Source organism: Tamilnaduibacter salinus, assembly GCF_003096655.1.
GTDB lineage: Bacteria > Pseudomonadota > Gammaproteobacteria > Pseudomonadales > Oleiphilaceae > Tamilnaduibacter > Tamilnaduibacter salinus.
Genome location: NZ_QEKQ01000003.1, coordinates 113,187 through 170,207, shown reverse-complemented (window position 1 = coordinate 170,207; position 57,021 = coordinate 113,187). Strand labels below are relative to the sequence as shown.

Sequence of the window (57,021 nt, the reverse complement as noted above, 5' to 3'; positions counted from 1 at the left end):
GGTGACTTCAACAACGTCAACGTGGGCTCACTCGAGAAGAAGATGGGCATCAAGGCTTCTGCGACGGCCGTGCTCAACTTCGACGAATCCCGAGGGTTCCTGATCGGCCCGCCCAATGAAGGCCTGAACTGCATGTTCACCTTCATGAACACGGCCCGGATCGGCACCGCCATCCAGGGTGTGGGTCCGGCGGAACTGTCTTACCAGTGGTCGCTGGAGTATGCCAAGGACCGCCGCTCCATGCGGGCCCTGTCCGGGAAAAAGGAGCCGGACCAGGTGGCGGATTCCCTCATTCACCATGCCGACGTCCGTCGCATGCTGCTGACGCAGAAAGCCATCGCCGAGGGCGGCCGGTCCATGCTGTATTACGCGGCCCGGCTTGCCGACCACATGGTGGCCGGTCACCTGGAAGGGGACGAGAAGAAGTCCGCCGCGTACGACGACAAGCTCGGCTTCCTGACTCCGATCCTCAAGGGCTTCCTGACGGAACTGGGCTACGAAGCGGCCAACCAGGGCATGCAGGTGTTTGGCGGCCATGGCTACATCAGTGAACATGGCATGGAGCAGATCGTCCGGGACACCCGGATCGCGACCCTTTACGAGGGTACCACCGGCATCCAGGCACTGGACCTGCTCGGCCGCAAGGTGCTGTTGATGACCCAGGGCGGTGCGGTGCGCGAGTTCACCTTCAAGATCTCCAACTTTGCCCGCAAGCAGGTGACCAACAAAACGATGCGGCCCATGGCCTGGGAACTGCTCAAACTGGCGGCCCAGTGGAACGTGCTGACCGTGCGCCTGATGCTGATCGCGCGCAAGGACCGGGACATTGTCAGCGCCGCCGCCCACGACTTCCTGATGTTCAGCGGCTACGTGACCATGGCCTACATGTGGGCTCGCCAGGCGGCGGTCGCCAGTGAGAAGCTGGCGGACGGCGGTGACGAATCCGAAGCCTTCTATCAGGCCAAGATCGATACGGCCGAGTTCTACTACGACCGGTTGTTGCCGCGGGCACAGGCCCATGCCACGAGCATGCTGAGCCCGACGAAGAGCCTGATGCAGATCGAGCCGGATCACATGTCATTCATTGACTGAGGTCCCGACCGACGGAGAGAGGGAGCGTTTCGAGGGAAACGCTCCCTTTTTTTCGCCCCTGGACGCGGGGGGTTGAAAAAATGGGCTCCGGACCCGACTGTCCCATACACACTTCCAATAGGAGATTCTAAGTCGCGACGACCATCGCGCATCAACACAAGAGATGTCGTAATAGAGAGGAGGTTCGAATATGGAGACTCGTTCTGACGATCTATATCCCACCCGACTGGAGCGGCCGATGTCACGCTTTGAACGGCTGGATCCCATCGTCCACAGCACCGGCCGGGACCGCTCAGACGGTCCGCTCAGTGACACCGATCTGGCCCGGTATGAACGTGACGGTTTCCTCGTATTCAACCAGTTTCTTGATCCGGAGTTGGTCCGACGTTTCCGGGAGGACCTGCGGGCTTATGAGAATGATGAATCGGTATTGCACTCGGAAGGGACCATCACCGAGCCGGGCAAACAGGAAATCCGCTCCATTTTCGGCATCCATGAACTGTCTGAGCGGTTCGACCGGTTAACCCGCGACCCGCGGATCCTCGACATGGTGCATCAGCTGCTGGGCAGTGACGTCTACATTCACCAGTCACGCATCAACTATAAGCCCGGCTTCCACGGCAAGGGCTTTGACTGGCATTCGGATTTTGAAACCTGGCACGCCGAGGACGGCATGCCACGGATGCGGTCGGTGAGCTTTTCCATTGCGCTGACCGACAACACGCCGTTCAACGGCCCCCTGATGCTCGTACCCGGGTCCCACAAAACCTACATCCCCTGTGTCGGTCGCACACCGGAAGACAACTACCAGTCGTCACTGAAGAAACAGGAGCTGGGGGTGCCCTCGGGACAGGATCTGAACCGGGAGATTGAACGCCACGGCATTCAGGCCCCGACCGGTCCAGCGGGCTCGTTGATCATCTTTGAGTGCAATACCCTGCACGGCTCCAACGCCAATATGTCACCCTGGCCGCGGAGTAACCTGTTCTTTGTCTATAACAGTGTGGAAAACAAGCTGCGCCAGCCTTACTGCGGCAACAAACCCCGCCCGGATTTTCTGGGCAATCGCACAAGCACCGAGGCGCTGACACCCGCGTGGAGCCGGGATCTGCACAAAGTGGGCTAGGAGTATGCTCGGTAGAACGTCGTAGCGATTCGACCATAGAGCATGGCCAAGGGTGATTCTACCCGGCCAGTGACGCAACGGTTCTCACCGTTGCGTCTCAGAACACCCCGCCGATAATCAGCGCATAGAGCAGCCCCGCCAGTAGGATGCGATACACCACATAGGGCCAGAATCCGACGGCGTTCAGCCACTTGAGGAAAAAGTGGATGGTGGTAATGGCCATCAGGAATGACACCGCCGAACCCAGCAGAAACGCAGACCAATCCGGAGTGACCGCGGACTGAAAGGCCTCGACCAGTTTGACGGCACCGGCCAGGACGATGATCGGGATGGCCAGCAGAAAGGAGAACCGGGAGGCCGCTTCCCGGGTCAGCCCCAGCATCAGCCCAACCGTCATGGTGACGCCCGAACGGGACGTACCGGGCACCAGGGCAAAGGCCTGACCGATACCGATCCAGAAGGCATCGGCCAGGGTAATCTCATCGACCGACCGCCGACGGGCCCCAAACCGATCCGCCAGACCCAGCAGCAGACCAAACACCAAGGTGGTAGTGGCAATGACGGCGACTGAGCGCAAGGTGGTATCAATGAGATCCAGAAGAAGCAGCCCAGCGAGTCCGGCCGGAATCGTGCCGATCACCAGCCCCCAGGCCAGGCGGCTCTGCCCGACGGTCTCTCGGCGAATCAGCGACAGGACCCCATCCCGGGTCACCGCCGTCACGTCCTGGCGGAAATACAACACCACCGCCAGCAGTGTGCCCAGATGCACGGCGAGATCAAACGCCACCCCCTGGTCGGCCCAGCCGGTGAGAACCGGCACCAGGATCAGGTGCGCGGAACTGGAGATGGGCAGGAATTCGGTGATGCCCTGGAGCAGTCCGAGTATCAAGGCCTGAATGGCGTCCATGATGATCTGCTGTCCCTGTGTGGTTATTTACCGATGCAGAAGCTGCTGAAGATCTTGCCCAGCAGGTCATCCGGCGTCATGGCACCGGTGATTTCCCCGAGCGCATCCTGGGCCTGTCGCAGATCCTCAGCCAGCAGCTCGCCGGCGCCATGCCCCTGCAATTGATCCCGTCCCTGGACGAGCGCCTGCTGAGCCGATTCCAGTGCTTTCAGATGGCGACGCCGGGCGAGAAAGCCACTTTCGCCGGCACTGGCGTAGCCCATGCAATCCTTTAGGTGCTCCCGCAAGGCATCAATGCCCTCGCCAGACAGCGCGGCCAGCCGGACCACCGGGGCCGGTCCTTCCGACGTCAGTCCCGGGGACTCACCGGACAGATCCACCTTGTTCCGGATGACGGTCAACGGAGCCCCCCCCGGCAGATCCGAGAGAAAATCCGGCCAGATATCACCGGCGTCAGTAGCCGCAGTGGTTGTGGCATCCACCATCAGCAGGATCCGGTCCGCCTGTCGGATTTCCTCCCAGGCCCGCTCGATGCCGATGCGTTCCACCTCATCCGCCTGGTCCCGAAGGCCGGCGGTGTCAATCACATGCAGGGGCATGCCATCAATGTGGATCTGCTCGCGGAGCACATCCCGGGTGGTGCCTTCCACGGAGGTGACAATGGCCGTCTCCCGACCCGCAAGGGTATTCAGGAGGCTGGATTTGCCGGCATTCGGTCGTCCGGCAATCACCACGCGCATGCCTTCGCGCAGAATCGCCCCCTGCTGGGCTTCTGAGAGGATCGTGTCCAGGTCCTGCATGATGAGGTCCAGATCGCCGGCGACCTTGCCATCGGCCAGAAAATCGATCTCCTCCTCAGGAAAATCGATCGCCGCCTCGACGTAGATCCTCAAGTGGGTCAATGCCTCCACCAGGGCATCAATGCGTTTCGAGAAGGCGCCCTGCAGCGATTGCATGGCGCTGCGGGCGGCCTGTTCGGAGCTGCTTTCAATCAGGTCGGCGATCGCCTCGGCCTGAGTCAGATCCATCTTGTCATTGAGAAAGGCCCGTTCGGAGAACTCCCCGGGACGAGCCAACCGGGCCCCCTGCTCAGTGACGGCCCGCAGCAGCAGGTCGAGGATGACCGGTCCGCCATGGCCCTGCAGCTCCAGAACGTCCTCGCCGGTAAAGGAGTGCGGATTGGGGAAAAACAGGGCGATGCCCTCATCGATCACACGGCCGTCGCTGGCATGGAACGGGCCGTAGTGGGCATGGCGTGGGCGAGGCCGATATCCCAGCAAACGCTCACCAATAACGCTGGCCAGCGGGCCGGACACCCGGATGATGCCAACACCGGCACGTCCCGGGGCGGTGGCAATGGCGGTAATGGTATCGGTCGGACTCATAGATCGTGCTCAGACGAAAAAGGGCTCCGAGTCTCGGAGCCCTGTCTGTTGTCGGGTCAGGACCCCTTGCCGGTCCCTTCCGCCGTAATCTGACGGGTGATGTACCACTGCTGGGCAATGGACAGAATGTTGTTCACCAGCCAGTACAGCACCAGCCCCGCCGGGAACCACAGGAAGAAGACGGTGAACATCACCGGCATCATCTTCATCAGCTTGGCCTGCATCGGATCCGGCGGTGTCGGGTTGAGCTGCATCTGCAGGAACATACTCGCCCCCATCAGCAGCGGCAGGATGAAATACGGATCCATCACCGACAGGTCGTTGATCCAGAGCATGAAAGGTGCGTGGCGCAACTGCACACTCTCGAACAGCACCCAGTACAGGGAGATGAACACCGGCATCTGCACCAGTATGGGCAGACAGCCACCCAGTGGATTGATCTTCTCCCGCTTGTACAGTGCCATCATCTCCTGCGACATGCGCTGGCGATCATCGCCGTAGAGCTCCCGCAGCCGTGTCAGTTGCGGTGCGACAGCCCGCATGCGGGCCATGGACCGGTAACTGGTCGCCGAGAGTTTGAAGAACAGCAGTTTGACCGACACGGTCAGCAGGATGATGGACACACCCCAGTTCCCCACAAGGCTGTGGAACCAGTCCAGTACCACAAACAATGGGTGGGCGATGAAGAACAGGAAACCGAAGTCCACCGTGCGGTCCAGGTTTGGCGCCACCGTTTCGAGGCGCTCAATGACCTTGGGACCGATGTAGGCCCGGGCACCAACCTGCTGCTGCTCACCCGGGGCCACTGATGTTGCCTGACTGACAAACCCCATCACCTGCAGGTTATTGCGGCGCGTGGTCTGGTACTGGTGAGTCATCTCATCCGATGGTACCCAGGCGCTCAGGAAATAGTGCTGGAGGAAGGCAACCCAGCCACCCTCGACACTGCGATTGATGGGGTTGTCGGAGAGGTCTCCAAAATCGTATTTCTCGTAGGGATCTTCCGGCGTGCTGAGCACCATCCCGAGAAAAGACTGGATGCCCAGGGTGTTCTGTGCAGTGGGATCGCCGCTCTGGTCCCTGACGATCTTCCCCGCCAGGTTACCTTGCCAGGCGTCATCGGACTGGTTGTCGATCCGGTAGCGGACGTCAATCTCATAACTGTCGCGGTTCAGGGTGTACCGCTTGGTGATGGTGACACCGTCGCGGGCCTCGAGAACAAGATCCACCGTCAGTGTGTCCTGATCGTCGCCCAGCTGGTACGACGACTGCTTCGCCTGGTATACCGGCGGCTCTTCCCGATTGCGACCATCCGGACCATCCCGGCCAATCAGGGCACTTTCCAGCCGGTAGGTCAACCGAGGGTTATTCTGGAGCAGCTTGAGGGGCTCCGGATCATTTCGATCGGCCCGGTACTTCAGCAGGGAGGTACCGATGATATTGCCGCCGACTCGGTCAATAGTTAGCTTCAGTACATCGGTCGTCACCGTGATGGTCTGGCCGGAATCGGGCTCTGAGGGGGCTGACTTTCCGGAGGCCACTGACGGCTGATCCGTCGTTTCCGGTGTGGCGAATTCATCGTCGGTGGCGTCCGGATCTGGCGCCGTCAGGTCGGCGTCACCCGTCGACTGGGACGCTGTTTGCTGCTGTGCCGTCGTTGGGTTGGGGCTGGTTGGCTGGTAGTCCTCGTTCCAGGCAAGCACCATCAGGTAACTGACAATGGCCAGGGCGATCCAGAGGACGGTGCGTTGAATATCCATAGGGTCCGTTAACAGCCTTTGTTGGAAATCGGGGAATCGCCGGCGTGGGATGATGAACGCGGCTCAGGCACCGGATCGTACCCCCAGCTTCCCCAGGGATGGCAGCGGCCCAGTCGACGCAGTCCCAACAGACCGCCCCGTAGGGCACCATGGTGTTGGATTGCCTGCTGGGCGTACTCGGAACAGGTGGGGAAATGACGACAGTGACCGGTCATGAAAGGGCTGATGCCGTATCGGTAGCCACGGATGAGCAGAAGCAGAAGCTGTCGCATCATCGGGATCCGGTCTCCGTCTTGGACTCATGTTGACCGCTGCCGGACGCCTTTTTCTCCAGTCGTTGCCAGAGCTCATCCAGGATCCGGTGGAGCCGGGCGTTGTCGATCCCGGCCAGCCCTTTTCGCCCCAGCACGACAATGTCCATGGCCGGAAGGGTCGTCTGATGGCGGAAACTTTCCCGGACGAGCCGTTTGACCCGGTTCCGGTCCACAGCCCGCCTCAGGTTTTTCTTTGAGAAAATCAGACCAACCCTGGCGTGACTGCGTTGATTCGGCGTTGCCAGGATCAGCAGGTGCCGATGCGCAACCCGGGCGGTGACCTGGTCAAATACACCACTGTAATCACGGGGTGTCAGCAGGCGTGCCTGTTTCGGGAAGCGCAGTGATGGCATTCCTGACGGTGAACGCCCCCTTACGCGGACAGGCGTTTACGGCCTTTGGCCCGACGACGGGCAATGACCTTGCGTCCGTTGGCTGTGGCCATGCGGGCACGGAAGCCGTGAGCGCGCTTACGCTTGAGGACACTGGGCTGAAACGTTCTTTTCATGATGCAGATCTCACGTTGTTTGGATGTCGGCCCGAAGCCGGACCGTGAACCACGGAAATAGGGCGGGGATTCTAGACAATTTCGGGGATCGTTTCAATCCGCGAGTCTCCGCGGAAACCGTAATGACCGCGATTCGCCAGAGATTGGAGCAGTTACTGTAGTAACCAGTCTTTAAATCAATGAATGAGAGTTACTGTTATTACTGTTAGGGACGGCTCAGGCGGTGGATAACTCGTTGCAGGCATTGGGAGGCAATCGTTTGGGGCGGTGAAAAAAGGGCTGGATAGGGCGTGGGAAGGATCGGGAAGACCGGGGGTATGAAATGGGAATAAGTCGGACCATCAGGCAGAGGTCGGTTTATTCAGTGTGTCGTAAAGGGGTTGTGTACAAGGTTACCCCCCGGTTGTCAGCAAGGGGGTGTGGATAAATAACAGAAACGGATTTTCTGTTCACAAGCCTGTCGGCAACTTCATAAAAATCTGTTTTGACATAAAATAGTTATCCACAAGCTGTTTATCGCGGTTATTTTAGGGCTTTTGTTCATCCCGCCGGCTCGGTAGACTGAGGCCTTTTCCCGGTAGAGACGCTGCTTCCGTCGTGGGCTCGTTGTGAGTGACTGCGGGGCGTGTCGTTGTGAATGGAATCTGTGGAGGCGTTTGGCGTGGCCGAGTCGATCTGGCACCAGTGTCTGGATGTGTTGCGGGATGAGTTTCCGGCTCAGCAGTTCAATACCTGGCTTCGGCCGCTCCAGTCCGATGATGCGGAGGAGCAACTGACCCTGTTCGCGCCCAACCGGTTCGTGATGGATTGGGTGAACCAGAAGTATCTGGATCGGATCCAGGAAGTGATTCGCGACCTTGCTGGCGGTCAGGCGCCGCGGGTGACCATGCGGGTGGGCTCCGCCCCGACATCGCGGAATGGGTCGGAAGCACCCTCGGTGCCGCGTAGTGAGCCGGCTGAAGAAGCGGTGGGGCAGGAGCGCGTCACGGAGGAAGAAAAAGGGGTGGCGGCGACCGTCGCGCCGGTTCGGACACCGGAGACGGCGAGTAGCGGTCGGGACACCGGACGCGACATCCAGGTTGAGGGCGGCATTAAGCACCAGAGCAACCTCAATGATGGGTTCACCTTCGGCACGTTCGTGGAAGGCAAATCCAACCAGTTGGCGCGCGCGGCATCCATGCAGGTGGCGGAGAATCCCGGGGGCGCTTACAACCCGCTGTTTCTGTATGGCGGGGTCGGGTTGGGCAAGACGCACCTGATGCACGCCGTAGGCAACGAGATCGTGCGCCGGAATCCGAGAGCGCGGGTGGCCTACCTCCGGTCCGAGCGGTTCGTGGCGGACATGGTGAAGGCATTGCAGCTGAATGCGATCAATGAGTTCAAGCGTTACTACCGATCGGTGGACGCTCTGTTGATCGACGATATCCAGTTCTTCGCCCGGAAGGAACGGTCTCAGGAGGAGTTTTTCCACACCTTTAATGCGTTGCTGGAAGGCGGGCAACAGGTGATTGTGACCTGCGATCGGTTCCCGAAAGAAATCACCGATATGGAAGAACGGCTCAAGTCCCGTTTTGGCTGGGGGCTGACGGTGATGGTGGAGCCGCCGGAGCTGGAAACCCGGGTGGCGATTCTGATGAAGAAGGCGGAACAGGGTGGTGTCCGTCTGAGCAGTGAGGCCGCCTTTTTTATTGCGCAGAAGATCCGTTCCAACGTTCGGGAACTGGAAGGGGCGCTGCGTCTGGTCATCGCCAATGCGCACTTCACGGGCCAGGAGATTACGCCACCGTTCATCCGTGAGAGTCTCAAGGACCTGCTTGCGCTGCACGAGAAGCAGGTCAGCATCGACAATATTCAACGGACCGTGGCAGAGTACTACAAAATTAAAGTGGCCGATATTCTGTCCAAACGGCGGACCCGTACGGTGACCCGTCCCCGGCAGATGGCCATGGCGCTGGCCAAGGAACTGACCAATCACAGTCTGCCAGAGATTGGCGATGCGTTCGGTGGCCGTGACCACACGACGGTTCTGCACGCCTGTAAGAAAATCAATGAGTTGCAGGAATCAGACGCCAATATTCGCGAAGACTACCAGAACTTCATGCGGTTGCTGACCACCTGACCAACCGCGTTCATACATTGCCAGGATTTCGATACCGACGACGCCATGAAACTGACGATCAGCCGAGAATCCCTCCTTGCTCCGTTACAGTCCATCACCGGTGTGGTGGAGCGGAAACAGACCATGCCTGTGCTGTCCAACGTGCTGCTGGTGGCCGACGACGACAGTCTGACGCTGACTGGAACCAATATGGAAGTGGAGCTGGTGGGGCGTATTCAGCCGGTGCATGTGGACCAGCCCGGCCGGATCACGGTGCCGGCCCGTAAGCTGTCAGACATCTGTCGCGCGCTTGGGGAAGAGGCGCCGATTGAGCTGGCTCTGGAGGGGGATCGTCTCCATCTGCGCAGTGGCGCCAGCCATTTCACGCTGTCGACCTTACCGGCGGAACATTTCCCCAATGTGGAAGAAGACGCGGAAAGCTTCCGTCTTGAGATTCCACAGAAAGACGTTCGCCACATGCTGGAGGCGACCGGCTTTGCCATGGCGCAACAGGACGTGCGGTATTACCTCAACGGGCTGCTGCTGGAAGTGAGTCCTGACAATCTGCGGGCGGTTGCCACCGATGGTCACCGACTGGCGCTGTCGGGGCTGGACATGGCGACGGGGATCGAGGAACCCCGGCAGTTGATCGTCCCGCGCAAGGGGGTCATGGAGCTGGTGCGGTTGCTCGATGATGTGGCAACCCCGGCCACGCTGGTATTTGGCGATAACCACCTGCGGGTGACGGCCGGTGCGTACACGTTCACTTCCAAGCTGATTGAAGGGCGCTTCCCGGACTATAACCGGGTGATTCCCCGGGGTGGCGATAAACAGATGGTCGCGGACCGGGCCACGCTCAAGAACACGCTGCAACGCGCCGGCATTCTCTCGCACGAAAACATTCGCGGTGTCCGTCTGAATCTGACGCCGGGGCAACTGCAGATTTTTGCCAACAACCCCGATCAGGAACAGGCGGAAGATGCCCTGTCAGTCGATTACGACGGGGAGGAACTGCAGATTGGGTTCAATGTGGGCTACCTCGTGGACGTCCTCAATGCAGTGGATGAAGACCAGGTGTTGATGACCCTGTCGGATGCCAACAGCAGTGCGCTCATGCAGGCCCAACATGACGAGAAAAGTCTCTATGTCGTCATGCCCATGAGGCTGTAATCTGCATAGCGACTGAGCGGGCGGTTCGGGTGATGAAAACACGCCGGACCCGACGCCGGTAGACGCAGTGTGGTAACCACAACAGGAGAGGCATTGATATGGCCGGTACACCGACTGTCATCAAACAGGGACCGATGAGCTGGCTGGGCGACGGGGTCAAAGGCGCCGTCCGGATTGGCCAGACGCTGACCGTACTGGGCCGGACTGGGGTGAACTGGCTGCGCGGCAATCGCCCCCCCGCGCCGCGGCTTCTCCGACAGACTTTCGAAGAGCTGGGCGCGACCTACATCAAGCTGGGTCAGTTCATTGCCAGCTCGCCCACGTTTTTCCCCGCCGCTTACGTTGAGGAATTCCAGCACTGCCTGGACCAGACGCCGTCGCTGCCTTTCAGCGTGATGAAACGGATCCTTCGCGAAGAGCTCAAGCGGCCGCTGGAGAGTGTCTATTCGGAGATCGATCCCGTCCCGCTGGCGTCGGCGTCCATTGCCCAGGTACACGCGGCAAAGCTGGTCACCGGCGAAGACGTGGTGATCAAGATTCAGAAACCGGGCGTTGAGACCATCCTGTTGACGGATCTCAACTTCCTCTATGTCTCGGCTCGCATCATCGAGACGCTCGCACCGAAGCTGTCGTGGACGTCCATGTCCGGCATTGTGCAGGAAATTCAGCGTACGATGATGGAAGAGTGCGATTTCATTCAGGAAGCCAATAACCTCAAGACGTTTCGTCATTTTCTACAGGACAACCACAACGAAGACGCCACCGTCCCGCGGGTGTTTGATGCTGCCAGTACCCGGCGCGTGTTGACGATGGAGCGGTTCCATGGTGTTCCACTGACGGATCTTGAGAGCATCCGAACGGTCACGGACGATCCCGAGCGCACGCTGGTGACCGCCATGAACACATGGTTTGCCAGTCTGACCCAGTGCGAGTTCTTTCACGCCGATGTGCATGCCGGGAACCTGATGGTGTTGAATGACGGCCGGGTCGGCTTCATTGACTTTGGCATTGTCGGTCGCATCGCACCGGACACCTGGCAGGCGGTATCCGATTTCATCTCGGCGGTGATGGTCGGGCATTTTGAAGGGGTGGCCGATGCCATGGTCCGCATTGGTGTGACCCACGAGACGGTGGACGTGAATCACTTGGCGGATGATCTGCGGGGCCTGTACCAACGCATGGACCGGATGGTGCCGGATACGCCCTACCCCGGTGAAGAGGCGGAAGACGAGGTGAACAACATTCTCATGGAGATGGTGCAGATTGGTGAGTGTCACGGCCTTCACTTCCCTCGTGAGTTCGCGTTGCTGATTAAACAGTTCCTGTACTTTGACCGGTACGTCCATATCCTGGCGCCGGAGATGGACATGTTCATGGACGAGCGGCTGACGATGCTGCACTGATTTGATCAGCACTCCCTTAATCCTTAAGGACCGGCGCCGCGTCAATCGGGGCGTCGGTCTCGATCTCCCTGTTCCTTCCCACCCGGTAGCCTGCCGATCATGGCACTGATCCGACTCCAGACTCAGCATTTCCGCAACCTTGCCCCGCAGTCTCTCCGTCTGTCCCCGTCCGTTAACCTGATCTACGGAGAGAATGGCAGTGGGAAAAGCAGCTTCCTGGAAGCGGTCGGATACCTGGGGCTGGGCCGGTCTTTTCGTGTGAATCGACACGATGCCGTGGTGCAACACGGTGAGGCCGCGCTGACGGTGTTTGGCGAGGTCACACTCCCGGCCGCCGACGAGGCTCGAGAGGAGTCGCACCGCATTGGGTATTCGCGCAACACGACGGAGCGAGAGACACGCCTTCGGGTGGATGGGGAGTCGGTTCGGCAGCTGTCTACGGTGGCGCAATATCTCCCTGTATCGGTGATCGATCCTGGCACTTTTGAGATTGTGGCCGGTGGACCTGGGCGTCGACGTCAGTTTCTCGACTGGTTGGTGTTCCACGTGGAACATGGTTTTGCGTCGGACTGGCAGCGTCTGCAACGAGTCGTTTCCCAGCGCAATAAATTATTGAGAAATGATAGAATGGACGAGTCGCTACTCAGGCTCTGGGACCAACAGTATGTCGAGCTGGCCGAACGTGTCACCGCGACCCGGAGCCGGGTATTTGAGCAGTTCCTGCCCTGCCTACAGTCGCTGATCGGGGAAGCGAACCTGCCCTGGGCCGAATCCATCGGGTTCGATTTTTTCCGGGGCTGGGATCGAAAAACGGATCTTGGTGACGTTCTTCGGAATCACCGGGATCAGGAACACCGCGTCGGTCATACCCAGTATGGTCCGAACCGGGCCGACATTCGGCTACGGCTGGCAGGTCGACCGGTGTCGGAAACCCTGTCCCGGGGCCAGCAGAAAACGCTCGTTGTGTTGATGAAGCTGGCCCAGGCACGGTTGCTGTGTGAAAAGGGCACTCAATGCATCTTTCTGCTCGACGACATCAATGCAGAGCTTGATGAGTCCAATCGGGCGCTGTTGGCTTCGCGGATTCGCGATCTGGGGAGCCAGGCGTTCATCACCTCCATCGAGCCTCCCCGCCCGGAACAACTCTGGGGGGATGCGAGACCGGACTTCAAAGTGTTCCACGTGGAACATGGCAAGTTGACGGAAGAATAAGACCACGCTTCAGGAGCGTCTCAATGACAACGGCGAACTACGATTCCTCCAGTATCAAGGTCCTCAAGGGGCTGGATGCCGTCCGCAAACGCCCGGGCATGTACATCGGTGACACGGACGACGGGACCGGTCTTCACCACATGGTGTTCGAGTTGGTGGACAACTCCATTGATGAAGCCCTGGCGGGTTACTGTTCGGAGATCGGCGTCGTGATCCACCCCGATGAGTCCATAACAGTCCGTGACAATGGCCGGGGCATCCCCGTGGATCTGCATGAAGAGGAAGGCGTCTCGGCAGCCGAGGTCATCATGACCGTACTTCACGCCGGCGGTAAGTTTGACGACAACAGCTATAAGGTTTCGGGCGGTCTGCACGGTGTCGGGGTGTCGGTGGTGAACGCCCTGTCCGCCCAGCTGCGCCTGACGATTCGTAAAGAAGGCGTGGTCTGGGAGCAGACATACCACGATGGCGTTCCGGATACCCCGCTCGAGCGCAAGGGCGAAACGGACCGCAGCGGCACTGAGGTGCACTTCATCCCCTCCCCGGAAACCTTCACCAGTATCGCATTCCACTACGACCTGTTGGCCAAGCGACTCCGGGAGCTGGCGTTCCTGAACAGCGGCGTTCGTATCCGACTGCAGGATGAGCGCAGTGGGAAGGAAGAGGTGTTTGAATATGAAGGAGGCCTACGGGCGTTTGTCGAACACCTCAATCAGAACAAAACGCCAATCAATCGCGTCTTTCATTTCGTGAAGGACCGTGAGGATGGCATCACCGTGGAAGTGGCCATGCAGTGGAACGACGCCTTCCAGGAAAACATCTTCACCTTTACCAACAACATTCCCCAGCGTGATGGCGGCACCCATATGGCCGGTTTCCGTGCCTCCCTCACCCGCTCACTCAACAACTACATCGAGCAGGAAGGTCTCGGGAAAAAGGCCAAAGTCGCCACCTCCGGCGATGATGCCCGTGAGGGGCTTACTGCCATCATCAGCGTGAAGGTGCCGGACCCCAAGTTCTCGTCCCAGACCAAGGACAAACTCGTGTCCTCCGAGGTGAAAACCGCGGTGGAGCAGGAGCTCTATCAGCACTTCAGTGACTTCCTTCAGGAACAGCCCAACGAGGCCAAGCAGGTGGTCAACAAGATGCTGGACGCCGCCAAGGCGCGGGAAGCGGCCCGCAAGGCCCGGGAAATGACCCGACGCAAAGGGGCCCTGGACATTGCCGGACTGCCCGGTAAGCTCGCCGACTGCCAGGAAAAAGACCCCGCCCTGTCAGAGCTGTTCGTGGTGGAGGGTGACTCGGCCGGCGGCAGCGCCAAGCAGGGCCGGGACCGGAAAACCCAGGCCATACTGCCGCTCAAAGGGAAAATCCTGAACGTCGAAAAAGCCCGATTCGATAAGATGCTCTCATCCGTGGAAGTCGGTACGCTGATCACAGCCCTGGGTACCGGGATCGGTCGAGAGGAATTCGATCCGGAGAAACTGCGCTATCACTCCATCATTATCATGACGGATGCGGACGTCGACGGCTCCCACATCCGGACGCTGATGCTGACGTTCCTCTTCCGTCAGATGCGGGAAATTATTGAGCGGGGCCATGTCTATATCGCCATGCCACCGCTGTACAAGGTCAAGCGCGGCAAGCAGGAACAGTACCTGAAGGACGAGAAAGCCCGGGAAGCCTACCTGACCCAGACGGCACTGGAAGGCGCGCAGTTCTACGTCAACCCGGAAGCGCCGCCGATCGCCGAATCCGCTCTGGAGTCGCTGGTGAAGGAATACCAAAGTGTTCAGGCGATGATCGAGCGTCTGTCCCGCGCCTATCCGGCCAAGGTGCTCCAGCAGATGATCGACAACACCACCCTGTCAGCCGACGATCTCACGGACCGGGATGCGGTCACTCGTTGGGTTGATCGACTGGCGGAAGGGTTGGATCTGGATACCCGTACGGGGACCAAGTATGAGTTCTCCGTTGCCGAAGACACAGAGCGACACCTGTACCTCCCGAAAGTGGACGTCTACATCCACGGCATCCCTTACAGCCATACCTTCAGCCATGAGTTCTTCGAGTCACCCTCCTACTCGGCCATTGCCGCGCTGGGTCGCAAACTGGATGGCCTGCTTGAGGATGGCGCCTACATTCAGCGCGGCGAGCGCAAACAACAGGTCCTCTCCTTTGAGGGGGGGCTGAACTGGCTGATGAAAGAGGCTCAGCGGGGTCTCAATATCCAGCGTTACAAGGGCCTTGGCGAAATGAACCCAGAGCAGCTCTGGGAAACCACCATGGATCCCGAAACCCGTCGAATGATGAAGGTGACCATTGAGGATGCCATCGCCGCCGACCAGATCTTCACAACTCTGATGGGCGATGAGGTGGAGCCACGGCGCAACTTCATCCAGACCAACGCACTCGAAGTCACCAATCTTGACGTCTAGTGCTCTCCGGTCCGCTGGTGACTCACCGAGTACAAAACGGACGGGGAGCCGACCATTTAAAAGGGGCACTGAGCGGTGCCCCTTTTTTGTGGTTCATCGCCGATTCGCATGAACAGGGAACGTCAAAGGCCGATCGTCGTGTTCATAGTGCCGCACCTGTGGCCGATGTCTCCAACCTCGGAGACGACCGTCAAGTCTTCCGTATGAACAGGCGGCCAGCCGACAGGAACGTACCGGGAAGCGACGAATCTTATGCGGGTGCTTTCGCGCTCTTCAGCAGCGCCCGATTATGTTGATCATCGTGTCGCGCCACGGTTTCGAACAACCAAACCAATGCCAGTGGCCTCGCGATCGTGCTGCACCGTCCCGTTGATAAACGATGAGCTTCTGTTGAAGGACACGACTTCGGTCAGGACTGCTCCTCCGATGAGTGGTTGTCTGGCGCGATTGCCAGCGACAATACCTCTTCCAGCGTATACCCCGTCAGCGCGCGGATCGAGCGCCACAGATACCAGAAGATCGCCATCATCATCACCATTGAGGGAATGGCGATGACTGGGTAACTCAACAGCGTCATCTGACCCAGCTCTTCGTTGAACGCCGGGGTCCCGGACGGACTGGTGACGATCCAGCGCGCTAGGACATAGTTCATGAAGGATGAAAACAGAAAGGTGCCGGCGAAATAATAGCTGGCCCGGTTCAGCCGTTGTTCAAAGATTGCCTCGGATCGGTGCTCGGCCAGCGCCCGCTGAATCTTTTCGACATTGAGAACCCGCGGGTTGTATAGCAGGGTCCGGATCAACGGGTAGGGCGTGAAGGTTGAGACCAGCACGGCAAGCCCGATAATCGCCGGAACGGCCGCCTCTTTGATGGCCAGCCATTCGGCATCCAACTCCAGCAGCCCGATACCGCCGGTCAGCGCGACGCTGATCAGGCCCAACACCGCAATAAAGTTGCGTTTACCGTACCGGATAAACTCGTACACACCCCACCCCAGCGGGAACGCCAGTGCTACCACGAGCGCCGGAGCGGAACCCAGCCAGTCATCGCCGGAAAATTTCATCAAAATGATGGAGGGAATCACGATACTGACCAGCAGATCGAGCCAGGGATGCTGACCTTCCTGCTGCGAACGAACGTCTTGTGCTGTTTGCGTCATGATGGTCGGATGTCTGACAGGGTGCGCGATCCAGGCGGGCGGACACCATCCGCCCAATTCGACCATCATTATGTCAGGAAAGCGGGGAAGCCGGGAAGCTTACCTAGTGGTTTGTTCCGTGGTCTGGTACTGCTCGGCGGCCGTTCGCTTACGCTGCTGCTCTTCCAGCAGTTCCCGACGTAGGCGATCCACCTGGTTCATGAAGCGGTCCATCGGAGAATCGGACTCGGCTGTCCTGCTCTGCTCCTCTATAAACGCCTCCTGCCGCTCACGGATGGTCTGGAGCTTTTCCAGGGCTTCGCGGATACTCTGGATGCGGGCGTCGTCCACTGGCCGCGTGTCGCCACCACCAAGGCGGTCGTCTCCTCTTGCGAGCACCTCCGTCTGTGGAGGCGCCGACGCCTCGTTCTGACGGGCCAGGTCCAATTCCTCCATCGTCCGTACGGTACCGTTCTCCGACAAATAGAGTCCGGTGGCCTTGATCTCGCCCAACGGCACACCTTGGGCGCTTGTCAGCGTGTACTGATCGGATACGCTGCCGGCATACAACGCCTGCACGCCCACTTCCTTGAGCGAGCGGAGCTCCTGAGCGCCGTCGGCACTCTGGACCATGACCTGCAGTTGATCGAACACCGGATCATTGGCGTCCACCCACCGATTGCCGTCCTCATCCAGCGCCGCCAGTTCCGAAAAGCCCGATCCGGAGGCGGGTCCGAAGAGTTCGCGACCCTCATCAACCTGTTCATTGCCATTACGGTCCAGCACCAGATAACCGCTGCCCGGGCCCAGGGTCGCGAACTCACTCTTCTCACCGTCACCATCGAGATCAAACTCAAAGACGGTGTCCCGGAGTTGGGCGGACGGTGAACCGAAATTGATCACCAGCGGATCGGTCATGGCACGTTCTTCGATCCGAACGCTTTCGCTGACTTCATACTGCCGTGTCTGTTGCTGGCTGAGTGCGATGCTGAAGCCGACAGTTTCGCCGGTGGCCAGCTCAAGCTGGCCGGATGCCGCGATCTGCCGGCTTTCAGACTGGGACACGAAGGTATAGCGGCTGGCCTCAAGGCGGGCGGAGCCACCGGTGCCGACACCGGGTCCGTCTCCGAGGGCCGAACGTCCCACCTGCAGGGCGGATCGCCCTTCGAGCAACACGTCGCTGGTGCGCTGGGCAACGGCAGCGCTTGCCCACTGGGATTGGCTCCCGTCCTGACCCTGAACGCGTCCGGCGCTGGCATAGGCGAGCTGATCCTGCGCCTGGTAGCGATAACGGGCCTCACGTGAAAGCACCAGCTCTCGTCCCTCGCCGGGAGCTGCAGTGCCACCGCTTCGGTTCTGAACACGGATCTGACGGGCATCAAGGACCGAGGACTGTTGTTGTCCGGATTGCGACAGATTGATCTGGCTGGCGGTAATCATGATCGACCGACGTGTTGGAGGCTGTATAAAAAGTGATCGGCCAGACGTCGGAATTCTTCAGTAACGATGCGTTATGACGCAAAGGGGTTTTGTATCCAGCTGCGATAGCAGCCTCAGTCGGGGTTGGATGCCTGTCGGACGCCAGTGATGCGGAGAGATAATGAAGAGAGAAATGGTCGGCGTGGCAGGACTTGAACCTGCGACCCCTTCCTCCCGAAGGAAGTGCGCTACCAGACTGCGCCACACGCCGATTTCGGGGCGTATTATACGGAAATCACTGTAAATTGCCAGCCCCGTCAGGCAATCCATCGTTCAGCGATAAGCGCCTCATTTTATGGACGTTTCAGAATACGATCCACCAGTGCGGACAGATTATCGGCCACGATCAGACGGTCATCGTAAGGCGATTGGCTGGCACTCAGATGGCGCTCGGTGTTGAGGCCGTTGCCCGTCCGGACCAACCCCAGTGTGCCGCACCCGGCACGAAAACCGGCTTCCAGGTCCTTGTCGCTGTCCCCCACCATGATGGCATTGCTGAGGCTGTCCAGACCCAGTTCGAGCTGGATGGCACGCAACAGGCCGGTGGCCGGCTTACGACAGTCACAGCCGTCATCGGGGTGGTGCGGGCAATACTGGATGGCATCAATCCGTCCCCCGGCCTCGTTGACGAGCTTGCAGAGCCGGTCATGCATGGCAGCAAGCGTCGCATCATTGTAGAGACCCCGTGCGATACCGGACTGATTCGTGGCGACCGCGATGCGATGTCCGGCGCCGCATAGCCGGGCAATGGCCTCGATGCTGCCGGGCAGGGGGTCCCAGTCATCGGGTGAGCAGATGTACTCACCCTCGTAACGATTGATGACCCCGTCCCGGTCGAGGATGACCAGCATGGCCTACCCCGTCGGCAACAACGAGATATCCGCCACCTGCAGGAACAGGTTTCGGAGGCGGTTCAGCAGTGCCAAACGGTTGCGGCGGACGCCTTCGTCGTCGGCCATAACCATGACGTCCTCAAAGAAGTTGTCCACCGTCTCCCGCAGGCTGGCCAGTGAGGCGAGCGCGGGTTCGTACTCGCCATCGGCGAACAGTGCAGCCGTCTTCTCAGCCTGGGTGTCCACCGCGTCGGCCAGCGCCGTCTCCGCGCCCTCTTCCAGCAGCGTCCGGTCAACAGACTCGCCGATGTCGTCGCCGCCCTGCTTGATGAGGATGTTGGAGACCCGTTTGTTGGCCGCAGCCAGTGCCTTGGCTTCCGGTAATTGCCGGAACGCCTCGACGGCATGGACGCGGCGGTCGAAATCCAGCGGGCCGGTCGGCCGACGTGCCTGTACGGACAGGAAGACTTCGGCGCCGACGCCCTGCTCTTCATAGTGGGCCCGGAAGCGTTCCAGCATGTAGTCGACGACGGGCGTCACCGGGTCGCTCTCAGTGAGGCTGGTGAACTGCTCAGCGGCCCACTGGCAGCAGTCGGTCAAGTCCAGCGACAGGCGGTGCTCGACGATGATCCGCAGTACGCCCAGCGCGGCCCGACGCAGGCCAAACGGATCACGGGTGCCGGACGGCGGCTGGTTGATGCCAAACAGACCCACCAACGAATCAATGCGGTCCGCCAGGGCCAGGGCGCAGCCGGTGTTGGTCGTCGGCAGATCATCGCCGGCGAACCGGGGCATGTACTGCTCGTTCAGGGCTTTCGCCACTTCATCCGGCTCGCCGTCATGGTGTGCGTAGTACTCACCCATGATGCCCTGCAGATCGCTGAACTCCAGGACCATCTCGGTGACCAGATCGGTCTTGGCCAGCATGGCCGCCCTCTCTGACAGCGGCGCATCACTGCCGATGGCCTCCGCGATCCGGCGGGCCAGTGCCGCGACCCGAACAGATTTGTCATGAATGCTGCCGAGCTTCTCCTGGAAGACAATCGGCTTGAGTTCGTCGATCCGGCTCTCCAGCGTGCGCTTGCGATCGGTATCGTAGAAGAAGGCCGCGTCCGCCAGGCGGGGGCGAATCACCTTTTCGTTTCCGCTGATCACCTGCTGGGGATCGGCGCTTTCCAGATTGGCCACCGTCACGAACAGTGGTTTGATGGTGCCCTGGTCATCGACCACATGGAAGTACTTCTGATGCTCCTCCATCGAGGAAATCAGTGCTTCGGCCGGCACATCGAGGAAACGTTCCTCGAACCGTCCCAGCAGGGGAACCGGCCACTCGTTCAGCGCGGTGACCTCATCGAGCAGATCGTCACCGATGACGGCTTCCCCGCCCCCCTGCTCCCGGGCCAGAGTGATCACGCCCTTGCGGATGCGTTCGCGCCGCTCGGCAAAATCCGCCAATACATAGCCTTCTTCCTTGAGCACCACCTCGTAGGCGTCCGGCGTGGGGATGATCAGGGGGCTCGGGCAATGGAAGCGATGCCCCCGGGTTTCGTTCCCGGTGGTAATGCCCATGATCTCGGTGTCGATCACCTTGCTGCCGAACAGCAGAACCACCCAGTGAATCGGCCGTACGAACTCGGCCTTGTGGGCGCCCCAGCGCATGCGCTTGGGAATCGGCAGCTGATTCAGGGCTTGCTCGACCATCCCCGGCAGCAGCTCCGCCGTCGGGCGACCCTGCTCGACGGAGCGATAGACGACCCAGGCGCCCTTGTCGGTTTCCATGGTGTCGAGCTGGTCCGGACTGACGCCGACCGAACCGGCGAAACCGGTCAGTGCCCGGGTCGGGTTACCGTCGTCGTCAAAAGCGGCCTTGACCGCCGGACCGCGCTTTTCGATGGCCTTGTCCGGCTGGGCATCGGCGAGGCCGGTCACCCGGACTGCCAACCGCCGCGGGGCCGCAAATGCCTGCACACCGGTGGACTCCAGGCCGGCGTCACCCATGGCGTTTTCCAGGCCCCTGGCAAAGGCATCTGACAACGACTTGAGGGCTTTCGGTGGCAGCTCCTCGGTACCGATTTCAACGAGAAAATCCTGTGATGCCATGGTCATGCGTCCTCTTTGTCCGCCTCGGCCAGCATTTCATCGCGCAGTGCGGCGGGAGCCATGGGGAAGCCCAACGCCTTCCGGCTGTCGAAGTAGGCGCGCGCGACCGCACGCGCCAGGGTACGGACCCGGAGGATGAAACGCTGTCGCTCGGTCACGGAGATAGCGTGCCGGGCGTCCAGTAGATTGAAAGTGTGGGAAGCCTTGAGGACCTGCTCATACGCTGGAAGGGCCAGGTCCGCGTCAATCAGTCGCTGGCTCTCGCGTTCGTGGACGTCGAAGCTGTGAAACAGGAACTCGGTGTCGGCCTGCTCGAAGTTATACCTGGACATCTCCACTTCGTTCTGGTGAAAAACATCGCCGTAGGTCACAACACCATCGGGCCCCTCAGTCCAGACCAGGTCGTAGACGCTGTCCACACCCTGCAGGTACATGGCGATTCGCTCCAGACCATAGGTCAGCTCACCGGTGACCGGGTAGCACTCAAGACCGCCCACCTGCTGGAAATAGGTGAACTGGGTGATTTCCATGCCATTGAGCCAGATTTCCCAGCCCAGGCCCCAGGCCCCGAGTGTCGGGGATTCCCAGTTATCCTCGACAAAACGGATGTCGTGGACCAGCGGATCCAGACCCAGCGCACGCAGCGAATCCAGATACTGCTCCTGAATATCGTCCGGCGAGGGTTTGAGAACCACCTGGAACTGGTAGTAGTGCTGTAGCCTGTTGGGGTTTTCGCCGTAGCGCCCATCGGTGGGCCGGCGACTGGGCTGAACGTAAGCCGCGTTCCAGGTCTCCGGGCCAATGGCGCGCAGGAAGGTGGACGGGTGAAAAGTCCCGGCCCCGACCTCCATATCCAGCGGTTGCTGCACCACGCAGCCCCGCTCGGCCCAGAATTGCTGCAGGGCCAGGATCAGGCCCTGAAAGGTCTTGAGGTCCGTGTTGGCCTGGTCGGTCATAACGGTCTGCCTGCTGATGGTTCGAAAGGGGCCCGGACGTTGATCGTCCGGGTACAGTGAAATGCGGGGATTATACGCGCCCGGCCGTGGTTTTTCGACGGTGACGCCGTGCCCTGGGTCTCGTTGTCAGCGACGCCAGAAGGCGGGGGTGAACAGCAGGAGCAGGGTGAAGACTTCCAGCCGTCCCAGCAGCATGGCGAAACACAGTACCCATTTGGCCAGATCGGGGATGTCGCCATAGTGATAGGCCACCTCGCCCAGGCCGGGGCCGAGGTTGTTGATGGTGGCGCCGACCGCTGTCCAGGCGGTGACCTGATCCAGTCCGGTCGCCTGCAGGATCACCAGCATGATGAGAAACATGAACATGTAGACCGAGAAAAAGCCCCAGACGGCCTGCAGGACCCGGTCCGACACGGGGCGATTACCCAGCTTGACCGGCATAACGGCGTTGGGGTGCAGCAGGCGCTTCATCTCCCGGGCGCCCTGGCGGAAGATCAGCAGGATCCGCACGACCTTGATGCCGCCGCCGGTCGAGGCGGCGCAGCCGCCCATGAACGACATGGTAAACAGCATGAACGGCAGCATGAGAGGCCAGACGGAGAAATCCGCCGTTCCGAAGCCGGTCGTGGTGGCCAGCGACACGACCTCGAACAGCCCTTGCGTGATGGCCTCGAACGGACCCAGTGTCTCGGTTGCGATCAGCGTCGTGATGGTAATCGTTGAGATAATGGCCAGCGCAGAGATGTAGAACTTGAACTCCGAGTCGGCCAGGTACAGGGCCAGATTGCGCTGGCGCCAGGCCATGAAATGCAGCGCATAGTTCGCACCGCTGAGGAGCATGAAGACCACCGCGATCATCTCGATAGCGGCACTGTTGAAGTAGCCGATACTGGCGTCGTGGGTGGAGAACCCACCGATGGCGATGGTGGAAAAACTGTGGCCAATGGCATCGAACCAGGTCATCCCCGCCAGCCAGTAGGCGACCGCGCAGACACCGGTGAGAAGAACGTAGATGTACCAGAGCGCCTTGGCGGTTTCGGCGATACGCGGCGTCAGCTTGTTATCCTTGACCGGACCGGGGACTTCCGCACGGTAGAGCTGCATCCCCCCAATCCCCAGCATTGGAAGGATCGCAACCGCCAGCACGATGATCCCCATGCCGCCGAGCCATTGCAGCTGTTGGCGATACCAGAGGATCGATTTGGGCAGATCATCGATACCGGTGATGACCGTCGAGCCGGTTGTCGTCAGGCCGGAGACCGCTTCAAACAATGCATCAATAAAGGTATGGGGCGGATTGCCACTGAGGTAGAGCGGGACCGAACCGGCGACACTCAGAACCACCCAGAACAGGGTGGTGACAACAAACCCGTCACGCACACGCAGATCGCCACGGATTCGGCGGAACGGGGCCCAGATCAGCAGCCCCCCGATGGCGATAATGGCCATGCCATTGGCAAACCGGGTCCACTGTCCATCCTCGTAGAGCAGGGAGATGCCCAGCGGCGGCAGCATGGTGATGCTGAACAGCATCATCAGGATACCGAGAATTTTCAGGATGACCGGAGTCCGCATGGTTCGTCAGTATCCGTCGCCTGGGTTCAGAAAAAGGTCAGCCCCACCTGGAACAGCCGCTCCACCTCACCGATCCGGGACTTGTCCACCAGAAACAGGATGACGTGATCGTCCGGTTGGATGCGTAGGTGATCGTGGGCGATCAGCACCTCGTTATGGCGCACAATGGCGCCGATGGTCGTGCCCTGTGGCAGTGAGATCTCATCCAGTCGCTTGCCGACGACCTTGGATGAGCGGTGGTCGCCGTGGGCAATCGCCTCGATGGCTTCCGCCGCCCCGCGACGCAGGGCATGGACGTTGACGACATCGCCCCGCCGCACATGAGTAAGCAGGCTGCCGATGGTGGTTTGCTGGGGCGAGATGGCCACGTCGATCTCCCCGCCCTGGATCAGGTCCACATAGTCGGGGTTGTTGATCAGTGTCAGCACCTTGCGCACGCCGAGCCGTTTGGCCAGCAGCGAGGCCATGATGTTGGCCTCATCGTCGTTCGTGACGGCGCAGAAGACGTCCGTGCCCTCGATGTTCTCTTCCAGCAGCAGATCCTTGTTGGCGGCATTGCCCTGCAGGACGATGGTCTTTCTCAGGCTTTCCGAGAGCATGATGCAGCGGTCCCGGTCGCGTTCGATCAGCTTCACCTGATACCGGTTCTCGAGGTTGTGGGCCAGGCGTTGGCCAATGTTCCCGCCACCGCAGATAAAGATGCGCTTGTAGCGTTTCTCGAGCGGCTGGAGCTCGCTCATCACGGACCGGATGTGGTCTGCCCCGGCGATGAAAAACACCTCATCGCCCTCCTCGATCACGGTGTCGCCCTGGGGAATGATGGGCCGGTCGCGCCGGAAGATGGCGGCCACCCGGGTATCGATCTTGGGCATGTGACTGCGCAGGTACGACAGCTCGTGCCCCACCAGCGGTCCGCCTTTGGTCGCCTCGATCGCCACCAGGCGGGCCAGTCCTTTGGAGAACTCCAGTACCTGCAGGGCCCCCGGATACTCGATCAGGCGGGTGATATGCCGGGTCACGACCTGTTCGGGGCTGATCAGTACGTCGATCGGCACACCGGCATCACAGAACAGCTCTTTGCGGGCCAGATAGGCGTTGGCGCGTACCCGGCTGATCTTGGTGGGCGTCTTGAACAGGGTGAACGCGACCTGGCAGGCCATCATGTTGGTTTCATCGCTGTTGGTCACCGCGATCATCATGTCCGCGTCTTCGGCGCCGGCCTGGCGCAGCACACTCGGGTAGGACCCCCGTCCCTGAACCGTGCGGATGTCCAGCCGGTCCTGGAGTTCGCGCAGCCGTGTGCTGTCGCGGTCGATGACGGTGATGTCGTTGGCTTCGTTGGCAAGGTTCTCCGCCAGGGTGCCGCCCACCTGGCCGGCTCCGAGGATAATGATCTTCATGACGTTACGGCCTGATTGTGGTTGCTGTCGGAGCGAACGAGACAGGCATAGAAAAAACCGTCGTGACTGCCATCCCCCGGGAACAACTGGTGTCCGTCACCGGTGTCCCGCCCCCAGGGCGCATCAATCGGCACCAGCCTCGCCTGCGGCTGCTGCCTGAGGAACCGCTGGATTATACGGTGATTCTCCTGCGGGAATACAGAGCAGGTGGCATAAACCAGACGCCCACCAACGGCCAGCGTGTCCCACAATGCACTCAGCAGGCGCAGCTGCTCCTCCGCCAGTGCCTTGATGTCGTCCTCCCGACGCAACAGTTTGATGTCCGGATGCCGGCGGATCACGCCACTGCCGCTACACGGTGCATCCAGCAGGATGCGGTCAAACGGCTGGCCGTCCCACCACTGGTCCGTGGCGCCCGCATCCGCTACCGCCAGTCTGGCCGACAGTCCGAGCCGGTCAAGGTTTTCCCGGATGCGCGGCAGGCGATCGGCACTGTCGTCCAGGGCGGTCACGCTCAGGTCGTCGGGGCCCTGCTCGAGAATGGCGCCGGTTTTCCCGCCCGGCGCGGCGCAGGCATCGAGCACACGCTGACCGGGCTGGAGATCGAGAAGCGTTGTGCACAGTTGCGCCGCTTCATCCTGAACGCTGGCCCTGCCGTTGTTAAATCCGGGGAGACGATCCACCGGACAGGGCTGATCGAGTTGAATGCCATAGGGCGCGAAAGGCGTCGCCCGGGCCGGGATGTCGGCCTGGGCCAGCTCTTCGAGGTAGGCCTCACGGTCCGTGCGCTTTGCGTTGACACGCAGGGTCATGGGCGGTGGCTGGTTGTTGGCCGTCAGGAGGGACTCCCAGTCCTCCGGCCAGTTATGCCGGAGCTTGTCGGTCATCCAGAGCGGGTGACTGAGACGCTCATCGGGTGCGTCGGGAGCGGGTTCACCGTCCCGCTGTGCGGCCCTCAGCACGCCGTTGACCAGCCCCGCCAGCTGTCGCCGACCCAGTGACCGGCAGGCTTCCACCGTCTCGTTGATGATGGCGTGATCCGCCTGGTGGCTGTGCCGAAGCTGGAACAGCGCAACGATCAACAGCGACTGGATGACCTGGTCTTTTCGACGCAGCGGTTTGCGCAGTCGGCGTGTCAGCTCCGCATTGAGCCGGTGGTACCAGCGGCAACTGCCAAAGGACAGGGCCTGGAGTGCGCTCTGGTCAGAGGGGGCCACCCGCTGTTGGCCGGACGGCAGGGCCTGACCCAGTGACTGGCCGTCAAGCACCGCCGTCACCACCTCAGCGGCCACGACACGCAGGGGCTGGGTCCGGGCCGCCACTAGGTCAGCACCTCGCCCGTCTGAAGGCAGTCCCGGCCGCCGTTGATCAGGTCGCTGACGGACTGGGCCCGGCTGCCGGGCAACTGCACCTGTTGCAGGCGCAGGGCGCCTTCGCCGCAGGCCACATCGATGCCGTCCCGTTCGCGTCTCAGGACGGTGCCCGGGTCCGCGTCACTGTGTTGTGACAGCGGTTCGACCGCATGAAGGCGGACCCGGTCGCCGGCGCTGTGCGTGAAGGCACCGGGGAACGGTGTGAAGGCCCGAACCAGCCGATCCAGCTCATACGCCGGTCGGTGCCAGTTCAGGGCCCCTTCGCTCTTATCGAGCTTACGGGCGTAGGTGGCGAGGCTGTCGTCCTGTTCCTCCGGCAGCAACTGGCTTTTTGAGAGTCGCTCCAGGGCCTCAACGATGGCGTCTCCGCCGAGACCCGCCAGTCGGTCGTGCAGGCTCTGTCCGGTCTCATCGTCGTGGATCGGCGTGGCGCGTTTCAGCAGCATATCGCCGGTGTCGAGCCCCTCGTCCATCTGCATGATGGTGATGCCACTCTCCCGGTCTCCGGCCGCAATGGCTCGCTGGATCGGAGCGGCACCGCGCCAGCGTGGCAGCAGTGAGGCGTGAATGTTCAGGCAACCAAAAAGGGGAATGTCCAGAATGCTGGCCGGCAGGATCAGACCATAGGCGGCCACCACCATGACCTCCGGTTCCATGGCGGCCAGTTCAGCCCGCGCCTCATCGCCGCACAGTGTTTCAGGCTGATAGACCGGCAGGTCATGAGCCAGCGCGGTTTCCTTTACGGGACTCGGTCGCAGTTTCCGGCCACGCCCGGCTGGCCGGTCCGGTTGGGTATAGACGCCTACGATGTCGTGGCCGGCGTCGATCAGGGACTGAAGAGCGGAGGCAGCGAAGTCGGGGGTTCCGGCAAAAACAAGTCGCACGGTGTGGCGGTCTCTATCTGGTCGGCCAATGAAAAAGACCGGGTCGTTCTGACCCGGTCCCCGGTGTTCCTGTCACGCTCGGTCCGGCCGAGCCGTCAGGCGCTTTGCTTGTGCAGCTTCTCAAGCTTCTTGCGAATCCGGTTCCGCTTGAGCGGACTAAGGTAGTCCACAAACAGGCGCCCGTTAAGGTGGTCCAGCTCATGCTGGATACAGACGGCCAACAGGCCGGTGGCCTCTTCCTCAAACGGTTCACCGTTGCGGTCCAGCGCCCGGATCATCACATGATCGATGCGGCTGACCTCGCCATAGAAGCCCGGCACGGACAGGCAGCCCTCCTGCATCTCCTGGTAGTCACCGTCGAGCACCTCGACTTCGGGGTTGATGAACACCCGTGGCTCGTCGTGGTTGTCGGACAGATCCATGACCACGATCCGCTCGTGAACATTGACCTGTGTCGCTGCCAGGCCGATGCCGGGCGCATCGTACATGGTCTCGAACATGTCATCGATCAGCTGACGCGTTTCATCGGTGACCGCCTCTACCGGCTTGGCCACATTACGCAGGCGCGGATCGGGAAATTCCAGGATATCGAGAATCATAACGGCACTGTCACCCGTTCGGTCCGGTGGTTTCATCGCGGCGGCACGCCGCTGTCCATTCGTTACACCCATTATCTCCCGTAACGCCCGGTCGGACGCAAGGGGCGGCACCAATGGCAGCAGTGGTCTATTATCCATCAGGGGGAGGTTGATGACAAATTGACCAGGGCGTCTCTTGGGTGACATGCGGTGCGACTTTCTGCCGCGCAGACTCCTGGGCCTGCCGGACGGCGCGGCGCCCATACTGGCGCCGTCTTAAGAGGGGGTGTGCGATCAGGGGGGTGTTTGAGAGGTTCCCAGACCAAGTATCGGCTGCCGGGGGGTCATTTCCGGCGATGGAATATCCGGGGTAACAGGGGCGTACGGATACGTTTTGAGACGTTCCTGACATCACAAACCCCGTCTTTTCCTCTATAGTGTCAGCAGTGGAAATGAACGGCGCGGGACAGAGGGGTCCCGAACAACGAACGATAAAAGGCAAGCGATCAAGGACTCGGATAATGAGGAAACTGCTGTTTGTGCTGGCCACAGCCCTGCTGCTGGTGGCGTCCTGGGCTCACGCCGCGGGTCCGCAACTCAACTCGGACCATCCGGATCGATACACGGTTCAGAAGGGCGATACCCTCTGGGACATTTCTTCCCGCTTTCTGGATAACCCCTGGTACTGGCCGGAAATCTGGCATGTGAATCCCCAGGTCCAGAACCCACACCTGATCTACCCGGGCGACGAATTGGCCCTGGTGTACATTGATGGCAAGCCACGCGTCACCAAGGTCACGAAGAACGGCGTGACCAAACTGTCCCCCAAAGTACGGTCCGAGCCGATCGATACCCCGGTGCCGGCCATTCCGCTGGAAGCCATTCAGGGCTTTCTGACCGAAACCCGGATCGTCGACGAAGCGGCCCTGGAAGGCGCACCGTACATCCTTGAGGGTGAAGAGGGGCGCATCATTACGGGCGCCGGCGACCAGGTCTATGCCCGGGGCGAGGCGCCGAGTGAGAACGTTGGCATTTTCCGCCGCAGCCAGCGGTATGTGGACCCTGAGACGGGCGAATTCCTGGGGCTGGAAGCCCGGTCCATCGGGAATGGGCAGATCGAAGACACCGACGGCGAGGTGCTGACCGTTGGGCTGACCCGGACCCGGGAAGAAGTGCGGATTGGGGACCGGCTGCTGACCAGCGAGGACCGACGCATCAACACGACGTTCCAGCCCAGTGCCCCCGAGAATGACGTCGAAGGCACCATGATTGCGGTGCCGGGCGGTGTAACCCAGATTGGCCAGTACGATGTGGTGGTCATCAACCGGGGCATCCGCGAAGGACTGGTGCCCGGCAATGTGCTGGAAGTCCGCAAATCCGGTGGTCAGGCGCGTGACCCCTATACCGATGAGATCGTTAGTCTGCCATCCCAGCGAGCCGGCCTGCTGATGGTGTTCCAGAGCTATGACAAACTCAGTTATGGCCTGGTGCTGAAAGCAACCCGGACGCTCTCGGTTGGTGACCGGGTTGTGAACCCCGGCTGACGATCCGCTGACCGACCGACAAGTATAGTCAGGGCGCCAGGACGGCGCCCTTTTCCATGGTAAGGAAGCCCGATGTTACTCACCCCGCCTGAACACCGGCCACTGTCCGGTTCCGATCCTTTGAGCTGGCACCTGCTGGCGCGTTTGCCCGGAATAGGCCCGCAGCGATGGCAGGCGCTTCTGGACAATCTGGACGATCCCGCCACCCTGTTCAATGACGACGCCCACACGCTTCGGTCAATGGGGCTGCCGCCCGAAGCGCGCCGGACCGTGCAGGCCTGGCAGTCCGGCGATCATCATCACGACGCGATCGCCGACGCCCTTCGCGATCACTCGGAAGCGCAGCGCCTCGGGCTGACGGTGCTGACCCGCGCCGATCCCCGCTATCCGGCGTCGCTTGAGGCGATTCATGCTGCCCCGCCGTTACTGTATGTGCGAGGCGATCCCGACTGGCTGTCGCGTCCGCAGGTGGCGATCGTCGGCGCCCGAAAAGCCACCCGGGCAGGACTGGACCACGCGCGGCAATTCGCCCGCGTTCTGGCAGAGCGTGGCTGGGTGGTGACGAGCGGGCTGGCACTGGGGGTTGATGGGCACGCCCATCAGGGCGCGCTGGAAGGCGGTGGTGGGACGCTGGCGGTGCTGGGCACCGGCGCCGACGTGCCTTACCCGAAAGCCCATGGCCGGTTGCGCGAGCGGATCGTCGAGCAGGGGGCGCTGGTGTCGGAGTTTCCACCGGGGACCCGACCCCATGCCGGTCACTTCCCCCGGCGCAATCGCCTGATCAGCGGCCTGAGCCAGGGCGTTCTGGTGGTGGAAGCCGGACTCCGCAGTGGCTCGCTGATTACGGCCCGGCTGGCGCTGGAACAGGGCCGGGAAGTGTTCGCCGTGCCTGGCGCCATTCACAATCCCCAGGCCAGGGGCTGTCATCAGCTGATTCGCCAGGGCGCGGCACTGGTGGAATCGGTCGACGATATTGAGGCCGAACTCTCGGAGTGGTGGCAACCGGCCAACACACCGGAGCCCGCGCCTGCCCCGACGCCAGCGATTCCGGACCATCTGGAGGCGCGTGAGCGTCAGGTGCTGTCCGTCATGGAAACCGAAGCCAGCTCCACCGATCAGCTCTGCGATCGCACCGGGCTGGATGCGGACCAGTTGATGCAGGCCATTCTGTTACTGGAGATGGAGGGGCTGGTCCGGACAGTGCCGGGTGGTTTCGAGCGCACCTAGGAGTCTGCGCGGCAGAACGTCGCACCGCTGCGACCGCCCCACTGCGGTCCCTTTTGAGCGCTCATTTTCGTTACATAGAACCACTATGCGCCTCAAATGATCGTCAAAATGGCCTCGCAGTGGGACGATCTCGCCTGGCACGATTTCTACCGCGCAGACTCCTAGGAGTCTGGCCAGAGGGGCTTCCAGGCGCCATAATGCCTGTCGATTCGTGACGACCCTGAGGCCCATGAAACCGATTAGCTCCACGAACCCGCGCGCAACAAACTGGTGGCATTGTGAGCAGATCGTCCGGGTTCTCTCGGTCGGTGGGGTCGTGGCCTGCCCCACGGAGGCGGTGTGGGGGCTCAGTTGCCACCCCTGGGACGAGGCGGCCGTTGCTGACCTGCTGGCGCTCAAGCAGCGGCCGGCGCATAAGGGATTAATCATTGCAGCCTCGACGCCCGATCAGGTGGCGCCGCTCCTCGAAGGGCTTTCGACGGAGGCCCGGGCCCTTGTGGAAGGGCATTGGCCGGGCCCGGTAACCTGTCTGCTGCCGGACCCGGATCAGTGGCTGCCGGCCATCGTCCGGGGCCAGCACCGCACGGTGGCCGTTCGGGTCACCGCTCATCCTGTCCTGAAACAGCTGTGTGAACGGATGGGCGGTCCGCTGGTTTCCACGTCCTGCAATCCGGCCGGGCGCTCACCGGCGCGAGCCCACTGGCAGGTCCGGCGGTATTTCGGCACGGCTCTGGATGGCATCATGCCCGGCGAGCTGGGCGATGAGCGCCGTCCCAGCCGCATTCTGAACCCGGCAACCCGTCGCTGGTTGCGATAGTTCTGGAGTTGTTTGTAATGAGTGAACCCGACAGTGCAGCGGTGAAACGGTATCTGCTTGACCTTCAGGCGCGCATCTGCAGTGCGCTGGGTGCCCTGGATGGCCGCGCCGAATTCCGTACGGACCAGTGGGACCGCACCGAAGGTGGCGGCGGAATCAGCCGGGTGATCGAGGACGGCGCGGTTTTCGAGAAGGGAGGCGTCAATTTTTCCCATGTGATGGGCGCCACCATGCCTGCCTCCGCGACAGCCCGCCGGCCCCATCTTGAGGGCGCACCCTGGGAGGCGATGGGGGTGTCGCTGGTGCTTCACCCACGCAACCCATATGTGCCCACCTCTCACGCCAACGTGCGGTTTTTTGTCGCTCGCCCGGAAGGCGAAGCACCCACCTGGTGGTTTGGTGGCGGGTATGATCTCACCCCCTACTACGGATTCGACGAGGATTGCCGTCACTGGCATCGCACTGCGCGGGACGCCTGTGCTGCCTACGGTGGGGACACATATCACCGCTTCAGCCAGTGGTGCGACGACTACTTCTACCTGACCCATCGGCAGGAACCCCGCGGCATCGGCGGCCTGTTCTTCGATGACCTGTGCAGTGGGGATTTCGATCGGGACTTTGGTTTCCTCCGGTCGGTGGGCGACAGTTTTCTCGCGGCGTACCAGCCCATTGTGGAGCGACGCCAGTCCCTGGACTGGGGGGAGCGCGAACGTCAGTTTCAGCTCTATCGCCGGGGCCGGTACGTGGAATTCAATCTGGTTTATGACCGGGGCACGCTCTTCGGGCTCCAGTCCGGTGGTCGCACAGAGTCCATTCTCATGTCATTGCCGCCTCTGGTGCGCTGGGACTATGACTGGGACCCCGAGCCGGGGAGTCCGGAGGCGGCACTGACGGAGCATTTCCTGACCCGGCAGGACTGGCTGGGAGACGACGCATGACAACCGATCACTACGCGGTGGTGGGCCATCCCATCGGCCACAGCCAATCACCCCGTATTCATGGTCTGTTCGCGGAACAGACCGGAGAAGCGATTCAATACGTCGCCATCGAGGCGCCGCTTGATGATTTCGCGGGAACTGTCCGTGATTTTTTTGACCGGGGCGGCCGGGGCCTGAATGTCACCGTGCCGTTCAAGGAAGCCGCCTGGCGTCTCGCTGATGAGCACACGGATAGGGCTGAAGCGGCGGGCGCCGTTAACACGCTGTACCGGAACGAGCGAGGCCGCCTGGTGGGTGACAATACCGACGGAGAGGGGCTGGTACGGGACCTGACCTGCAATGAGGACACCGAAATCAGCGGCCAGCGGGTGTTGATCCTCGGCGCTGGCGGTGCCGTCCGGGGTGTTCTGTTGCCGCTGCTTCAGGCCGGACCGGCGGAAATCATGATCGCGAACCGGACCGCCGAGAAAGCCACTGGGTTGGCGCATCAGTTCAGTGACCTGGGTCCGGTCAGTGGCGGCGGTTATGACGCGCTGCATGAGGAGTTTGACCTGATCATCAATGGCACCAGCGCCAGTCTCGCCGGCGATCTGCCGCCGGTCTCACCGGATGTGCTGACTGAAACCACGGTAACCTACGACATGATGTACGGCCCTGACCGGACCGCCTTCAGTCAATGGGCGTTGGACCACGGAGTGAAGCGCACTATGGACGGTCTGGGTATGCTGGTGGAGCAGGCTGCCGAATCCTTCCGGATCTGGCGTGGTGTGCGCCCGGACACGGCACCGGTCATCGCCGCGCTCCGGAATCACCGCTAGACTGATCAGCAGACTCTGTTGAACGGAACCCTGTGACATGGACATTCTCACCCTTGTGGGGCTGCTGGCGGGCGTGGCGATCGTTTCAATCGCCATGGTCGCCAACGCCTCGGTGACCACCTTTCTCAACCTGCCCGGGCTGGCGATTGTGCTGGGAGGCACACTGGCCGTGACGCTGATCAAGTTCCGCTTGCGGTCGGTGATCGGATCGGTCCGTCTGGCCATGGTCACGGTCTTTACCGAGACCTCGGAGAAGCCGCTGGATCTGATTCGTGAAGTTGACACACTGGCACGGGTCGTGCGGAAGGACGGCATCCTGGGTCTGGAGTCCCATGAGACCGGGAACGATTTCCTGCGCAAGGGAATCAACCTGTGCGTTGACGGTCACCCACCGGAGTTCATTGAGCAGGCGCTTGTTGAGGAAATGCAACAGCGCATGGACCGTTATGAGGTGGCCGAGCGGGTCTTCCGTGGGATGGGCGAGTCGGCCCCGGCGATTGGCATGCTCGGGACGCTGGTGGGTCTGGTGCAGATGCTCAATACGCTGGACGACCCGTCCTCCATTGGTCCGGCCATGGCCGTCGCCCTGCTCACCACCCTGTACGGCGCCTTCATTGCGCAGCTCATTGCCCTGCCCCTGGCGGACAAGCTGCAGCTCAAGGCTGAAGACGAGCGCCGGAACATGACCCTGATCACCACCAGCATCCAGAACATGGTTCAGGGGCAGAATCCGCGGGTGATCACCGAGCTGCTGTCCGCCTATGTGACACCGTCGGAGCAGGCCACGTTGGGCCGGGAGCCGGGAGGCTGACGCCATGGCGATAGCGGGGCTGCGCCGAGCGCGTCCGAAAACGGGGGGCGCTCCCGGCTGGATCGTTACTTTTGCCGATCTGGCCACGTTGCTGCTGACTTTTTTTGTGCTCCTGCTGTCCTATTCGGAGATGGATGCCGAGAAGTACCGATCGATGGCCGCATCGCTGGCCTCGGCCTTCGGCAGCAGTGTCATTGAGGGCGGCGGGCCGCCAGTGGTCGTCATTGAGACTCCGGCACCGACGGGCGTGCCGACCCAGCCCGATGCCCAACGACAACCGACCGATCCGGGACCCGAGCTGATTGATGATCGACCGGGCGCCTCCCCCGAAGTGACGCCCATCGCCGAAGGCATTACGGAGCTGGCCAGCCGGCTGATTCGTGAACTGGAGCCGCAGGTGGCCAGTGACGATCTGAGTGTGAGCTACGATACCGAGCAGGTTGTCATCCGGTTCTCGGAGGACGCCACCTTTCCTTCCGGTAGCGCGGACCTGAAGCCGGCGATGCAGCCGGTTATCGACCGGATTGTCGGGGTGCTGTCCCGATGCAGCGGGGAAGTGGTGGTATCCGGTCATACCGATGACCGCCCCATTACCAGCAGCCGGTACCGCTCCAACTGGGACCTGTCCGCTGCGCGAGCGGTATCGGTGGTGCATGAGCTGGTCATGAACCGGGCCATCGAGGCCGACCGGGTGATGGCCGCCGGGCGGGCCGAGACCAACCCGCTGGTGCCGAATACCTCACCGGCCAACCGTGCCCGCAACCGCCGGGTGGAAATCGCCATCCGCAATCCTGAATGCCAGCCTTCCGGCAGCGGGGAGGATCCGGCCGTCAATATCCTGCCCTGACGGATGACCGCCCATATAGCCGGGTGACCCTGCGTCATTCAGGATTCATATAACGAATCAATCGCAATCCCGTTATACTACCGCCCCGTCTGGCTCAGCCGGCCAACGGATGAACCGAATGGCGTGCGATTGCGCCCAAAGTGATTGATGATGGATGAGAGTGGCTATGAGTGGACCGGAACAACCGAGTGTCATTGGCGAGGAATGGAGTGACGAACGCGTCAAGAGCTGGCTGTTCACCACCCCCTGGGACCGGAAGATCAGCGCCGATTATCAGGCGCTGCTGAAAGCCTACCAGGCCATGCGGGCCCACGATTTCGAGCGGTTTCTCGGGTTCTTCACTGAAGCAGGACGGGATCTGAACGGACTCAATGATGAGGGACTGACCATTCTGGACCGGGTGTCGGAACACCGCCGGAGTCAGGCCTATGCCGAATCGTTGCGTCGTCACGGCGCGAAGAAGGCGTCCGAGCTGGCGGAGTAACCCGCCAGCCCGGTGCCCGGCCTGATTCAGGCCACATCGACCTCAATGGATTTGGGCTGGGCCGGCTCCACCTTGCGCAGAGTCAGCGTCAGCACGCCGTCCCGAAAGCGGGCGTTGATGCCCTCCTCGGACACGTTGTCCGGCAGTGTGAACCGGCGCAGGAAGGAACCGTACACCCGCTCTACGCGGTGCTGCTTGTTGTCCTCGGTCGTTTCTTCCTGCTGTCGCTCACCCTGGATGCTGAGCACCCCTTCGTGCACGGTGACCTTGACGTTTTCCTTCGGAATGCCGGGAAGTTCGGCGTGAATCTCGAATGAGTCAGCGTTCTCCTGGATGTCCACCGGCGGAATCCAGTCGCTGCGTTTGAACAGATCCCGGCCCTCATTGTCGCCGTTCTGGCGGGGCAGTCCAAAGTGCCGGTGATACCGGTCCAGCAGATCCTCGAATTCACTGATCGGATTCCAGCGAGTGATGGTGTTCATGGTCGTTACCTCCTTTCGGAACTTAGTGACGTTGGGTTGTGTAAGCTCCGTTCAGGGAAGCAACCCGACACCGTGGCGCCAGTCGGTTGGGTGTTTCCCGAGACGGTGGGCTTCCCGGTCGGTGAGACCGACATCGGAAGCCCTTATTCGGGACAATAGGATCGTTCGATCGCTTTTCAAGGGACGGGATAAAAAATAATCCGGTTGCTCAGGAGGTGCTGGGACCGAGGTATTCGGCCAGGTGTTCGTCCTTGAGGCGAACGTAGTTGGCCGCGGTGTAGGTGAAGAACGAGCGCTCTTTATCGGTCAGCGCACGCGCCTGTTTGCACGGAGACCCTAGATAGAGGTACCCGCTTTCCAGGACCTTACCGGGGGGGACCAGACAGCCGGCGGCGACGATGACCTCGTCCTGGACCTCCGCGCCGTCCATGATGATCGCGCCCATGCCCACCAGAACCCGGCTGCCGATGGTGCAGCCGTGGAGCAGCGCCTTGTGCCCGACGGTGACGTCATCGCCGAGGGTCAGCGGCCAGCCGCCCGGGTTGAAGTCGCTGGCGTGGGTGATGTGGCAGACGCTGCCATCCTGGATGCTGCAACGGGCGCCGATCCGGATACGGTGCATGTCGCCACGAATCGTGGTCATGGGCCAGACGGAGCAGTCGTCGCCGAGTATGACGTCCCCGATTACCACCGCGCTGGGGTCCAGCCAGACCCGCGCGCCGAACTGGGGCTGATCCCCCTTGTGAGAGCGTACATCCGCCATCATGTCCCCTTATAATAGACAAAGCATTCACCCGGCATGGCGCGTGACAGGCTCGCCATGCAAACGGACGTTTCCGGGCGTTCAAGTATGGCATACTCGCTCGCCTTGGCCATCGATCAGGAGTCCAATCCCATGAACAATCCGCTGCTCAATGACGATCTGTTGCCGCGCTTTGAACACATCCGCGCGGAACATATGGAGCCGGCCATCGATCAGATCCTGAGCGACAACCGGGTCCAGATCCAGGATCTCGAACAGCAGGACGACCCGAGCTGGGAAACGCTGGTCCAGCCCATGCAGGCGCTGGACGACCGCCTGAACAACGCGTGGTCGGTCATCTCCCATCTGAACGGGGTGATGAACAACGAGGAGCTCCGTGCCATCTACAAGCGCTGCCTGGAGAAGCTCACCGAATACGCCACCGAGCTGAGCCAGAATGCCGCCCTTTGCGAGGCCTACAAGAAAGTGGCCGCCCGGGATGACTTCGCCAACCTGAATGAAGCGCAGCAGAAGGCGATTACGAACACGCTGCGGGACTTCCGCCTCGGCGGTGTGGACCTGCCTTCCGAAGAGAAGCAGCGTTATGCTGACCTGTCCCGGGAACTGGCCGAACTGTCCAACCGGTTTGGCGATAACGTGATGGACGCTACCCAGCGCTGGTACAAGCACATAACCGATGCCGCGGACCTGAGCGGATTGCCCGAAACGGCAATGGACAGCGCCCGGCAGGCGGCAAGGGAGCGCAACCTGGACGGCTATGTAATCACCCTCGACATCCCCAGCTTCCTGCCCGTGATGACTTACGGCGACAACCGGGAACTGCGCCGGGAAATCTACGAGGCGTTTGTCACGCGCGCCTCGGACGTGGGCCCGCACGCCGGTCAGTGGGACAATACCCCCATCATGGCCGAGATCCTCAAGCGCCGACACCAGATGGCGGGACTGCTGGGATTCAACAACTACGCCGAACTGTCACTGGCGACCAAGATGGCGCGCAGTGTGGACGAAGTAACGGACTTCCTGGATCAGCTCGCCGAGAAGACCAAGCCGGTGGCGGAACAGGAATTTGACGACCTCAAGGCCTTCGCCCGCGAGGAATACGGTGTGGAGTCGCTCGAGGTCTGGGACATTGGTTACTACAGCGAAAAGCTGCGCCAGGCCCGCTATGACATCTCCCCCGAACAGCTCCGACCCTGGTTCCCGGTCAATACCGTCGTCGACGGACTGTTCGCCGTGACCGAGCGGCTGTTTGGTGTGTCCATTAATGCCGAGTCCGGTGTTGAGACCTGGCACCCGGATGTGACCGCCTTCCGGATCAGCCGGGATGGCGAGACGCTGGCCTGGTTCTACCTCGACCTCTACGCGCGCCAAGGCAAGCGCGGCGGTGCCTGGATGGCGGATTGCCGGGTACGCTGGCGCAATCTGCGGGGCTCGCTGCAGCTGCCGGTGGCCTTCCTGACCTGCAATTTCACGGCGCCGGTGGACGGCAAGCCGTCGTTGCTCACTCACGACGAGGTGACCACCCTGTTCCACGAGTTCGGTCACGGCCTGCACCACATGCTGACTCAGGTGGATGTGGCGGATGTGTCCGGCATTAACGGGGTGGCCTGGGATGCCGTGGAACTGCCGAGCCAGTTCCTGGAGAACTGGTGCTGGAATCCGGAGTCGCTGAACCTCATTGCCCGCCATCACGAAACCGGCGAGCCGCTGCCGCAGGACATGCTCGACAAGTTGCTGGCGGCGAAGAACTTCCAGTCCGGCATGGGCATGTTGCGCCAGCTCGAGTTCTCGATCTTTGATTTCCGGTTGCACGCGGATTTCGAGCCGGTCAATCCCGTGAACCCGCTGGACGTGTTCCGCCAGGTCCGTTCAGAGATCGCGGTCACCGACACACCGGCATTCAACCGCTTCCCCAACAGCTTCGGGCATATCTTCGATGGGGGCTACGCGGCGGGCTATTACAGCTATAAGTGGGCCGAAGTGCTGGCGGCGGATGCCTTCTCGCTGTTCGAGGAGAATGGCATTTTTGATTCCGAGAGTGGCCGTGCCTTCCGGGAGCACATTCTGGAGATGGGCGGCTCGCGTGAGCCCATGGCGCTGTTCGAGGCATTCCGGGGCCGCGAGCCGAGTGTGGAGGCGCTGCTGCGCCAAAGCGGCATTACAGACGACGCGGCCTGAGCCGGACCGGGTCGCCCTGGCCCTGCTGTGAGGGTCGGCCCGGTCGCCATTCATCGCTGAGCGGAGGCGATATGCCCAGCCCCAAACGATTCATCGCCGGCGCGGTCTGCCCGCGCTGCGGGGCCATGGACCGGCTCATGATGCACCGTGACGGTGATCACCAGTACCGGGAGTGCATCGACTGTGGTTTTGAAGACGCCCAGTCGCTGGTTGAAGACGCCGCGCCCGAACCGGAGACCCGGGTGAACCGCCGGGACCCGTCTGAGCAACACACCGTCGAGCCGGTCGTGTTCTTCAAGGCCCCGGCGGATGACAGTGATCGCGACTGAACCGGGCCGGCCGACACTAGCCCGTGACGTGCCATCGACATCGGGTCCATGCGCTTGGTCTTCCTGGTGGGGGATGTACCGACCCCCTGGAGAATTGCGTGGCGCCCACGATGTCGGGGCTCTGAACAGGTCGCTTCCCTCTGACTGGTGCTGACGTTCTTCCGTTCAAGTACGTTCGCCGTTCGATCTGCACGGGCTTACCATTCAGGAGTGAACCTTGTAGCGACCCGGTCCGAGAAAGACCAGTGCCAGCGCCGTGAACAGGAAAAAGCCCTGCAGTTCCAGCGCCCAGCCGCCGCTACCGGACAGCGCCATCAACTCATGGCTGTGGACCAGCACCACTGCCATCAGCATGTTGAACACGATCAGCAGTGCCCCGATCCGGGTCTGGTATCCGAGCATCACCATCAACGGGGCCACGATTTCCCCGATCAGCACGCCGTAGGCAAGAAAGATTGGCAGATCGTGAGCCGCCAGCTGGGATTCGACGAAGCCCAGTCCATGCATCAGCTTGGCGATACCGTGAAACAGCAGCAGGCCGCCCAACGTCAGACGGACGATCAGCTTCCCCAGGTCGGCATTGTCCAGCACGGTGACTCCTCGTCAGTGGCTATCGGTCAGCGAGGCAGCATACCGCCTTCAGTGATCGCGTCAATGCCCGACAATGCGGTCATGCAGCGGTACCAGACGGGCCAGCAGTCGGTTCTGGGCACCGGTAGGGACCGAGTGGGTTTCCATCGCCAGGACCAGATGGTCGGCTACCGCATTGAACTGGGCTTCGGTGACATTCATGCCCGCATGGGCCTCTTCCATGCTGCGCCCCGTGTAGGTGCAGGGACCGCCGCTGAGGTGGCAGAGCTGATCGGTAAGCTGGCGATGGAAGCGCGCGACGTCGATCCCTCTGAAATCGTCGGCGAGTCGCGGGTCCTCGACAATGCGATAGAGCATGTCTTCGACGATATCGGCGATGCCCGACCGTTCGCCAAGGGCGTTGTAGAGCGTCTCCTCTCCGGCAGCGGCGGACGGGGCCGGGGACTGGCACCCGCCCAACAACAGCAGGCTGGTCAGGACAGCAAGGATGATCTTCATGGCAGTCCTCCTAGAAGCTGGCTTCAATGGCGGCGAAAGGACCCTGCTGGTCGCTCAGACCGGCAATATCGCCAAGCTGGACCCAGGCCGCCGTTACGGACACTCGACGATGAGGGAACCAGGCGACGAAAAAGTCCCGGGCATCCTGCTCCCGGGCGAAGGACAGATTGTCCGGCTTCTGGCGGTATTCCATGCCCACCAGCCAATGGCGATTCAGCAATAACCCGGCGCTCAGTTCGGCCATCAGTTCGTGATCGTCATTCCGGTCCCCTCCGAACCCCAGCAGGCCGGTCTGGTTGGCCCGGGTGGCCCTGAGGGTGCCATTGATCAACAGATTGCGACCGCCGACCGCCGCCAGAAACAACCGGCTGCCGCTGATGTAGACATCGGTGCCGGTGTTGTCCCGCGAACCAATGGCGTTGGAGATGGCTTCTGCGGTGTTGCGTTTGTGCTGAATGCCGACGGACCACTGCCCGAGCGGGTCGTAGATCAGGTCGCCGAAGGCCCGCACCTTGAGGCCGTAGACGGTCTGGGCCAACTCATCCTGCCCCAGGGATGCCCCGAGGGTGTCCAGATCCAGTGTCTGGCGGGCGACACTCAGTTCCACCCGGTTGAACGCGCTAACCGTGGCGCCGGCGCCATGGAAAGAGTAGCCGTCGGTGGTCAGCCGGGACAGGCTGGCGGTACCGCCCCACTCCGTGTCGCTCGCATAGCCGCTGAGTACGGCCATGGGAACCAGTCCGCCGCCCGCGCTGCCCTCGATGGTGGTCACCCCGCCGGTGGCCCAGAGCCGGCTGCCGACATCGGCGACCGTCAGCCCGGGCATCAGGGTCAGAACGAGCAGGCTGGCCAGTGATCGAACGTGAGTCATGATTCGGTCCTCCGTGGCGTCGTGACCTGATCGGTGGAGGCCGACCGGGGCTGCAGCCCGGCGGCCCGCGTCTGGAAGTTCTGATGCCAGCTGCGGAGCTGGCGCATGGGCATGGGGCGACCCAGGTAGAATCCCTGAGCCATCTCGCAGTGCCAGTCCTGAAGCATCTGCCAGGTGGTTTCGTTTTCGATGCCTTCGGCCACCACGGCCAGATTCAGCCCGTGCGCCATGTCGATGATTGAGCGCACCATGAGCTGGTCTTCGGGCTCGGAGTCCAGCGCCAGGATGAAGGATTTGTCGATCTTCAGTTCCTGCACGGGCAGGCGCCGGAGCTGGGCCAGGGAGGAATAGCCGGTCCCGAAGTCATCGACCGACAGCCGCGCTCCCCGCTTTCGGAGGGCTTCGAGGGTCCGCGTCGCGGTACGCACATCGGTGAGGACCGCACTCTCGGTGATCTCAAAAACGAGCTGATTCAGCGGTCGGGGCCAGTCGGCAAAGACGCGGTCCACAAGCTCGGGCAGACCGGCATGGGTCAGATCCAGCGCCGAGAGGTTGATCGACATGCCCAGGCGTTGCCCCCATTCGGCATACCAGTCGCGCATGTCCTGTTCGATCTGCCGGAGAATGTAGGCCGTCAGTTCATGGATCTGGCCGGAACTTTCCGCCAGACGGATGAAATCCTCTGGGTTGATGAAGCCCAGCTCCGGGTGTTCCCAGCGCAGCAGCGCCTCGACCTGGGTGAGCCGTACCGACTGGAAGTCCACCTGGGGCTGGTAGACCATGTAGAGGTCCTGTTGGTCCAGCGCGCCCTGAAGATCCCGAATGATCCGCAGCTCCCTCAGATGGTGCTCGTCCCCACCCTCTTCGTATCGCGCCGTGCGCTGCTCCAGCCCCCGGGCTCGTTCCATGGTGAGATTGATGCGCCGGCGCAGGTCGTCAAGGCTTCCGGCATCGTCCGGGATGGACAGGGCGGCGGCGTTGATGTGGATGTTGACCGGCGTGTCGCTGATGGTTGTTGGCCGCTCGGCGATCCTTTTCAGGTCCCGGGCCCGCTGTTCAATGCGAAACCCCTCCATGGGCGCTGTCACGATGGTGTACTCGTTGCCGCCGGTCCGGGCGAGGAAGTCCTCCGGGTCCAACTGCCCGCGCAGGCGCAGTCCGGTGGCGATCATCACTTCATTGCCGAACTCGAAGCCCAGCGTGTCACTGATGTCCTTGAGATCGGACACAACGAGGCTGATCACGGTGGCGGCCCGCCCCGTCTTGAGTCGTTCGCGGATGTGGGTGTCGAACGCCTTGCGGTTGGGCAGCCCCGTTAGTGTGTCATGGGTGGCGTCGTAGGCGATCCGGTACTCGCGGTGTCGGATCTGTTGCTGCATCTGGGCGAGCGCCCGGGCCAGTCGTCGCAATTCGCCGCCGGCCCGGGTCTCGGGCGGATCCACTTTCTCACCGTTGCCAACGGCATGGGCAAAGTTGGCCAGCATCAGAACCGGACGACCCAGTGCTCTGGCCATGACCAATCCAGCCAGGGCCGCAGCGATAAGAAAGGTGGATACCAGCAGGAGCATTTCCAGGGCCAGCGTGTAGTAGTTGCCGAGTGCCTGCTCACGGCTGAGTAGCAGCAACAGGCTGATTTCACGTGTGCTTCCGCTGGACAGTGTCTTGTGGCGCAGGAAATACTGATCCAGCTGGTTCATCGCCTGTGGCGCCTGCCCACGGCTCTGGGGCAGGGTGCGCTGAAGGATCGAGGCGTCCAGGCTGGCTGCAAAGACGCCCTCGCGAGCCGCGCGCCGGAAGGCAATATCCACGCCCGTGAGCTGGGCCAGGAAGCGGGCGAAGTCATCGTCCATGGCGAACCCCATCACCAGCCAGGCCCGCAAACCACCGCCTTCCACTGGCACCATCAGCAACTGGTAGGCGTTGGACTGGAATTCAAGGATGGCATTTGCGGTACCCGACTGACGGGCCTCCTCCAGCATGTCCGGAAACGGCAGGGGTGCGGCGTTCTGCAGGCCCTGCAGATTGGCGATCAGACGGCCTTTACCATCGGTCAACATGGCCAGATCGGCACCAATCCGATTGGTGTGATTCCGTAATGCGCTCATGATGGTGGCGCGATCACCGGAGGCGATGGCGGATTTGAAGCCGAAATCCTCCACCAGCACATTGAGACTGTTCAGAAGCACTTCCGAGCGACGGGCGAGGATTTCCTGTGTCACACCGGCAGCCACCTGCAGCCGCTGTTCCGCCTGATCTTCCTCTTCATCAAAGAGGGAAACGGCGAATATCGACACCAGTCCGATGCTGACGACCAGCACCAGCGTCATCATCGCAAGCAGCAGCCGGCCCCGGAAGCCGACGTTCAGCAGCAACCGTTTCACAGTGAGTCAAAGCGTTCCTGGAGGCCCTGCATGCCCTGATCGTCCTCGGGGGGGCTGCGGACAGTGAGTTCCACCGTGACGGCATCCCGGCCATCAATGGTGCGTTGCTGTCGAGTTGCGTTGTCGGGCAGTCTCGGGTGCCAGACGTGAAGCTGGTTGGTCCCCTCCGGGACGCCTGTCAGGCGGGCGGTCCCGTCTTCGCCGGTCCTGGCGGCCGACGCGCCATCGGTAACGACAATAAATGCCTGCATTTGGTCATGAATGTTACAGCCCAGCTCCACGATGCCCGCTTTATCAAATGTGATCGGTTGTTTCGGGCGACCGGAATAGAGCTCGATATTGAACGTCTTGGCGGGGGAGAACGAATAGACGTGGTGCTTGGTCTGGTCGTGGTTGGGGAAGGTCACCTGGGTGCCTTTCGGGATCACCATCACATGCGGTTGGAAAGCGCGGTTGCGTTGCCCCATGATCGCCGGCTCGGGGAGTGGTGGTGGGGACGGGCCACCCTCGACGGACACAACGGCATTCTTGAGGGGCTCGCCGTTGTGTCGATCGATGACCGTGACTGACAGGTCTTCGGCACGCGTCGGCGTCACGGCTGCCAGCAGCACCATGACAGACCCGACGATGCCGGGGTAGCCAGGTCGTTTGCGTGATCGTGAGCGGTTTTTTCGTTTTATCATCATGGTCCGGAGTGTAACAGTGTCTCCCTAACGATGATGTGACCCGGCTTGGATCAATCGACGCAATAGAGAATGCCTATTCTTCAGCATCGTCATCCAGTCCGGGGCCCAACGCGAACCGGATCTGGTTTCGGCTCAGCAACTGCTCCCAGTGTTGTCTCATCTGCTGCCAGGCGTCGTCCCGGGCCTGTTCCACGAATGGTGCCAGGTTGAGGTCGTAATAATCGGGAGACCCGGCAATCTGAATGACGGTGATGGTGATGGATTCGTCCAGCTCGTTCGCAAACGGTTCCCCAATCAGGTGATGGGCCACCAGGTTGGCCTGGGTGGCTTCCACATCCACAAGCTGACTACTGCGGATGGAGTAGTTGTTCTCATACATTTCCTCCATCAGCCGGTGGCAGAGGTAGGCCTTGATGAGCAGACCGTCGAGCCCGTCGTAGCGGGTCAGCATGACCGATGGTTGGGTGAAATACCGTATTGCCGCCTGAACGAACGGCTCGAACAGCCAGTAGATGCGCGCATCGTGGGCGCAGGTTTCAACACAGTCGATCAGGCGCGGCGCCACCTCAATGTATTCGATGGCAAACTGGAACAGGCACAGACCCGGGTCGTCGTCCTGAACGACGACGCTCTCAGGAAGCTGCTGCGAGCGTCGTTTCATCTGCTCCAGAAACGTGCCCGAACGGGCTTCCTGTCGGCGCGCCTGATCGATGATGTCGAGGACTGCGGTTGGTGTCATCGTGTCGGAGAATCCACTGCTGTCGAACAACCGGCCCGGCCGGGCCCTCTGTGAGTGTAGAAGAGAATCGGAGGCTTCGCGCTCAGCGGGTCTGTGCCCGCACCGCAAACCAGACGTTCCGGCGGGTGTGGTGCAGGAACAGGCCTCCCATGGTGACGGCGCGGCCCAGCATCAGGGCGATCAGAGCGAGCCACAGCCCGTGATTGCCCAGTGGCTGGGTGAGGTACCAGACCGGCAGATACACGACCAGCACCGACACAATCATGGTGTTCTGCATGTCCCGGGTGCGGGTGGCGCCGATGAAGATGCCGTCCAGCAGAAACCCCCATAGAGCGGCCAGCGGCATCACCCAGATCCACGGCAGGTAATGGCCGGCCGTGGTGGCCACGGCCTCGATACTGGTCAGGGCGTTGATGATGGTCTGGCCGAAAAGGACGAACACCGCCGTAAAGGCGACGCCACCCCAGACCGACCAGCGCAGGGCGGCGCCGCAGGCACGATGGAACGGGGCGCGGCCGGACTGGCCCACCGCCTCGCCCACCAGGGCCTCGGCGGCATTGGCAAAGCCGTCCAGTCCATTGGATATGATCAGCAGAAAGGTGATAAGCACGGCATTGGCGGCCAGTACGGTATCCCCCTGTTGAGCGCCCTGTGCGGTGAAAAAGGCGAGCGAAAGCAGCAGCAGAACGGTCCGGACCATGATGTACCGGTTGACCTGCAGAATGGCGAGGTAATCCCGGGCCTGTCCCAGCAGGGCACGAAATGGGCTCAGGCGTGTCGGTAGCCGCCGGCTGACCAGCCACAGGCCCAGTCCGGTGGCACTGTACTCGGCGGCCACCGTCGCGGCCGCGACCCCCTGGCTGTTCCAGCCCATGATGGTGACGAACAGGACGTCCAGGACGATGTTGAGGCTGTTCGCCGCTACCAGCATCAGCATGGGCCCGCGCGGGTACTGGGTGCCGATCAGCCAACCCACCAGGGTGTACTGGCACAGAACGGCCGGTGCGCTCCAGATCCGGACGCTGGCGTAGCCGGCTGCCAGGTCGGCCACCTCCGCCGAAGGTTCCATGAGCGACAGTCCGATGGTAATCAGTGGCCGGTGAAAGAGAATCAGTAGCAGGCCGATACCAACGGCCAGCAACAGTGAGCGCACGAGCAGGGCGCTCTGTCCGAAGGCATCGCGGCGCCCATAGGCCTGGGCGGCGAGGCCGGTGGTGCCCATGCGCATGAAACCGAAGGTCCAGTACAGAATGCTGAACAGGTTGCCGCCGACCGCGACGGCGCCAAGATACTCCGGCCGGTCCAGATGACCCAGTACGGCGGTGTCCGCCAGACCCAGCAGCGGGACGGTCATATTGGTTAGCATCAGGGGCCAGGCCAGTTGCCAGAGCCGCTTGTCAATGGAGGTCATGACACCGCCGGTGGTCGGTGAGTGTGCGACGCCGTTCTAAGAATCAAGCTGTTATTCGTCTAAATTTTAAGCCATGTTTTGAGACTTGTAACACTCTCTGTCTATACTCGAATCTGGTCATTCATGAGAGGCTAGTGTCCAGACGGCACGACCTGCCCCGGCAGCCCCCTGGATTGTCATACCGAACCCGGGCGCTGATCATTGGCCGACAATAAAAACGACTCGTTGGAGAGACACGGTATGCGCGTGCAGTTGTCGAGAGCCGGTTCCCTGATGGCCGGATTGTTCCTGGTGCCGCAGTCTGCGCTGGCGGCCTGGGAACTCAACATGACACCGGGCGTGACGGATGTCAGCAAGGACATCTACAGCCTGCACATGATCATCTTCTGGATCTGCGTCGCCATCGGCGTGGTGGTGTTTGGCGTCATGTTCTGGTCGATCATCGCCCACCGCAAGTCCAAGGGCTACAAGCCCGCCAATTTCCATGAACACACCTGGGTCGAAGTGCTCTGGACGGTGATTCCGTTCGGCATTCTTGTGGCCATGGCGGTGCCGGCCACAGGCACATTGCTGGACATTTACGACACCAAGGACGCCGACATCGATATTCAGGTGACCGGCTATCAATGGAAGTGGCAGTACAGCTACCTGGACAAGGAATTCAGCTTTTTTTCCAACCTGGCCACATCCAAGGAAGAGATCTACAACCGGTTGGACAAGAACGAGAACTACCTGCTGGAAGTCGATAACCCGCTGGTGATACCGGTCGATACCAAAGTCCGTTTCATGATCACCTCGAAAGATGTGATTCACTCTTGGTGGGTGCCGGACCTGGGCGTCAAGAAGGACGCGATTCCCGGCTTCATCAATGAAAGCTGGGCCCGGGTCGAGGAGCCCGGCATCTACCGGGGCCAGTGCACGGAACTGTGTGGCAAGGATCATGGCTTCATGCCGGTGGTGGTCAAGGCCGTTCCGAAAGACGAGTACGAGGAGTGGGCCGCAAAAAAAGTAGCGGCGGCCGAGAAGGAGCGTCGCCTGACCAGCAAGGACTGGTCGCTTGAGGAGCTCATGGAGCGCGGTGAGGGCGTTTACAACACGGCCTGCGCGTCCTGTCACCAGGCGGACGGCTCCGGTGCCCCACCGGCGTTCCCGGCTCTGAAGGACAGCACGGTGGCCACCGAGAATATGGACCAGCACCTGGACATCGTTGTGAACGGGGTGTCCGGCACGGCCATGCAGGCGTTCGGCGAGCAACTCAGCGAAGTGGACCTGGCCGCCGTCATTACCTACGAGCGCAATGCCTGGGGTAACGACACCGGTGAGAAGGTGACGCCCAAGCAGATTCTCGACTACAAGAATGCCCAGTGAGCATCACTGGGCGTTATACGCAATCACACAGTCTGGACCCGTCAGGGCCCGGTAACGATCAAGCCAACGCCCAAAGAACAACAGGCGGTTACGGGGGTTTCCAATGAGTGCGGTCATCGATACCCACGACCACAGTCACGACGAGCATCATGGCCCGGCCAAGGGCTTCACGCGGTGGCTGTTGACGACCAACCACAAAGACATCGGGTCGATGTACCTGATCTTCAGTTTTGCCATGTTCCTGCTCGGCGGGTCCATGGCCATGGTGATACGGGCGGAGCTTTTCCAGCCCGGGCTGCAGATCGTCGAGCCGGCATTCTTCAACCAGATGACGACCATGCACGGGTTGATCATGGTCTTCGGTGCCGTGATGCCCGCCTTCGTGGGCCTGGCGAACTGGATGATCCCGATGATGGTCGGCGCGCCCGACATGGCCCTGCCCCGAATGAACAACTGGAGCTTCTGGCTGCTGCCGGCGGCATTCCTGATTCTCGTCTCCACACTGTTCATGGAAGGCGGTGGCCCCAACTTTGGCTGGACCTTCTATGCGCCGCTGTCGACCACCTACGGGCCACCAAGCACGACCTTCTTCATCTTCGCCATCCACATCATGGGGATCTCGTCCATCATGGGGGCGATCAACGTCATCGCCACCATCATGAACCTGCGGGCACCCGGCATGACGCTGATGAAAATGCCGCTGTTCGTCTGGACCTGGCTGATCACCGCCTTCCTGCTGATTGCCGTCATGCCGGTACTGGCGGGTGTAGTGACCATGATGCTGATGGACATCAACTTCGGCACGAGCTTCTTTGATGCGGCCGGTGGCGGTGACCCGGTGCTGTTCCAGCATGTGTTCTGGTTCTTTGGTCACCCCGAGGTCTACATCATGATCCTGCCGGCGTTCGGCGCGGTGTCCGAGATTATCCCGGCCTTTTCCCGCAAGCCGCTGTTCGGCTATGCCTCCATGGTCTATGCGGTTGCCGCCATCGCCCTTCTGTCGTTCGTTGTCTGGGCGCACCACATGTTCACGGTGGGTCTGCCGATCGCGGGTCAGCTGTTCTTCATGTACTGCACCATGCTGATTGCGGTGCCCACCGGTGTGAAGGTGTTCAACTGGGTCGCGACCATGTTCCGGGGTGCCCTGTCGTTCGAGGCACCGATGCTGTTCGCCGTGGCGTTCATCATCCTGTTCACCATCGGCGGGTTCTCGGGCCTGATGCTGGCGATCGCGCCAGCCGACTTCCAGTACCACGATACCTACTTCGTGGTGGCCCACTTCCACTACGTGCTGGTGCCGGGTGCGATCTTCGGTATCTTTGCCTCGGCCTACTTCTGGCTGCCGAAGTGGACCGGCACCATGTACGACGAGACGCTGGCCAAGACCCACTTCTGGATGTCGTTCATCGGTATGAACCTGGCGTTCTTCCCCATGCACTTCCTGGGGCTGGCGGGCATGCCGCGACGCATTCCCGACTATGCGCTGCAGTTCGCCGACTTCAACATGATTTCCAGCGTGGGCGCCTTCATGTTCGGGGCCACTCAGTTGCTGTTCCTGTACATCGTGGTCAAGTGCATCCGAGGCGGCGGCGAGAAGGCCCCGGCCAAGCCCTGGGATGGCGCGGAGGGCCTGGAATGGACCCTGCCCTCGCCGGCGCCGTACCACACGTTCGCCACGCCGCCTGAGGTCAAGTAACGGAGTCCCCGGCCGAGACCGGGGACGTAATAATAAAAAGATCTGAATATCACGCTGTCGGAGGCTGCCATGTCAGCAGAACAGTCCTACTACGTTCCCGAACAGAGCAAATGGCCGATCATCGCCACGGTCGGGATGGGCGTCATGATGTACGGTCTGGCGTCGGTGATGGTCACCAACACCCAGGAGGGCCAGGCCGGCTTCGGCGACTGGCTCGTCTTCCTGGTCGGGGTGGCGTTGACCATCTACATGCTCTTTGGCTGGTTCGGCAGCGTGGTTCGCGAGAGCCGCTCCGGACTCTATGATGCCCAGATGGACCGGACCTTCCGAATGGGCATGGGCTGGTTCATCTTCTCCGAAGTGATGTTCTTCGCCGCCTTCTTCGGTGCCCTGTTCTATGCCCGGGTCTTCATCGTGCCGTGGCTGGGCGGTGAGGGTGACAAGGGCTCCAGTGCCATGCTCTGGGACGGGTTCGAGGCGACCTGGCCCCTGCTGCAGAATCCCGACCCAGAGGCGTATCCCGGACCAAAAGAAGTCATCGGTCCCTGGGGGCTGCCGCTTCTCAACACCATTCTTCTGGTGACCTCCTCAGTGACGATTACCGTTGCGCACCATGCGCTCAAAGCGGGCAACCGCGCCAAGCTGAAAATCTGGATGGCGGCGACGATCGTGCTGGCGCTGGTGTTCCTGATTTTCCAGGCAGAGGAATACGCCCATGCCTATGGGGACCTGGGGCTCACCCTGTCCTCGGGGATCTATGGCAGTACCTTCTTCATGCTCACCGGCTTCCACGGGGCCCACGTCATTCTGGGGACCATCATCCTGACGGTGATGCTGATCCGCATTCTGAAGGGGCATTTTGAGCCGGAGAAACACTTCGGTTTCGAGGCCGCGAGCTGGTACTGGCATTTCGTGGACGTGGTCTGGCTCGGCCTGTTCGTGTTCGTCTACATCATCTGAGCGGGCGTCAGGGAGTGGGGTTCATCGACAGTTCCCCGCTCCATAAGGCGATGCCAATCAGCACCAGCAATGCCACGCTCAGGGACACGCGGACGATCAGGGAATTGAGCAGACGCCGCTTCCCCCCGTCGTCCCGAAACAGAAACACCAGACCGCTGAACAGGCTTACGACCACGGCGATCAGCAGTATGACAATGGCGGCTTTCAACATGAGCGCGGCTCCGATGTGTCGGTGGGATGACAGTCGCCACTATAGCAGACGATGAGTACCGCCCCTCCTTCCTCACTCCGCCGACGTTGGCGCTTCGACTGGCGACTCTGGCTGTTCACCGGCCTGCTGTTTCCGGTGCTGGTCAGTCTGTCTGTCTGGCAGTGGCAGCGAGCGGGTGAGAAGGAACAGCGAATGGATCAGTGGCAGCAGACCCGGTCAGAGGCGCCCTGGCGAGCGTTGCAGTCGGGTGCGTTGACCGCCGGACAACCGATCCGGATTCAGGGACGGTACCGCCCCGGACCGCTCTGGCTGCTGGACAACCGGACCCGCAACGGGCAGAGCGGCTACGAAGTGCTGTCGCTCTTTGAGCCGATGACCGGAGATCCGGTGCTGGTCAATCGCGGATGGGTCCCGGCTCCCCGGCGCCGGGACGCACTGCCGTCGGTCCGGACACCGACCGGGATGGTGACCATCCGGGCCCGGGTGGCCGATTACCCGACCCCGCCGGTCATTGGCGAGACAACGGTGTCCACATCGTGGCCGCGTCGGGTGCAGTCCCTTCCGCGAGAACGGGTCCGGGACGTGGCGCCCACCGTCGCGGCCGTCAGTCTGCGTCTGGATGGGGCGGACCAGCCGGGGGCATTCCGGGCGGACTGGGAGCTGGATGTGATGGGACCCGGCACACACTACGGCTATGCCGGGCAGTGGGCGCTGCTGGCGGCGCTTCTCCTGACGATGACTCTCGTGGCAAGCTACCGAAAACCCGAACAACGGACCGATTCCAACCATGGCTGATACCGACGTACACGAAGCGACCCCGCAGGACATCCGCCGGGGCCGCCGCATCGCCCTGTTGCTGTTTCTTGTGGGCTTTGGCCCGATCGTGGTGGCGACCATCATGTTCTACACCGGCTGGCTGAACCCGTCGGACCGGACCAACAAGGGGATTCTGATCCAGCCTCCGGAGCCGGTGGCATCAATGGGGCTTGAGACGGCGGAAGGACGCCCGTTTGAGTCGGAATTTGGTCCGGAGGTCTCAGGTAGCCACTGGACGCTGCTGATTACGGCGGCGGATGCCTGTGCCGATGCCTGCCAGGAGATGCTGTACCTGGCGCGACAGGTCAACACGGCCTTGGGCAAGAACCAGAACCGCGTGAAACGGGCCGCCTGGCTGGAACAGCCACCGGCGGACCTGTCCGATTATCCGGAGATGCGACTGCTGAGCCTGCCGGAGCCGGCATCCGCGGACTGGCCGAGAGGCAACGGACCATTTGACGCCCCCCGGGCCTACCTGGTCGACCCTTTCGGCAACGTGATGATGCAGTACGGTCCAGACCACTCCGGCAAAGACATGCTCGAAGACATCGAACACCTCATGAAGATCTCCCAACTCGGGTGACGGCCATGGTGAACGGGAACCCACATGTGCGGAGGGTGATGGGGCGGATGGCGGTGGTCGCCACTCTGCTGACTGTCGTCGTGGTGATGCTGGGTGCCTGGACACGGCTGGTGGACGCTGGCCTCGGCTGCCCGGACTGGCCAGGCTGTTATGGATTCCTGAGCGTGCCGGAGTCGGAGGAGGCGGTCTCGATCGCCGAAGCCCGCTTTCCGGAATCCCCGGTGGACCGCAGCAAGGGTTGGCCGGAAATGATTCATCGTTATGCCGCCGGTACGCTCGGACTGGTGGTGTTCGCCATTGCCGGGTACGCGCTGCGCCATCGCCGAGCGCCGGATGTTCCGCTGCGACAGCCGTTGCTGATCGCGGGTTTCGTGGTGCTTCAGGCGGCGTTTGGCATGTGGACCGTGACGCTGAAACTCTGGCCACAGGTCGTTGCGCTGCACCTGCTTGGTGGGTTTACCACGCTCACACTGCTGTTCCTGCTGGCGATGAGACTCAGGGGGCGGCGCCCCCCCGATGGTCCGGCCCTCGCGCGGGACCGCCACCGATGGCGGGCCTGGCTGTTCGTTGCCCTGGGACTTGTGGTCGCTCAGATTGCTCTGGGCGCTTGGACCGCGGCAAATTATGCCGCTGTGGCCTGTGTCGACCTGCCGACCTGTCAGGGTCAGTGGTGGCCGCCCATGGATTTCCGTCATGGTTTTGACGTGACCCAGCACGTTGGTCCAAATTATCTCGGTGGCCAATTGACAGCGGATGGCCGTGTGGCGATCCATGTGACGCATCGGCTTGGCGCGGTACTGGTTCTGACGGTGCTCGGAGCGCTTCTGGTGGCCATGTGGCGCGCTATGGCCACACCAGCAATACGGCCATGGGTGGCGCTGACCGGCGCCGTACTGCTGGCGCAGATCGGTCTTGGGCTGGCGAACGTGCTTTGGCAGATTCCGCTGCCGGTCGCCATCGCCCATAACGCGATGGGCGCTGCCCTGTTGCTGGCGGTGGTGAACCTGCTTTGGCGATTGCATCCACCGTCTTGAGCGCGCACTGTATCCCGAACAATAACAACGCACCAGGAGGCCACGGCATGAGCGATACCTCCATCGCGCAAACGCAAAGAGCCGCCAACTGGCGCGATTTTCTGGAGCTGACCAAGCCCCGGGTTGTCGCGTTGATGATGCTGACGGCCGTCATCGGCATGCTGCTTGCCCGGCCGGGGGTCCCGGACTGGACCGTGTTTGTCTTCGGCAATCTGGGCATCGCATTGCTGGCCGGCGCCGCGGCGGTGGTCAACCACGTGGTGGACTACAAGATCGATACCGTGATGGCGCGAACCAAGAAGCGTCCGGTCGCCACGGGCACGGTGTCCACGCCGGATGCCCTGATTTTCGCCACCAGCCTGGCCCTCGGCGGCATGCTGGTGCTGGTCTGGCAGGTGAATGCGCTGACCGCCTGGCTGACGCTGGCCTCGCTGGTGGGTTATGCCGGCGTCTATACCCTGTTTCTCAAGCGCGCTACCCCCCAGAACATCGTGATTGGGGGGATTGCCGGGGCGATGCCGCCACTCCTTGGCTGGACGGCAGTGACCGGTCAGGTGGACGGGCATGCCCTGTTGCTGGTGCTGATTATCTTTGCCTGGACGCCGCCGCACTTCTGGGCGCTGGCGATTCACCGCAAGGAGGAGTACGCCAAAGCAGGCATTCCCATGCTGCCGGTGACCCATGGTAACCGCTACACCGAGCTGCATATTCTGCTCTATACGCTGATTCTGCTGGCTGCCAGCATGCTCCCATACGCCACCGGTATGTCCGGCGGCATTTACCTGATCGGGGCGCTGTTGCTGGGTCTGCGGTTCCTGCATTACGCCATCCGGTTATTGCGTGGCGACGACCGGCGCGTGGCGCTGACGACGTTCAAGTACTCGATCACCTACCTGATGGCACTCTTTGTGGTGCTGCTGGTGGATCACTTCTGGTTCTATTGACGCTTATGCCCGATGCCCGGCAGAAACGAGGTATTCGCCGAACGGTTGCGGTCCTGCTCCTGTTGATTGTGGCGATTGTCACGCTTGTCCTCGCACGCCAGTTTATCCTGCCGGCGGAGGCGGAAACGGCCGCTGCTCCGTTCGTGGTGCCTGACGTGGCGGGGCTCAGTCCGTCACCGGCGATCGGCGGGGCATAACGCTTACGACCATCGGCGTCTTCCCACCGGCGCCGGAAATCCCTACACTTGCGCCGTCGCTTCCGGTGTAGGGGGTTGTTGTGTCCTCATCCACGTCTGCCCCGACCGCAGACACCCGCGAAATCATCTCCGTCATCGCCGCCGGCGCCGCCCTGCTGCTGGTGGTACACACGCTGGGCCGGTTCATTTTCACCCCCATGCTGCCTTACCTGATCGATGACGGGGTGGTGACCGCGCAACAGGGCGCCGCCATGGCGACGTGGAACTACCTTGGCTATTTCGTGGGCGCGATGCTGGCGATTCGATGGTACCGGGTGTCCCACATTCGCCGGATTCTGCCGATCGCCATGATCGTGCACGTGGTCACCACATTGCTTCAGACGCAGATCAGTGACGTCGTCGCTCTTGATGTGATCCGCGGGATCAACGGTGTTGCCAATGGCGCCGTATTCGTCCAGGCACCCGCCTTTATCCTGGAGTGGCTGGTGCTGCGCAACCGGGCGAGGCTCAGTGGCCTGACCTATCTGGGTGTCGGCGTGGGGTTGCTGGTGTCCAGTATGCTGGTTAGTGCCACGGGAAGCTGGCTGAGCGGGCCTTCACTCTGGTGGCCGGCGGCCATCGTGTCCATTCCGCTGGCGGTCTGGGGCTGGCATCGACTGAGCCGTCTGGAGGTCCCGGTTCGGCCGGAAAAGCCGGATGGATCCCTGCCACAGAAGGGCTCGCTGCTTGATCGCGCCAGTATTCCCCTGTTCCTGCAATACGCCGGAGCCGGGCTGGGCTATATCCTGCCCATGACCTTCCTGCCGCTGTTGGCCAAACTTCAGCTTGATCCGGGCAACTGGCTGGTGGACGGCTCCTGGCTGCTGGTGGCGCTCGGAACCATCCCTTCAGCCTGGCTCTGGAACACGCTGGGCGCGAGGCTGGGCGACGTCAAAGCGATCCGGATCAACTTTGCAGTGCAGCTCTTCGGTGTCCTGGCCGCCGTGATCTGGGGCGGGCCGGTCGGCATCGCCCTGTGTGCCCTTCTTGTGGGCGGTACGTTCCTGGGAACGGTCCTGCTGACCCAGCGACTCGCCCGTGCCCTGCACCCCCATCAGGGGCCGCGGCTTTCGGCGGCCATGGTGGCGCTCTACGCGCTCGCTCAGATGATCGGTCCCTGGCTGGCCGAACAGTGGCTCAACCATGGCGGCACGCTGGAAAGCGCCTTCTGGATCGGGGTTGGCGCGTTGGCGTGGGGGTTGGCCTTTGCGTTCTTCGTGCCGCGCCCTGAAGACTGGCACCGCCGGCCGGCCTGACCGCGTCAGTGCCTTTGGGACACCGCGACGCTGGCGCCCGCGTCATCAAGTTCCCGGATCAGTGCCTGCAGCCGTTGCCCCATGGCGGCACTGCCATCCAGCTGCTCTGCCATACTGCGCGTCGTGCTGCGAATACCGTCGATGTGTTGCAGTGTGTGGTCGGTCTGTTCCATCTGTGCGCCGGAGACCTGGGCGATGTCCCGGTTGGTGTCGTTGATGCCTTCGACGGCGGCTTCGATGTCGGTCAGCGCCTGCTGGGCCTCCATCGCGGCCGAGACGCACTCAGTGGCCACTGACGAGCTGCTGTTCATCTGATCCACCGCCTCATCCATGCTCCTGAGAAGCCGCTGAATGCTCGACTCGATCTGTTCGGTAGAGTCCTGAACCCGCTGGGCCAGCTTGCGGACCTCGTCTGCCACAACGGCAAACCCGCGCCCATCATGACCGGCCCGCGCCGCCTCGATGGCCGCGTTCAGCGCCAGCAGGTTGGTCTGCTCGGCGATCCCGCCGATCTCGGAAACGGCCTCCCCGATATCACGGCTGTTGTCGGACAGTCTCCCGACGCTTTGAGCGGAGGTTGAAATGCGCTCGGCCAGATCCTGGATGGCATTGGCGGAGGTCGCCACCTTGTGGCGGCCATCATCCGTCGTCTGGCGCGCTGAGGCCGATTGGTCCCGGGCCTGTTCAGCCTGACCAGCAATCCCCTGGAAGCTCTCCAGCATCTGATGAATCACGTCAGCAGATCGGTCCGTGTCCTCAGCCTGGCGATGCAGGTCGTCCCGATTGCGCCGGGTGCTGTCAGCCAGCTCCGAGACCTCGGATTCCAGCCGACGGGTGGCGTCCTTCATGCTCTCGACAACCCCGGCCGTCCGGTTTTGCATGGCATTGAATGCGCGGGCCATCGCACCGATTTCGTCGGTGGAATCGACGCTGGCGCGGGCATCCAGATCGCCGGTGCGTTCGACGGTCAGCATGGTGTCCTTAAGCTGATTCACGTGCCGGACGACAAACTGGATCAGCAGTTGGGAGCATGTCATTTCCACCACCATCAGCCCGGCAACGACACCGGCGAACGTAAGCGCATGATCGCCAAAAACGCGCCAGAAACCGGCGCCGGTGGCACTGGCAATGACTGTCATCGCCACGGTGACCAGCGCCAGGAGGGTGGCAAGTACAACGACGTTCAGAAGCCAGAACTTGTATTTCAGTGGCAGGTTGGCGAGCAGACGAAACATGGCTGACAACGGACTCCACAATGCAGGAAAGGGACGCCCGCATCATAGCAGAAGTCCTTTGTCAGGCGACCACCGGGGCTGTCGAAGGACGTGCCTCTGAGGGCTCCGGGCCTGCGTTGCCAGCCCTTGACGGGGAACAACCCCGTCTGCGGCCTGACGCCTTGTCCAGAACGGTCAGAGACACGCGTCAAGTCAACAAATGACCCAGACTCCTAGTGTCTCGTCTGGTTAATTCGCTGACTTACTGAGCCATTGAAAGGTCTGAGAGCAAGGCGCGATGGCGAAGGTTTGGTGGTTCCAAATCGAGTCAGCGCAACGCGGCTATCAGACCTTTCAAGGGCTCCCGAAGGGCGCGCCGCTGACGGCTCTGGAGCGGCGTTGTCAGCCCTTGACGGGGAGTGACCCCGCCTGCGGACTGACGCCTTGCCCAGAACCGTCAGAGGCACGCAGTAAGTCAGCGAATTAACCAGACGAGACACTAGGCAGCGGACCGAGCGGCCTGGCCTCCTGACTGTGCCACCCGGTGGGCGGTCCGGAA

Annotated in this window: 54 protein-coding genes and 1 tRNA gene (2 of these 55 running past the window's edge); 26 read left to right on the top strand and 29 right to left on the bottom strand. The window is 61.7% G+C overall.

Going from position 1 to position 57,021, the window contains the following annotated elements; genetic code table 11:
* Both C8D92_RS05850 and thpD read left to right on the top strand, forming a co-directional pair.
* On the top strand, window positions 1-1,092 hold the 3' portion of the coding sequence (locus tag C8D92_RS05850) for an acyl-CoA dehydrogenase C-terminal domain-containing protein (protein ID WP_116918714.1). Its footprint begins 729 nt before the window's first position; 1,092 of the gene's 1,821 nt are visible here — the last part of the coding sequence; its start codon lies off the left edge, out of view; its stop codon occupies window positions 1,090-1,092.
* A gap of 190 nt (window positions 1,093-1,282) precedes the next feature.
* Entirely contained in the window at window positions 1,283-2,218 is a 936-nt protein-coding gene (gene thpD, locus C8D92_RS05845; protein WP_095610071.1) for an ectoine hydroxylase, read from the top strand.
* 97 nt (window positions 2,219-2,315) lie between these two features.
* Here thpD and C8D92_RS05840 read toward each other — a convergent pair whose 3' ends face one another.
* Genes C8D92_RS05840 through rpmH form a run of 6 tightly spaced genes read right to left on the bottom strand, consistent with a single transcriptional unit; the run spans window position 2,316 to window position 7,092 of the window.
* Window positions 2,316-3,125, bottom strand: a complete 810-nt coding sequence (locus C8D92_RS05840) for an undecaprenyl-diphosphate phosphatase (protein WP_095610072.1) — start codon at window positions 3,123-3,125, stop codon at window positions 2,316-2,318.
* A 23-nt stretch (window positions 3,126-3,148) separates the two neighbouring features.
* Window positions 3,149-4,510, bottom strand: coding sequence for a tRNA uridine-5-carboxymethylaminomethyl(34) synthesis GTPase MnmE (gene mnmE / locus C8D92_RS05835; RefSeq protein WP_116918713.1), 1,362 nt, complete (start codon window positions 4,508-4,510; stop codon window positions 3,149-3,151).
* Window positions 4,511-4,566: 56 nt separating this feature from the next.
* A complete protein-coding gene (yidC, locus tag C8D92_RS05830) occupies window positions 4,567-6,270 on the bottom strand; it encodes a membrane protein insertase YidC (RefSeq protein ID WP_095610074.1) in 1,704 nt (567 codons plus the stop codon).
* Between the two features lie 8 nt (window positions 6,271-6,278).
* Window positions 6,279-6,545, bottom strand: coding sequence for a membrane protein insertion efficiency factor YidD (gene yidD / locus C8D92_RS05825; RefSeq protein WP_423837070.1), 267 nt, complete (start codon window positions 6,543-6,545; stop codon window positions 6,279-6,281).
* The gene (gene rnpA, locus C8D92_RS05820) at window positions 6,542-6,937 is read right to left on the bottom strand and encodes a ribonuclease P protein component (RefSeq protein ID WP_095610076.1); all 396 of its coding nucleotides are present in this window, start codon (window positions 6,935-6,937) and stop codon (window positions 6,542-6,544) included. Before rnpA ends, yidD begins: the two co-directional genes overlap by 4 nt.
* Window positions 6,938-6,957: 20 nt before the next feature.
* Window positions 6,958-7,092: a 50S ribosomal protein L34 gene (gene rpmH / locus C8D92_RS05815; protein WP_095610077.1), complete on the bottom strand. Its 135-nt coding sequence runs from the start codon at window positions 7,090-7,092 to the stop codon at window positions 6,958-6,960.
* A 637-nt stretch (window positions 7,093-7,729) separates the two neighbouring features.
* Here rpmH and dnaA point away from each other — a divergent pair.
* The 5 genes from dnaA to gyrB all read left to right on the top strand — a co-directional run bounded on the left by dnaA (window position 7,730) and on the right by gyrB (window position 15,413).
* Entirely contained in the window at window positions 7,730-9,211 is a 1,482-nt protein-coding gene (dnaA, locus tag C8D92_RS05810) for a chromosomal replication initiator protein DnaA (RefSeq protein WP_409456161.1), read from the top strand.
* Between the two features lie 45 nt (window positions 9,212-9,256).
* Window positions 9,257-10,360: a DNA polymerase III subunit beta gene (gene dnaN, locus C8D92_RS05805; protein ID WP_116918711.1), complete on the top strand. Its 1,104-nt coding sequence runs from the start codon at window positions 9,257-9,259 to the stop codon at window positions 10,358-10,360.
* A gap of 98 nt (window positions 10,361-10,458) precedes the next feature.
* On the top strand, window positions 10,459-11,763 hold the full coding sequence (locus C8D92_RS05800; RefSeq protein ID WP_423837069.1) for an ABC1 kinase family protein: 1,305 nt from the start codon (window positions 10,459-10,461) through the stop codon (window positions 11,761-11,763).
* A gap of 99 nt (window positions 11,764-11,862) precedes the next feature.
* On the top strand, window positions 11,863-12,975 hold the full coding sequence (gene recF, locus C8D92_RS05795; RefSeq protein ID WP_116918710.1) for a DNA replication/repair protein RecF: 1,113 nt from the start codon (window positions 11,863-11,865) through the stop codon (window positions 12,973-12,975).
* Between the two features lie 23 nt (window positions 12,976-12,998).
* On the top strand, window positions 12,999-15,413 hold the full coding sequence (gene gyrB, locus C8D92_RS05790) for a DNA topoisomerase (ATP-hydrolyzing) subunit B (RefSeq protein WP_095610080.1): 2,415 nt from the start codon (window positions 12,999-13,001) through the stop codon (window positions 15,411-15,413).
* Window positions 15,414-15,822: 409 nt separating this feature from the next.
* Here the strand turns inward: gyrB and C8D92_RS05785 are convergent, their stop codons facing one another.
* The 11 genes from C8D92_RS05785 to def form a co-directional block, all read right to left on the bottom strand.
* Window positions 15,823-16,572 (bottom strand): VC0807 family protein, encoded by a 750-nt coding sequence (locus C8D92_RS05785; protein ID WP_116918709.1) that lies wholly within the window; start codon window positions 16,570-16,572, stop codon window positions 15,823-15,825.
* Window positions 16,573-16,671: 99 nt separating this feature from the next.
* The gene (locus tag C8D92_RS05780) at window positions 16,672-17,991 is read right to left on the bottom strand and encodes a hypothetical protein (protein WP_116918708.1); all 1,320 of its coding nucleotides are present in this window, start codon (window positions 17,989-17,991) and stop codon (window positions 16,672-16,674) included.
* Window positions 17,992-18,164: 173 nt separating this feature from the next.
* Window positions 18,165-18,241 (bottom strand) — tRNA-Pro (locus C8D92_RS05775).
* 82 nt (window positions 18,242-18,323) lie between these two features.
* The gene (gene gmhB / locus C8D92_RS05770) at window positions 18,324-18,881 is read right to left on the bottom strand and encodes a D-glycero-beta-D-manno-heptose 1,7-bisphosphate 7-phosphatase (protein ID WP_116918707.1); all 558 of its coding nucleotides are present in this window, start codon (window positions 18,879-18,881) and stop codon (window positions 18,324-18,326) included.
* Between the two features lie 3 nt (window positions 18,882-18,884).
* Window positions 18,885-20,963, bottom strand: a complete 2,079-nt coding sequence (gene glyS / locus C8D92_RS05765; RefSeq protein WP_116918833.1) for a glycine--tRNA ligase subunit beta — start codon at window positions 20,961-20,963, stop codon at window positions 18,885-18,887.
* A 2-nt stretch (window positions 20,964-20,965) separates the two neighbouring features.
* Entirely contained in the window at window positions 20,966-21,919 is a 954-nt protein-coding gene (gene glyQ, locus C8D92_RS05760) for a glycine--tRNA ligase subunit alpha (protein WP_095610084.1), read from the bottom strand.
* A 126-nt stretch (window positions 21,920-22,045) separates the two neighbouring features.
* Window positions 22,046-23,494, bottom strand: a complete 1,449-nt coding sequence (locus C8D92_RS05755; protein WP_095610085.1) for a TrkH family potassium uptake protein — start codon at window positions 23,492-23,494, stop codon at window positions 22,046-22,048.
* Between the two features lie 26 nt (window positions 23,495-23,520).
* Window positions 23,521-24,894 carry a Trk system potassium transporter TrkA gene (gene trkA, locus C8D92_RS05750; protein WP_116918706.1) on the bottom strand — a complete coding sequence of 458 codons (1,374 nt, stop codon included), beginning with the start codon at window positions 24,892-24,894 and terminating at the stop codon, window positions 23,521-23,523.
* Window positions 24,891-26,216 carry a 16S rRNA (cytosine(967)-C(5))-methyltransferase RsmB gene (rsmB, locus tag C8D92_RS05745; protein ID WP_116918705.1) on the bottom strand — a complete coding sequence of 442 codons (1,326 nt, stop codon included), beginning with the start codon at window positions 26,214-26,216 and terminating at the stop codon, window positions 24,891-24,893. The genes trkA and rsmB overlap by 4 nt, the downstream gene beginning before the upstream one ends.
* Entirely contained in the window at window positions 26,216-27,151 is a 936-nt protein-coding gene (gene fmt, locus C8D92_RS05740) for a methionyl-tRNA formyltransferase (protein WP_116918704.1), read from the bottom strand. The genes rsmB and fmt overlap by 1 nt, the downstream gene beginning before the upstream one ends.
* 95 nt (window positions 27,152-27,246) lie before the next feature.
* A complete protein-coding gene (gene def, locus C8D92_RS05735) occupies window positions 27,247-27,750 on the bottom strand; it encodes a peptide deformylase (RefSeq protein ID WP_116918832.1) in 504 nt (167 codons plus the stop codon).
* A 500-nt stretch (window positions 27,751-28,250) separates the two neighbouring features.
* Here def and C8D92_RS05730 point away from each other — a divergent pair, with 500 nt between their 5' ends.
* From C8D92_RS05730 to C8D92_RS05695, 8 genes are all read left to right on the top strand, one after another.
* Window positions 28,251-29,273, top strand: a complete 1,023-nt coding sequence (locus C8D92_RS05730; protein ID WP_095610089.1) for a LysM peptidoglycan-binding domain-containing protein — start codon at window positions 28,251-28,253, stop codon at window positions 29,271-29,273.
* 72 nt (window positions 29,274-29,345) lie between these two features.
* Window positions 29,346-30,500, top strand: a complete 1,155-nt coding sequence (gene dprA, locus C8D92_RS05725; protein WP_116918703.1) for a DNA-processing protein DprA — start codon at window positions 29,346-29,348, stop codon at window positions 30,498-30,500.
* 229 nt (window positions 30,501-30,729) lie between these two features.
* Window positions 30,730-31,317 (top strand): L-threonylcarbamoyladenylate synthase, encoded by a 588-nt coding sequence (locus tag C8D92_RS05720; RefSeq protein ID WP_116918702.1) that lies wholly within the window; start codon window positions 30,730-30,732, stop codon window positions 31,315-31,317.
* A gap of 17 nt (window positions 31,318-31,334) precedes the next feature.
* Entirely contained in the window at window positions 31,335-32,255 is a 921-nt protein-coding gene (gene hemF, locus C8D92_RS05715) for an oxygen-dependent coproporphyrinogen oxidase (protein WP_095610092.1), read from the top strand.
* Window positions 32,252-33,073, top strand: a complete 822-nt coding sequence (aroE, locus tag C8D92_RS05710) for a shikimate dehydrogenase (protein WP_116918701.1) — start codon at window positions 32,252-32,254, stop codon at window positions 33,071-33,073. Before hemF ends, aroE begins: the two co-directional genes overlap by 4 nt.
* Before the next feature lie 37 nt (window positions 33,074-33,110).
* Complete coding sequence (locus C8D92_RS05705) at window positions 33,111-33,884, top strand: motility protein A (protein ID WP_095610094.1); 774 nt, start codon at window positions 33,111-33,113, stop codon at window positions 33,882-33,884.
* 4 nt (window positions 33,885-33,888) lie between these two features.
* A complete protein-coding gene (locus C8D92_RS05700; RefSeq protein WP_116918700.1) occupies window positions 33,889-34,731 on the top strand; it encodes a flagellar motor protein MotB in 843 nt (280 codons plus the stop codon).
* 166 nt (window positions 34,732-34,897) lie between these two features.
* Window positions 34,898-35,215 (top strand): PA4642 family protein, encoded by a 318-nt coding sequence (locus C8D92_RS05695; protein WP_095610096.1) that lies wholly within the window; start codon window positions 34,898-34,900, stop codon window positions 35,213-35,215.
* A 26-nt stretch (window positions 35,216-35,241) separates the two neighbouring features.
* On the opposite strand, the gene C8D92_RS05690 is transcribed toward C8D92_RS05695, so the two are convergent.
* On the bottom strand, window positions 35,242-35,697 hold the full coding sequence (locus C8D92_RS05690) for an Hsp20/alpha crystallin family protein (RefSeq protein WP_095610097.1): 456 nt from the start codon (window positions 35,695-35,697) through the stop codon (window positions 35,242-35,244).
* 208 nt (window positions 35,698-35,905) lie between these two features.
* Window positions 35,906-36,460, bottom strand: a complete 555-nt coding sequence (locus C8D92_RS05685; protein WP_116918699.1) for a gamma carbonic anhydrase family protein — start codon at window positions 36,458-36,460, stop codon at window positions 35,906-35,908.
* 132 nt (window positions 36,461-36,592) lie between these two features.
* Here C8D92_RS05685 and prlC point away from each other — a divergent pair, with 132 nt between their 5' ends.
* Together prlC and C8D92_RS05675 are read left to right on the top strand one after the other, a co-directional pair.
* Window positions 36,593-38,638, top strand: a complete 2,046-nt coding sequence (gene prlC, locus C8D92_RS05680) for an oligopeptidase A (protein WP_116918831.1) — start codon at window positions 36,593-36,595, stop codon at window positions 38,636-38,638.
* Between the two features lie 71 nt (window positions 38,639-38,709).
* On the top strand, window positions 38,710-38,967 hold the full coding sequence (locus C8D92_RS05675) for a YheV family putative zinc ribbon protein (protein WP_116918698.1): 258 nt from the start codon (window positions 38,710-38,712) through the stop codon (window positions 38,965-38,967).
* Window positions 38,968-39,171: 204 nt separating this feature from the next.
* On the opposite strand, the gene C8D92_RS05670 is transcribed toward C8D92_RS05675, so the two are convergent.
* The 7 genes from C8D92_RS05670 to C8D92_RS05640 all read right to left on the bottom strand — a co-directional run bounded on the left by C8D92_RS05670 (window position 39,172) and on the right by C8D92_RS05640 (window position 46,144).
* Window positions 39,172-39,558 (bottom strand): DoxX family protein, encoded by a 387-nt coding sequence (locus C8D92_RS05670; RefSeq protein WP_116918697.1) that lies wholly within the window; start codon window positions 39,556-39,558, stop codon window positions 39,172-39,174.
* A 60-nt stretch (window positions 39,559-39,618) separates the two neighbouring features.
* Window positions 39,619-40,056, bottom strand: a complete 438-nt coding sequence (locus C8D92_RS05665) for a group I truncated hemoglobin (protein ID WP_116918696.1) — start codon at window positions 40,054-40,056, stop codon at window positions 39,619-39,621.
* 10 nt (window positions 40,057-40,066) lie between these two features.
* On the bottom strand, window positions 40,067-40,927 hold the full coding sequence (locus C8D92_RS05660) for a DUF3034 family protein (RefSeq protein WP_116918695.1): 861 nt from the start codon (window positions 40,925-40,927) through the stop codon (window positions 40,067-40,069).
* Window positions 40,924-43,308 (bottom strand): putative bifunctional diguanylate cyclase/phosphodiesterase, encoded by a 2,385-nt coding sequence (locus C8D92_RS05655; RefSeq protein ID WP_116918694.1) that lies wholly within the window; start codon window positions 43,306-43,308, stop codon window positions 40,924-40,926. Before C8D92_RS05655 ends, C8D92_RS05660 begins: the two co-directional genes overlap by 4 nt.
* Window positions 43,305-43,994 (bottom strand): methylamine utilization protein, encoded by a 690-nt coding sequence (locus C8D92_RS05650; protein WP_133243108.1) that lies wholly within the window; start codon window positions 43,992-43,994, stop codon window positions 43,305-43,307. Before C8D92_RS05650 ends, C8D92_RS05655 begins: the two co-directional genes overlap by 4 nt.
* A 73-nt stretch (window positions 43,995-44,067) precedes the next feature.
* The gene (locus tag C8D92_RS05645; RefSeq protein ID WP_095610128.1) at window positions 44,068-44,733 is read right to left on the bottom strand and encodes a hypothetical protein; all 666 of its coding nucleotides are present in this window, start codon (window positions 44,731-44,733) and stop codon (window positions 44,068-44,070) included.
* A gap of 82 nt (window positions 44,734-44,815) precedes the next feature.
* A complete protein-coding gene (locus C8D92_RS05640; RefSeq protein ID WP_243402374.1) occupies window positions 44,816-46,144 on the bottom strand; it encodes an MATE family efflux transporter in 1,329 nt (442 codons plus the stop codon).
* A 273-nt stretch (window positions 46,145-46,417) separates the two neighbouring features.
* Here C8D92_RS05640 and coxB point away from each other — a divergent pair, with 273 nt between their 5' ends.
* The 3 genes from coxB to C8D92_RS05625 all read left to right on the top strand — a co-directional run bounded on the left by coxB (window position 46,418) and on the right by C8D92_RS05625 (window position 50,168).
* Window positions 46,418-47,512, top strand: a complete 1,095-nt coding sequence (coxB, locus tag C8D92_RS05635; RefSeq protein ID WP_228151105.1) for a cytochrome c oxidase subunit II — start codon at window positions 46,418-46,420, stop codon at window positions 47,510-47,512.
* 103 nt (window positions 47,513-47,615) lie between these two features.
* Window positions 47,616-49,208: a cytochrome c oxidase subunit I gene (gene ctaD / locus C8D92_RS05630; protein ID WP_116918692.1), complete on the top strand. Its 1,593-nt coding sequence runs from the start codon at window positions 47,616-47,618 to the stop codon at window positions 49,206-49,208.
* A 69-nt stretch (window positions 49,209-49,277) separates the two neighbouring features.
* Window positions 49,278-50,168 carry a cytochrome c oxidase subunit 3 gene (locus C8D92_RS05625; RefSeq protein WP_095610107.1) on the top strand — a complete coding sequence of 297 codons (891 nt, stop codon included), beginning with the start codon at window positions 49,278-49,280 and terminating at the stop codon, window positions 50,166-50,168.
* A gap of 7 nt (window positions 50,169-50,175) precedes the next feature.
* Here C8D92_RS05625 and C8D92_RS05620 read toward each other — a convergent pair whose 3' ends face one another.
* A complete protein-coding gene (locus tag C8D92_RS05620) occupies window positions 50,176-50,379 on the bottom strand; it encodes a twin transmembrane helix small protein (RefSeq protein ID WP_095610108.1) in 204 nt (67 codons plus the stop codon).
* A gap of 51 nt (window positions 50,380-50,430) precedes the next feature.
* Here C8D92_RS05620 and C8D92_RS05615 point away from each other — a divergent pair, with 51 nt between their 5' ends.
* The 6 genes from C8D92_RS05615 (at window position 50,431) to C8D92_RS05590 (ending at window position 55,248) form a co-directional block, all read left to right on the top strand.
* Window positions 50,431-51,174: an SURF1 family protein gene (locus C8D92_RS05615; protein ID WP_095610109.1), complete on the top strand. Its 744-nt coding sequence runs from the start codon at window positions 50,431-50,433 to the stop codon at window positions 51,172-51,174.
* The gene (locus tag C8D92_RS05610) at window positions 51,167-51,778 is read left to right on the top strand and encodes a thioredoxin domain-containing protein (RefSeq protein ID WP_095610110.1); all 612 of its coding nucleotides are present in this window, start codon (window positions 51,167-51,169) and stop codon (window positions 51,776-51,778) included. The genes C8D92_RS05615 and C8D92_RS05610 overlap by 8 nt, the downstream gene beginning before the upstream one ends.
* A 38-nt stretch (window positions 51,779-51,816) precedes the next feature.
* The gene (locus tag C8D92_RS05605; protein WP_095610111.1) at window positions 51,817-52,812 is read left to right on the top strand and encodes a COX15/CtaA family protein; all 996 of its coding nucleotides are present in this window, start codon (window positions 51,817-51,819) and stop codon (window positions 52,810-52,812) included.
* Window positions 52,813-52,859: 47 nt separating this feature from the next.
* Window positions 52,860-53,756 (top strand): heme o synthase, encoded by an 897-nt coding sequence (gene cyoE, locus C8D92_RS05600; RefSeq protein ID WP_095610112.1) that lies wholly within the window; start codon window positions 52,860-52,862, stop codon window positions 53,754-53,756.
* Between the two features lie 5 nt (window positions 53,757-53,761).
* Entirely contained in the window at window positions 53,762-53,953 is a 192-nt protein-coding gene (locus C8D92_RS05595) for a hypothetical protein (protein WP_116918691.1), read from the top strand.
* Window positions 53,954-54,033: 80 nt separating this feature from the next.
* Window positions 54,034-55,248, top strand: a complete 1,215-nt coding sequence (locus C8D92_RS05590) for a YbfB/YjiJ family MFS transporter (RefSeq protein ID WP_116918690.1) — start codon at window positions 54,034-54,036, stop codon at window positions 55,246-55,248.
* Window positions 55,249-55,253: 5 nt separating this feature from the next.
* On the opposite strand, the gene C8D92_RS05585 is transcribed toward C8D92_RS05590, so the two are convergent.
* Together C8D92_RS05585 and C8D92_RS05580 are read right to left on the bottom strand one after the other, a co-directional pair.
* Entirely contained in the window at window positions 55,254-56,483 is a 1,230-nt protein-coding gene (locus tag C8D92_RS05585; protein WP_116918689.1) for a methyl-accepting chemotaxis protein, read from the bottom strand.
* A 478-nt stretch (window positions 56,484-56,961) separates the two neighbouring features.
* On the bottom strand, window positions 56,962-57,021 hold the 3' end of the coding sequence (locus tag C8D92_RS05580) for a flavin-containing monooxygenase (RefSeq protein WP_116918688.1). 1,437 nt of this gene lie beyond the right edge of the window; 60 of the gene's 1,497 nt are visible here — the last part of the coding sequence; the start codon falls outside the window, past its right edge; its stop codon occupies window positions 56,962-56,964.

Excerpts from the sequence above, each read along its gene's own strand:
- C8D92_RS05690 (WP_095610097.1), bottom strand. The coding sequence starts at position 35,697 with ATGAACACCATCACTCGCTGGAATCCGATCAGTGAATTCGAGGATCTG.
- recF (WP_116918710.1), top strand. The coding sequence starts at position 11,863 with ATGGCACTGATCCGACTCCAGACTCAGCATTTCCGCAACCTTGCCCCG.
- C8D92_RS05840 (WP_095610072.1), bottom strand. The coding sequence starts at position 3,125 with ATGGACGCCATTCAGGCCTTGATACTCGGACTGCTCCAGGGCATCACC.
- C8D92_RS05650 (WP_133243108.1), bottom strand. The coding sequence starts at position 43,994 with ATGATGATAAAACGAAAAAACCGCTCACGATCACGCAAACGACCTGGC.
- gyrB (WP_095610080.1), top strand. The coding sequence starts at position 12,999 with ATGACAACGGCGAACTACGATTCCTCCAGTATCAAGGTCCTCAAGGGG.
- C8D92_RS05675 (WP_116918698.1), top strand. The coding sequence starts at position 38,710 with ATGCCCAGCCCCAAACGATTCATCGCCGGCGCGGTCTGCCCGCGCTGC.
- glyQ (WP_095610084.1), bottom strand. The coding sequence starts at position 21,919 with ATGACCGACCAGGCCAACACGGACCTCAAGACCTTTCAGGGCCTGATC.
- mnmE (WP_116918713.1), bottom strand. The coding sequence starts at position 4,510 with ATGAGTCCGACCGATACCATTACCGCCATTGCCACCGCCCCGGGACGT.
- coxB (WP_228151105.1), top strand. The coding sequence starts at position 46,418 with ATGGCCGGATTGTTCCTGGTGCCGCAGTCTGCGCTGGCGGCCTGGGAA.
- C8D92_RS05720 (WP_116918702.1), top strand. The coding sequence starts at position 30,730 with ATGAAACCGATTAGCTCCACGAACCCGCGCGCAACAAACTGGTGGCAT.
- C8D92_RS05620 (WP_095610108.1), bottom strand. The coding sequence starts at position 50,379 with ATGTTGAAAGCCGCCATTGTCATACTGCTGATCGCCGTGGTCGTAAGC.
- C8D92_RS05785 (WP_116918709.1), bottom strand. The coding sequence starts at position 16,572 with ATGACGCAAACAGCACAAGACGTTCGTTCGCAGCAGGAAGGTCAGCAT.
- rnpA (WP_095610076.1), bottom strand. The coding sequence starts at position 6,937 with ATGCCATCACTGCGCTTCCCGAAACAGGCACGCCTGCTGACACCCCGT.
- ctaD (WP_116918692.1), top strand. The coding sequence starts at position 47,616 with ATGAGTGCGGTCATCGATACCCACGACCACAGTCACGACGAGCATCAT.
- C8D92_RS05800 (WP_423837069.1), top strand. The coding sequence starts at position 10,459 with ATGGCCGGTACACCGACTGTCATCAAACAGGGACCGATGAGCTGGCTG.
- C8D92_RS05755 (WP_095610085.1), bottom strand. The coding sequence starts at position 23,494 with ATGCGGACTCCGGTCATCCTGAAAATTCTCGGTATCCTGATGATGCTG.
- dprA (WP_116918703.1), top strand. The coding sequence starts at position 29,346 with ATGTTACTCACCCCGCCTGAACACCGGCCACTGTCCGGTTCCGATCCT.
- C8D92_RS05730 (WP_095610089.1), top strand. The coding sequence starts at position 28,251 with ATGAGGAAACTGCTGTTTGTGCTGGCCACAGCCCTGCTGCTGGTGGCG.
- C8D92_RS05700 (WP_116918700.1), top strand. The coding sequence starts at position 33,889 with ATGGCGATAGCGGGGCTGCGCCGAGCGCGTCCGAAAACGGGGGGCGCT.
- C8D92_RS05660 (WP_116918695.1), bottom strand. The coding sequence starts at position 40,927 with ATGACTCACGTTCGATCACTGGCCAGCCTGCTCGTTCTGACCCTGATG.
- gmhB (WP_116918707.1), bottom strand. The coding sequence starts at position 18,881 with ATGCTGGTCATCCTCGACCGGGACGGGGTCATCAATCGTTACGAGGGT.
- hemF (WP_095610092.1), top strand. The coding sequence starts at position 31,335 with ATGAGTGAACCCGACAGTGCAGCGGTGAAACGGTATCTGCTTGACCTT.
- aroE (WP_116918701.1), top strand. The coding sequence starts at position 32,252 with ATGACAACCGATCACTACGCGGTGGTGGGCCATCCCATCGGCCACAGC.
- C8D92_RS05705 (WP_095610094.1), top strand. The coding sequence starts at position 33,111 with ATGGACATTCTCACCCTTGTGGGGCTGCTGGCGGGCGTGGCGATCGTT.
- glyS (WP_116918833.1), bottom strand. The coding sequence starts at position 20,963 with ATGGCATCACAGGATTTTCTCGTTGAAATCGGTACCGAGGAGCTGCCA.
- dnaN (WP_116918711.1), top strand. The coding sequence starts at position 9,257 with ATGAAACTGACGATCAGCCGAGAATCCCTCCTTGCTCCGTTACAGTCC.
- rpmH (WP_095610077.1), bottom strand. The coding sequence starts at position 7,092 with ATGAAAAGAACGTTTCAGCCCAGTGTCCTCAAGCGTAAGCGCGCTCAC.
- C8D92_RS05695 (WP_095610096.1), top strand. The coding sequence starts at position 34,898 with ATGAGTGGACCGGAACAACCGAGTGTCATTGGCGAGGAATGGAGTGAC.
- C8D92_RS05585 (WP_116918689.1), bottom strand. The coding sequence starts at position 56,483 with ATGTTTCGTCTGCTCGCCAACCTGCCACTGAAATACAAGTTCTGGCTT.
- prlC (WP_116918831.1), top strand. The coding sequence starts at position 36,593 with ATGAACAATCCGCTGCTCAATGACGATCTGTTGCCGCGCTTTGAACAC.
- yidC (WP_095610074.1), bottom strand. The coding sequence starts at position 6,270 with ATGGATATTCAACGCACCGTCCTCTGGATCGCCCTGGCCATTGTCAGT.
- C8D92_RS05615 (WP_095610109.1), top strand. The coding sequence starts at position 50,431 with ATGAGTACCGCCCCTCCTTCCTCACTCCGCCGACGTTGGCGCTTCGAC.
- thpD (WP_095610071.1), top strand. The coding sequence starts at position 1,283 with ATGGAGACTCGTTCTGACGATCTATATCCCACCCGACTGGAGCGGCCG.
- C8D92_RS05610 (WP_095610110.1), top strand. The coding sequence starts at position 51,167 with ATGGCTGATACCGACGTACACGAAGCGACCCCGCAGGACATCCGCCGG.
- C8D92_RS05625 (WP_095610107.1), top strand. The coding sequence starts at position 49,278 with ATGTCAGCAGAACAGTCCTACTACGTTCCCGAACAGAGCAAATGGCCG.
- C8D92_RS05685 (WP_116918699.1), bottom strand. The coding sequence starts at position 36,460 with ATGGCGGATGTACGCTCTCACAAGGGGGATCAGCCCCAGTTCGGCGCG.
- dnaA (WP_409456161.1), top strand. The coding sequence starts at position 7,730 with ATGGAATCTGTGGAGGCGTTTGGCGTGGCCGAGTCGATCTGGCACCAG.
- C8D92_RS05780 (WP_116918708.1), bottom strand. The coding sequence starts at position 17,991 with ATGATTACCGCCAGCCAGATCAATCTGTCGCAATCCGGACAACAACAG.
- cyoE (WP_095610112.1), top strand. The coding sequence starts at position 52,860 with ATGAGCGATACCTCCATCGCGCAAACGCAAAGAGCCGCCAACTGGCGC.
- trkA (WP_116918706.1), bottom strand. The coding sequence starts at position 24,894 with ATGAAGATCATTATCCTCGGAGCCGGCCAGGTGGGCGGCACCCTGGCG.
- C8D92_RS05640 (WP_243402374.1), bottom strand. The coding sequence starts at position 46,144 with ATGACCTCCATTGACAAGCGGCTCTGGCAACTGGCCTGGCCCCTGATG.
- C8D92_RS05645 (WP_095610128.1), bottom strand. The coding sequence starts at position 44,733 with ATGACACCAACCGCAGTCCTCGACATCATCGATCAGGCGCGCCGACAG.
- C8D92_RS05605 (WP_095610111.1), top strand. The coding sequence starts at position 51,817 with ATGGGGCGGATGGCGGTGGTCGCCACTCTGCTGACTGTCGTCGTGGTG.
- C8D92_RS05595 (WP_116918691.1), top strand. The coding sequence starts at position 53,762 with ATGCCCGATGCCCGGCAGAAACGAGGTATTCGCCGAACGGTTGCGGTC.
- C8D92_RS05665 (WP_116918696.1), bottom strand. The coding sequence starts at position 40,056 with ATGAAGATCATCCTTGCTGTCCTGACCAGCCTGCTGTTGTTGGGCGGG.
- yidD (WP_423837070.1), bottom strand. The coding sequence starts at position 6,545 with ATGATGCGACAGCTTCTGCTTCTGCTCATCCGTGGCTACCGATACGGC.
- def (WP_116918832.1), bottom strand. The coding sequence starts at position 27,750 with ATGATTCTCGATATCCTGGAATTTCCCGATCCGCGCCTGCGTAATGTG.